Consider the following 49,213-nt stretch of genomic DNA (forward strand, 5'->3'; position numbering starts at 1 on the left):
TCCTTCTCAGGACTTTTGCAACATCCCCCTTTCTAAGCAACTTAGTAATTAGAGCGTGACGTCGACGCGTTTGCCGATCGCATAGAAGTGACCGCCGGCGACATAGTGCATAGAGCGCAGTTCATCCGGACCTTCTTCTAAGTGCCAATGGTTGTTGGAGAAGACACGGGAGTCAGCCCAAGCTTTAACAATTTGGCCCATGAAGAGGTCATAAGTCTTTTCATTGTGCGGTTCACGGATCAGCTTAATGACTGCCCATGCAGAGCATCCTTCGGGCAGCGGAAAGTCGCAGTCAGGAAGCGTAAAGAATTTCAGACCGCTGTCGGCAATCTTGTTGGGATTGTCGTTCTTGCTTACGGAACCTAAATAAAGAATTTCTTTCTGAATTCCCATTCCCGGAACGGCAAGCAGGATGTATTCGCTCGCTTCAATGAGCTTGCGGGAATAGTGAGTCGAATCAATGACGACCGTCATCTTGTCATAATCCAACGGGCAGTTCCAAGAAGCGGGCATGATATCCAGATCGTCGCCTTGTTTGCTCTCAACAAAGGCAGTGCCGCCTAAATTAAAGAGGCGATAAGGGGTTTCTAAACCAACCGGTTTTACAAATTCTTTTTGACTCATTCAATGCTCCTCAAAAACAATGCACCTATTCTAAGTTCGCAAGCAGAAAATTCTTTGCACAAAAGGCCGTGCACAGTAGAAAAACTCCTAATTTGGTGCAGACGCACCAAAAGAGTGCGCATCAATAAGTTTCGATCATTTCTTGTGAGCTCTTTTGGTTCAATTTCACTGACTCTCAGGCCGTTTTGTTTGAACAAAAGTTGGCACGTCTTTTGCTTCTATGAAAGTGACAGGAAAAGCGAAGCGCTTTTCCGGGGTTTGCGAGTAAAAAAATCGAGACCTTGTCCGCTGCGATGAAAGCCATAAGCTGAGCAGCAAACGCACTGGTTACACAATTAAATCTCAAACGGAGACTTTCATGTTCGTCAAAAAACTCATCCCCTTTGCAGTTGCAGCTTCTTTCGCTATGGCAGGTGCTACTGCTTTCGCTAAAACAGAATTCGTCACGATCGGTACCGGCGGCATCACCGGTGTTTACTACCCGACAGGCGGCGCTATTGCCAAGATCGTGAACGCAAAGAAAGATCAGTACGGTGTCCGTGCTTCCGTAGAATCGACCGGCGGCTCTAAGTTCAACATCAACGCCATCGACTCTAAGGATCTGGACTTCGGTATTGCTCAGGCCGATACACAGTACATGGCCTACAACGGCAAAGGTGCTTGGGAAGGCAAACCCGTTAAAAAACTCCGCGCTGTTTTCGCTCTTGCTCCGGAAGCCGTGACTTTCGTGGCTGCCGAAGACGCCAACATCAAGTCCGTTAAAGACGTCAAGGGCAAGACCATTAACCTCGGTGACCCGGGTTCCGGCAACCGCATTAACTCCACCGACATCTTCAATGCCGTCGGCATCGTTCCAGGAAAAGATTTCCGTGATGAAAAACTGAAACCCGCCGACGCCCCCAGAATTCTGCAGGACGGTCGTATTGACGGCTTCTTCTACACCGTCGGTCATCCGAACGGCAACATTAAAGAAGCGACTGCCGGCAAACGCAAAGTCCGTATCGTCCCGATCTCCGAAGCCGAAGTCGCCTCTTTGCTGAAAGAAGCTCCCTACTACAGCATGACGGAAATCCCGATGGATCAGTATCCCGATGCCGTCAACGCTAAGGACAAGGTTAAGACCGTCGGCATGCTCGCCACTTTAGTGACCTCCGCCGATACACCGGACGACGTTGTTTATGCCGTTACTAAGGAAGTGATGACCAACCTCGATCAGTTCCGCAAACTGCATCCGGCTCTTGCCAACCTGACACCGGAAAGCATGCTTCAGGGCCTGACCGCCCCGATCCATCCGGGCGCTCTCAAGTACTACAAAGAAGCAGGTCTCGTGAAGTAATTCAGCTTTAAATGACGCAAAGACTCGGGACTCCGGGTCTTTGCGAACCTCGTTAGAGGCTCGTTAAGAAGTAAAAAGGAGTCAACATGACGGACAAATCGAACACAGAAATGCTGCTGCCGCAGGCAGGCATCCCGGGCTACATTCCCCAGCCTAAAAAGAATGCCTCCGAAGACGTAATCGGCGAATACAAAAAACAGGTTCAGCAGCTCGGAGATAAAGGTCTTAAAGAAGATAAGACCGGGCTCTCGGCCAAACTGACGTACATTGTTGCATTGGCTTGGGCCTTTTTCCAGATGTCCACCGCTTCGTGGCTGCTGTTGGACTCTTTATATGTCAAAGCTTTTCACTTGGCTTTTGCACTTGCTCTGATTTATCTCAACCTTCCGACACTTAAGTCCGAACTTAAGTCTCGCTGGGACCTCAGAATTCTTCTGGCAATGAAACGCGTGACGATCGTTGACTGGATGATCGGTATCGTCGGCGTTATCGGAGCCTTATATATCGTGATTGATTACGCCGGTATTTCCGAGCGTCCCGGCATGCCGATCGGTCGCGACTTGATCTTCGGCGTGATTTTGATTGTTCTGATGCTGGAAGCGACTCGCCGTGTTCTGGGACCTGCACTTCCCATCATCTGCGGTGCTTTCATCGCCTACGTCTTTTTAGGTCCGTACCTGCCGGACGTAGTGGCCTTTAAAGGTGCAACACTTTCCCGCTTCATTTCCCAGATCACGATGGATACACAGGGCATTTACGGTGTTCCGCTGCATGTGTCCGCGACGGTTGTGTTCCTCTTTGTGATGTTCGGTACGATGCTCGATAGAGCAGGGGGCGGTGCTTTCTTCACACGTTTGGCGATTTCCGGTCTCGGCCAGTATCGCGGCGGTGCAGCTAAAGCAGCCGTTGTGAGCTCCGCGCTTTCCGGTATGGTTTCCGGCTCTTCAATTGCCAACGTCGTGACCACCGGTACATTCACGATTCCTCTGATGAAGCGTCTCGGTTATCCGGCCACGAAAGCCGCTGCGATTGAAGTTGCTTCTTCCGTGAACGGCCAGTTAGCTCCTCCGGTTATGGGTGCTGCCGCCTTCATCATTGCCGAATATGTCAACGTCCCTTATGTTGAAGTGGCAAAGGCTGCTGCCATTCCCGCCTTCGCTTCCTACATTGCTCTGCTGTGGATTACTCACATCGAAGCCTGTAAGCTGGGGCTGAGGGGACTTCCTAAGAAAGAACTGCCGAAGTTCTTCGTCGAACTCAAAAACGGTCTTCATTATTTAATTCCGCTTGCCGTTCTGATTTGGGAACTGGTGGTGGAAATGCACTCAGCCGAACTCTCTGTCTTCCGCGCCATTATCGTGCTCGCTATCATCATGGTCCTGCAGCCGGTAGCCATTGCTAAAGTTCATGACGCCGACCTTTGGGCAGCCTTCAAGTTCGGAATTAAGAACACACTGAACTCCATGGCCGCAGGTGCAAATAATATGGCCGGTGTCGCTCTGGCAACCGCTTCCGCAGGCATCATCGTCGGCTGCGTCTCCCTTGGTTTAGGTCAGCAGATCACTTCCTTTGTCGAAGCGCTTTCAATGGGCAACATCTTCCTGATGATCCTCATTACCGCCGTCGCCAGCCTGCTTCTGGGTATGGGTCTTCCGACAACAGCTAACTACATCATCATGGCTTCTCTAACAGCTCCGGTGATCGTTACGTTAGCTACTGGTCTGACACTGCATGGTCAAGAAATTGCGATTCCGCTGATTGCCGCCCATCTGTTCTGCCTGTACTTCGGCATCCTGGCCGACGACACACCTCCTGTCGGTTTGGCCGCCTACGCGGGTGCCGCAATTGCAAAAGCGAACCCGATCTCCGTCGGTGTTCAGGGCTTCCTCTACGATATTCGTACAGCCATCATCCCGGTCTTCTTCCTGTTCAACTCCGACATTCTTCTGATCGGTATTGAATCCCTGCCGGTAAGTCTGATGATTTTTGCGATGACAGGTTTGGGTATGGTTGCGGTTTCCTCCGCCATCCAGGGCTGGCTGATCGATAAAGTCAACATCCTTGAAAGACTCATTCTTGTTGCCGCTACCGTTGTTCTGATGTTCCCGGCTCTGATTTCCGGCTACGTCCTTCCGTATGAACAGCGCTGGTGGGGCTACCTTGTCGGTATTGCGCTCTTCGGTATTGCCTTCCTCTCTCAGAAAGTGCGCTACGGTGCTAAGAAAAAGAATCAGGCTGCAGTTGCAGAATCTGATGAGGAGTTAGCAGTTTCATAGAATTTCCTAGTGTTCATTCGACCTTGTCCGTCGAATATTTGGCCGCGGAACCCCTTCACCGCGGTTTTTTTTTTGCTTTTTTGTGCTTGTCTCCGTTGGACGAAGACAAGCCTAATGACTCTTCACGGATTAGTTAAATTTTCCGCGGTTCAACATTTTTTCCGCACCGGCTTTGAGGCCATCAACATATTGAAGAAAAGCCGACCTTGAAACCAAAAGATGAGGTTCGCCCAGTTTTCTATTTTTGATTTTCTCGATGAGTTCTGTCTGACCGGTGCTGAAGGGATGGGCAGTTAGATTTACGGAAATATCAAGCTTATTGCTCGACAATTTATCGAGAGACCGGATATATTCTTCCAACTGTGATTTATCTTTGATCGCGTTCAAACCGACTCCGCCGATCGTGACAGCCGTGTATTTTTTACCGTCTGCATAAACCGGGTAAACATAGGAGAAGGTTCCTTCGGTATGTCCCGGAGTGGCAATGGCGCGCACAGTTGTGTTCCCGAGCGTGACGGTCTCACCGTCTTTGAGAACCATTTCTTTCGGAATCATGGTTTTCGGACCCGCTCCTTTGCCGAGGTGCTCGAAAGATTCTTCCCAGCCTTTTTCGCCCATGGCAAATTTTGCGTTCTTGAATAAAGGCTTCAAGGTGGTTGCGCCGCCGACATGATCAAAGTGTCCGTGTGTCATAAGCACGTATTTGATTTCGGAAGGATCAACATTGAGTAAGGCAAGATTGTCGATGAGATGTCCGACGAAAGGAGGATGCAGCGTATCAATGAGGATGTATCCGTCATTTGTTTTGATCAGGTAGGCAGCTACCCAGCGCAGTCCAACGTACCACACATTGTCAAAGACTTTGTAAGGAGGGATCTTTTGGATGACCGGATCATCCAACCAAGCTTTGAGCTCAGGCGACATTTTTTTCGTTTGTGCAAATTCGCTGAATAATGCCGCAACTTGTTTAGAAGAAAGATCCAGTGCTTTTTCAGCGGCAAAAGTTTTTGGCGCAACAAGAACAGCGGCCGAACCTAAACCGACTCTCAAAAAAATTCTGCGTTTCATTTGATTCATAACAAATCTCCATACGAGTGAATGGAGGTATGTTATTGAATTTTTTATTTCGGATAAATAGAATAAAAAGCAATCTATTTTTTCGATTTTCGAAATAATTATGGATCGTCTTCAAGCCCTGGAAGTTTTCATGTTGGTCGCGAAGCTGGGGAGCTTTACAGCGGCTTCAAGAGCGGCAAACCTAACAGCTTCACGCGTTACCCATCTGATTCAGAATTTAGAGAAGGAATTAGGCGTCTCTTTATTTAGCCGAACCACACGATGTGTGAGTCTTTCATCTGCCGGTCAGGCCTTATTTGAACAGCTTGATCCGAACCTTGGTTTTATTACTGAAACGCTTCAGAACATCAAGGAGTTATCTAATGAAGAACCAAAAGGGACAATCCGGATCAGTGCACCAGTCAAGTTCGGCTCAACGTTTTTGATGAAACCGATAACGGTGCTTCTTAAGAAATATCCGGATGTTCGTATTGTTTTGAATACGACCAACGATCCGCAGGAAATCTCCAAAGGTGGTGCAGATATTGCATTTGTCCTGGTTACGGAGATGCCTCTTTCAGGAGTGCGACACAAGATAGGAGTGTTCAGCAGCGGAATCTATGCAAATTTGAATGTCATGACGGCACTCTCTTCTTTAACTTCGCCCGAGCAATTGAGGAGTGTCGAATTAATTCTTCAAGAAGGGAATGCTTCGTCTTGGAATCTAACCGGTTCGGAGGGACAAAAATACAGGGTGTCGGTAAAGAAGTGGTCTTTCAAAACTGACACGACGCAGGCGGCTTTAATCGCAGCAAAGGAAGGTCTGGGCGCGGCACTTTTACCGATACCTTTAGGAGAGAGTGAAAAGTCCTTGACTCGATTACTTCCTAATTGGACCGGCGTTCCAGTGGAAGTCTGCGCCATCACTTCGTCTAGGAAGATTTCTTCAGCAGCAAGAAATTTTATTGACCTTGCCAAACAAGAGTTCAATAGAGAGCAATGACGGGACTGCAGTCTTGCAACCGCCACAAAAATCCCGAGCTTCCTGCGAAGCCCGGGATTTGAATTAAGCCGCTAAGTCAGACGATTAAACCCAGCCTTTCTGGCGGAATTCTTTGAGTTTTTCAACGAAATAGCGCATTTCAGCGGGTGTGCCCAGAGAAATACGGCACCACTGAACGGCAGGCGGGAAGGGACGGCCGACGAGAATGTGTTCGGTTTTCATTCTGTCTGCGAAGGGTTTCAGCGGAGCTTTCAGATCAATGAAAACGAAGTTCGTCTGGCTCGGCAGATAAGGAATGTTGAGTTCCTTCAGAGCCTTGTAGAGGATCTCGCGGGCTTCGTCATTGCTTTCTTTGGATTCTTTTAAGAATTCCTTGTCATTGAGTTCGCTTAGAGCAGCAGCCAGCGTTGTCTGGTTCATCATGACTTCGTAGGCGACATGGTCACGAATCTTGTTGATGACGTTCACGGCGCCGACGGCGTAGCCCAAACGCATACCGGCCATAGCGAAGATCTTGGAGAAGGTCTTCAGGACGACCAGGTTGTCAAAGCCCTGACGAACGAGTTCGTTGCAGGACTTGAAGGAAGGATCGTTGACGAACTCGGCATAGGCTTCGTCGAGGATGAAGAAGGTGTTCTTCGGCTGAGATTTAATCCAGTTGAAGATTTCGTTGCTGTCGGCAATCGTGGAAGTCGGGTTGTTCGGGTTGACGAGGTAAACCAGAACGCGGTGTTTCTTTGCTTCAGCGGTTGCAACTTTGCGCAGAGCGGCGAGATCAATGCTCCAGTTCGGGCCCATCTTGACGTTCTTAACCGGAATGTTGTTGCGCTTAGCAACATCAGCACCGTCGCCGTAAGTCAGTTCAGGCTGAACCAAAACCGTGTTCTTGGTGGCTTCAGCTTCAATAGTGGCACGAATGGCTTCTGCAGAACCGTGCGTCAGAAGTACTTCATCCGGTCTGACATTCATGAATTTAGCCAAATCCTTTTTGAATGCGATGACCTGCGCGAAGGGATAACGAGAGCCGTACATGGCGGCTTTAGCGACAGCTTCTTTAGCCTTTTCGCTCATGCCCAACGGGTTTTCGTTAAAGCACAAGAGCATGGGTTTTTCGGCAGTCGGTTTGACAAACTTCGGCTGAGCAGCGACAGCGGCAGTTGTTCCGAGGGAAGAGAGAGCAGCTCCGGCGCCGACCAGACGGAAGAGTTGTCTGCGATTCAGGGTCATGAAAAATCTCCTATGAGGTTATTAATAGTTACTGACAATTATTGTCAATTAATCGGCGGTACAAGGAAAATTTACTAGGAAATTCTCATGATTGGAATATCTTTTGCGGATTTTTAGCTAGGGAAAAGAAAAAAGCCCGAAATTTGTACTTTCGAGCTTTCTAGAAGAGATCAAAAACCGTTATTCGGTCTTGTTTTCCGGCGCGACATAGCCTTCGGGATGGGCCACGCCTTCGCCGAAGAAGTGAGCTTCGATCTGGTCCATCAGCCATTTGCGAGCTCTCGGATCTGCCATGGAAAGACGGTTTTCGTTAACGATCATGGTCTGAAGATGCTTCCACTGTTCCCAAGCTTCTTTGGAAACATTGTTGTAAATCTTCATGCCCAGGGCGCCGGGAAGAGGCGGGTAGTCCAGGCCTTCGGCTTCGCGGCCGAGTTTTATGCAGTTAACCATGTGTGCCATTGGTGTACTCCTAATCATTTATCTGAAAATTGTTTTTCAAGTCTACAAGCATTGGACGCCGCTGACCTAAAGATCTTTTATGAAGATTTGTGAACGGCGCTGCCAGTTATACAAACGCCGCTTTTCAATCGGTAAATCGTCTACGCCGGCAGGACGGAAACCGCGTTTCAAGAACCAGTGCATAGTTCTTGTGGTCAGAACAAACAGGCGGTTCAATCCGGCCTTGCGAGCCTGGTTTTCAATGTGGCGAAGCAAACGCTCTCCGTCTCCGAAGCCCTGATAAGCCGCATCGACCGTCAGCGCAGCCATTTCCCCGAGTTTTTCCTCCGGGAACTGATAAAGCGCGGCACTCCCGTAGATCACACCGTCGTGTTCAAGAACCGTGAAGTGAGAAATGTCGCGTTCAAGTTTTTCGCGTGGGCGTTTGACCAACGTTCCGTCCGCCTCAAGCGGCTCCAGCAGTTTGATCAGACCAGAGACGTCGTCAGAGGTTGCCTGACGCAGGGACTCCAGATTTTCCATGGTCATCATGGTTCCCACGCCGTCATGCGTAAAGAGCTCAGCCAAAAGTCCTCCGTCCATTGCGTAGGGCACGATGTGAACGCGTTCAACGCCGTGTTCAAGCGCTTTCAGGGCAAACGTCAGGTTGTAGATATCTTCTTCATCGACGAGTTTGTCGTTAATGAACTCTCGAGCATCTTCCGCGGTAAGTTCCGTGACCACTTCATCAAAGCGTCTGACACCATCCACGTTGGTGAGCAGAATAAGCTTGTCGGCTTTTAGCGCACCGGCAATGGAAGCCGCTAAATCTTCGCTCGTCAGATTAAAGGCTTCGCCCGTGGGAGAGAAACCGAGCGGCGAAATTAAAACGATCCGCCCTCCGTCGAGTTCTCGATGAATCGCTTCGCTGTCAACTTTGCGAACGACGCCGGTGAACTTAAAGTCCACGCCGTCGATGATGCCTAAAGGACGGGCAATCACGAAGTTGCCGCTGACGACGCGACATTGGCTGTGAGCCATCGGCGTGTTCGGTAAGCCCTGAGAGAAAGCTGCTTCAATATCCAGGCGCGCTTCGCCGGCGGCTTCTTTGACGCACACAAGCGCATCGGCGGTCGTCACCCGAATGCCGTTGACGTATTGGGACTCGATGGCCTTCAATGACATTAGCTCTTCGACCTGGGGACGTACGCCGTAAACTAGGACGATTCGTGCACCTATGGCTGAGATCATGCTGATGTCAGCAATCAAGCTGGAAAAATGTTCTTGAAGGATGGTTTCTCCGGCGAGATCGATGACGATCGTTTTGCCGCGAATGGAATGAATATGCGGTGCGACGCTTCTGAACCATTCGACCCAGGAGTCCATTGAAACCGGAACAATCGGGGATTCTTTATTTTCTTCTGACATGTCCGTTGAATTAAGAAAGGCTTCAATTAGTTGTTGCTGAAATTTTAATATTTGAGAGACCGTAATTTTCTCGGAGAAAACGAGCATTGTCTCGATGGTTTCGAAGAAATTTGTTCAATTTGGGACAGTTGGCAGAAGCATTTTTTTGTTTAGAAACAAATAGCTTCGAAAATTTCGAGCAGAAAAAGCCTAAAAAGTTCTATCCTTAGTGAACTTTAGAATGAGAGATAAAGAACCTGGAACTATGGCAGGCGATTTAAGAGTTTTAAAAGCAAAGTTACTCGAAGCACGAAAAGCAGAGAAGAAGCCGCAGGCGGTTTCTCAAAAACAAGAACCTCCGCGCACCAAATTAACATTAAAGAAGAAAACTCCGGCAGCCTCTTCTGGAGCATCAGCTGCATCTAAATCTGCAGAAGTGAAGGCTTCGGCACAAAAGAAGAATCCGGCAGAGCCTTCCAAACGTCCGGCACCTAAAGGCAAAGGAACTTCTTTAAAAGGGCTTTCGGATTTGAGAGTACTGCGCAATCAGATCAATGCACCGCAGGAACAGAAAGACATAAACGAGTCCAAGAAACCTGCTGCCTCCGAGAAGAAGCCGTCCAGGGCCCTCGTGAAGGTAGGAAACGAAGTGCTCCGCAACATTCCCCCGAAACTCGAACTCCAGGAAAGCCTTCCTGTCAGCGAACGCGCTGACGAAATCGCTGAAGCCATTAAAAACAACCAAGTCGTGATCGTCTCCGGTGAGACGGGTTCCGGTAAAACCACTCAGCTTCCGAAGATCGCCATGATGGTCGGAAGAGGACAAAAAGGTCTGATCGGTCACACGCAGCCTCGACGCATTGCCGCGACTTCTATTGCTAAGCGTATTTCCGAAGAAATGGACGCCGAAGTCGGCCAAGTCGCCGGCTACAAGATTCGATTTAAAGACGAATTAGAGCCCGGTGCGACGATTAAGCTCATGACGGACGGCATCCTGCTTGCTGAGACTCAGCGGGACAGACTGCTCAAAGCCTACGATACGATCATCATTGACGAAGCGCATGAGCGCAGTTTGAACATCGACTTCCTCTTGGGCTACCTCCGAGAAATCCTGCCGAAGCGTCCCGACCTTAAGCTCATTATTACGTCTGCGACGATTGACTCGGAGCGATTTGCCAAGCACTTTGAGAGCGTCAACAAGAAGCCCGTGCCGAGCATCAATGTTTCCGGTCGTCTCTACCCGGTTCAGATTCGCTATCGTCCGGTCCAAGACGAAGAAGAAAATGACGACCGCACCCTGATGCAGGCCATTGCCGACGCATGTGATGAACTTATGGGCGCCGGCAGCGGCGATATTCTGGTCTTTCTGCCCGGCGAACGTGAAATTAGAGAAGCAGCCGAAGCCTTGTCTCCGGCTGCAAGAAAGGGCGTTGAAATCCTTCCGCTCTTTTCCCGCTTAAGTATTGAAGAGCAGGACCGTATCTTTAAAACCGACGGTCGTCGCCGTATTGTGCTTGCCACCAATATTGCCGAAACCTCTTTGACGGTTCCCGGCATCCGATATGTGGTTGATACCGGGTTGGCCCGTGTGAAGCGTTACTCTTACCGCAATAAAGTGGAACAGCTGCAGATCGAGCCGATCAGCCAAGCGGCAGCTAAGCAGCGTGCCGGCCGATGCGGTCGTGTGGCCAACGGTATTTGTATCCGACTCTACGATGAGAAAGATTTCGAAAAGCGCCCCGAATTTACCGATCCGGAAATTCTGAGAAGCTCGTTGGCGACCGTGATTCTCCGTATGAAGTCGCTGCATCTGACTGATGTTCGCGAGTTCCCGTTTGTTCAAGCCCCGCTTCAGCGTGCGATTACCGACGGCTATGACCTATTGATCGAATTGAATGCGGTAAAAGAACGCGGAGGCGAATTAACCCCTGTCGGAAAAGAACTTGCCCGACTGCCGCTCGACGCGCGTCTTGCCCGCATGCTGCAGGCGGCCGCAGAAAACCAAGCTTTGGCAGAAGTGCTGATTATTGCTTCGGCGATCAGTATTCAGGATCCTCGTGAACGTCCTTTGGATGCTCAGGATAAAGCGGCCGCGGCACACAAAAAATTTGCCGACGAAAAGAGCGATTTCCTTTCTCTGATTAAGCTTTGGAACTGGACGCAGGATGCGATCGCTAACAAAGAAAGCAATCGACTGCTGGAGCAGAAGTTCCGCCAAAACTATCTTTCGGTAAAGAGGCTTCGCGAGTGGCGCGATGTTTACCGTCAGCTCAAGGAGCTCACGCAGGAAATGGGCTGGCGTTTAAATACTGCGCCGGCAACCTATGAACAGCTGCATAAAGCACTCCTGTCCGGTCTCTTGGGCAATATCGGTATGAAAGACGTTCAGGCTGATTACAAAACGCCGCCCTACATAGGCGCCAGGGGCATTAAGTTTTGGTCGTGGCCCGGTTCTTCTCTGGCGAAGAAGGGCGGCAAATGGATTATGGCTTCCGAGATCGTGGAAACAACCCGCCTATTTGCCAGAACGCTTGCGAATCTCGAGCCTGAGTGGATTGAGAAGGTCGGCTCGCACTTGATTAAAAAGTCTTGGAGCGATCCTCATTGGGAGAAAAAGGCCGGCAACGTCATCGCCTTAGAAAAGGGCACCCTGTACGGTCTGCCAGTGTACACGGAACGAAAGGTGGATTTTTCCCGCAAGGATCCGAAAACCTCTAGAGAGATCTTTATTCGCCGAGCTCTGGTAGAAGAAGAACTCGAAAGCCAGGCCCCGTTCTGGCAGCACAACGTCGCCATGATCAACAACATCCGCGAGATGGAACACAAGTCTCGTCGTCCGGATGTGCTGGTGGACGACAGCATGATTTACGAGTTTTATGACAAGAAAATCAGTCAGGGCGTTGTCAATCAGCAGACCTTTGATAAGTGGCGAGAAAAGGCGGAAGCGGAGAATCCGAAACTTTTGTTCCTTCAGAAGTCCGACTTGATGCGTCATGACGCAGCCGGCATCACGATCGAATACTTCCCGAAGAAGCTTGAGATCGCCGGCATCCCGATGGCGCTGAATTACAACTTTGATCCGGGTTCTCCGCGTGACGGCGTCACGATGACCGTACCGCTTTATGCCCTGAACCAGCTGGATCCGGTCCGCTTGGAGTGGCTCGTGCCCGGCATGGTCAAAGAAAAAGTTCAGATGCTGCTCAAGAGTCTTCCTCAGCGTCTGCGCCGTCATTTTGTGCCGCTGCCCGATTGGGCAAAATCTTTTGCCCAGCGTCATGAAGTTCCCGACGGAGATCTCATCGAACTCTTGATTAAAGAGGCACGAGAGCAGTTCCGTATTGATATCCAGAAATCAGACTTCAAGTTTGAGATGCTTCCGCCGCATCTCAGCATGAATTACAAGGTAGTTGACGAACACGGCAGACAGCTTGCCATGTCCCGCAGTATTCCGCAGTTGAGAAGCGAATTGAGCACTGAAGCCCGCAAGACGTTCCAGAACATCGCGTCCCAGGACAGCAAAGTTGCGGAAGACCTCCAGGACGAGATAACGGAATGGAACTTCGGTGAATTGCCCGATGTCATGGAGATTAAGAAGAAGGGCATTTCGCTCATCGGCCACCCGGCATTAGTGGATAAGGGTGAATATTGCTCTTTGGAAGTTTTTGATGATCCGGACCAAGCGGCCCGTATTCATCGACGGGGTTTGATTCGCTTGATCCGTTTGGGACTGAAGGAACAGATTAAGTATCTGGATAAGAATTTGAAGTCGATGCAGACGACGCAGATCCAAGGCGCATCCATTGTTTCTTTGAGAAAGGCTTTCCCGTCCTTTGAGGAACTCAAGCAAGACGTCATAGATGCCTCGATCGAAACGGCCGCCTTTACCGGAGAACTCCCGGTTAATGAAGAGCAGTTCAGGGAAACGATTGCGAACGTGAAGGAAAAGCTCGGATTGCTGACGCTGGAGCTGGCGCGCCTCTTGAGTTCGATTGTTTCTGAAGCGGCTTTAGCTCAACAGAAGCTCAATTCGATCAAGAGCTATAAGGAAGTCAGCGAGGACATTACGGCTCAGCTCTCCGACTTGTTCCCATCGCATTTCCTGCTCACGATCCCGTTCAGCCAGCTGCGTCACTATCCGCGTTACATGAAGGCCATTCAAGTTCGTATCGATCGTCTGAAAAACGATCCAGGCAGAGATGCTGAACGTATGGCCGAGATTCGTCAGCTTACGGTTAATTACAAGAGGGAGTTGTCTGCCAGAAGAGGCGTCTACGATGCCAAACTGGTCGAATTCGGGAATATGCTTCAGGAGCTGAGGGTTTCTCTTTTTGCGCAGGAACTCAGAACGCCGATGCCGGTGAGCGTCAAGCGTCTGAATAAAATGTGGGATGCGATTCTTCGTGAGCACTAACTACATATTGAGTGAAGTTAGAAAAATGATTAGTAATTTCCCTTATATAAGTGTTTAATTTGGGCGGTGAGGCCGATTTTTTATGGTTTCGCCGAACGAATTGGCGCAAAATAACAAATACTCACCAATTAATGACCTCTTCTCTTCTCCTCTGGATGGAAAAAATGCGTTTATCGGCAGCGATTCTCTGTGCTTTTTTATCGTTTAGTTTTATTGCCGCTCCTACCGTAGAGGCTGCTCAGAAGAAACCGGCGGCTGTTAAAGTCGTCAAGAAAAAAGCAGTGAAAAAGACCGTTGTCGAGAAGACAGCGAAGAAGAAAGTTGTTGCTGCTTCGGCAAAGAAGAAGGCTAAGGCTCCTAAGGCAAAAGCTGCCGGCAAACGGGTCGCGGTGAAAAGCGTTGTTCGTAAACGGGCCTCAGCTCGTTCCTCCAGCCGCAAATTTGCCTCTTCTAAGAACTATCGTCCGAGAAAGGCGATTGACTGGGCTACTTACCGCAGCCGCGGACCTTCCTACGCACAGCTTATAGGCCTGAAGGGCTCCAGCGATCCGCTGGGACTCTCCTCGACGGCCGTGCTCGCCTACGACATGGACACAAACCAAGTTTTGTATGAAAAGAATGCCGATCAGCCCCTGCCGATCGCATCTATTACAAAACTGATGACGGCGCTGGTGATCGTGGAATCCGGCGTCAATTTAGACGACAAGTTCACTGTTACGCGTGAAGACTTCGTTCCTTCGAGCGCTCACTCCAAGCTTCGCATGGGCATGGAGATCTCCCGCCGTCAGGCTTTGCATCTGGCTTTAATGAGTTCGGATAACCGTGCGGCTCATTTCCTCGCCCGTACCTATCCGACCGGAAAAGCACAGTTCATTAAAGAAATGAACATCAAAGCTGCGCTTCTCGGCATGAAAGACTCCGTCTTCTATGACTCTATCGGTTTGAATAACGACAATCGCTCTTCTGCGGTGGATCTGTCTTACCTCATCACAGGCGCGAGCGAATATGCACTCATCCGTGAACTCTCGACTACGCCGGAAGCTTCCTTCCGTATCGGCAAGCGTGAAGTCATCAGCAGCACCACGAACCGTCTGATTAAAGACGAAGATTGGGACATCGAGCTGCAGAAGACTGGTCTGACGACAGCGGCCGGCTACTGCATGGTCATGCAGGCGCACGTCGACGGAAAGAATGTTGCATTCATCTTCCTCGACTCTCCGAATAAGTACGCTCGCGCCAACGACGCAGAAAAACTTCGTTCATATTTGAGCCGTGAAAGCGTTGTAGCTTCGAATTGATCGCTGAATCGATCTAAATCATCACAAGTGACGCATTGGACTAAAAGTTCAATGCGTCATTTTTAGGTTTTAGAAAACTTTGAATTTTCTGTTTCGCATTCAATTGATTAGAATCGAGACACCAATTTTGAAGGAAAGCACGTGAGAGAGATCTGTCTGGATACCGAAACCACTGGCATGGCCGCTAAGGAAGGCGACCGAATCATTGAAATCGGCTGCGTTGAACTTGGAGAACACGGATTAACCGATAAAAATTTTCATGAGTACATCGATCCGGAACGCCAGATGGAGGCAGAGGTTATCCGCGTCCACAAGATCACCAATGAATTTTTAGTCGGTAAGCCGAAGTTTGCGGACATCGCCGACAAGTTCATTGAATTTGTTCAGGGCGCCAGACTCATCATTCACAATGCTCAGTTCGACATCGGCTTCCTCAATGAGGAGTTGAGAAAGCTCGGCAAACCCTCGATGGAAGAGATTTGCGGCAAGGACAACATTATCGACTCGATGGAGCTTGCCAAAGCCGCATTCCCTCAGATGCACAACAGCTTGGATGCATTGTGTAAGCGTCTCGAAATCGACACGACCCGACGCGTCAAAGAAGGCCACGGCGCCCTTTTGGACGCGGAGCTTTTAGGCCAGGTTTACCTCGTTCTTAAACAGCAGCAAGGCATCTTGGAGATTGATGCGGCGCCGGTGAGTGCCGATGTTCACGATATCTCCGACGTTGAGCTGCCGGTTATTCGAGCCACGGAAGAGGATCTCTCTGAAAACGAACGTGTCTTGGAAATGGTGCGAAAAGCTGCCAAAGGTCCCGCGCTTTACGATTTGGATGAAGAAACCTTTAACGCCAAACGCAAGGAAGAGCAGGACGCGCTCGATGCAAAGGAAGCTAAGCTGCAGGATTTGCTGAAAAATCTTTGACAAGTCGAGCAGAGCAACTCAAATTTGGTGGTTAGGAGGCTATAGGGGCGACGGCCTCTTTACAATCTTCCGGCAGGGCTGCATCTTTGATGCTTCCTAAAGAATTTCGTCCGGCTTTCGACATGTAGTTTCGAAAGCCCCAACAAGCGCCGGTTCATGTTTGATCGAACTGGGCAATTAAAAGATTCTATGAAAAACCGAGGCAATGGCTTCGGCTCTAAGAGTAAGTTATGGCAGTCACAAGAAATTCGCGCAATGGGCGCAAAACACCTTTCAGACCGTCAGCGTCTGTCAATACCCGACGCACTCCTGCAAGCGCGGAATCCGCTCCCCGCTCTCCTGCGAGAAAGCCGCAGGTGGCTAAGTTATTAACGGCTCCGTTTGCCAATGAAAAGCTGCATAAAGTGCTGGCTGATGCCGGCATCGGTTCACGCCGTGATATGGAAGAAAGAATCGCAGAAGGCCGCATCTCTGTGAACGGAGAACCTGCTCACGTCGGCCAGCGTGTGACACCTTCTGACGTGATTCGTTTTGACGGCAGGATCGTTCGCCGTTCCGCGCTGGAAAACAATGATGTTCCTAAGGTTCTGATTTATCACAAGCCTGCCGGCGAGATCGTCTCCAAAGATGACCCCGAAGGCCGCCCCACGGTTTTTGATCATCTGCCGAGAATCGGCGGTGCCCGCTGGATCGCTGTCGGACGGCTTGACTTCAATACCGAAGGCCTCCTTTTGTTTACCGATAGCGGAAATTTAGCCAATTTCCTGATGCATCCGCGTCATGAGATTGAGCGCGAGTATGCGGTCCGTGTTCAGGGAACGATGAGTCCGGAAGCCAAAGACAAACTTCTCAAAGGCATCAAACTCGACGACGGCATCGCTAAATTCACGACGCTGGAAGAGGGCGGGGGAAAAGGCTTCAACCGCTGGTACAACGTCACGCTGAGCGAAGGCCGCAACCGTGAAGTTCGCCGCATGTTTGAAGCCGTCGGCTTACCCGTCTCGCGCCTGATCCGCGTGAAATACGGCAACCTAGAACTTCCGTCTGACTTGCCCAGAGGCAAGACCCGCCGCATGAGCACGGAAGAAACGGAAAAGTGGCTCGATTCCATCAGTTATAAAAAAGGAATGTCCACGGCACCGGCCCCTCGTGCGCCTGAGAGAACGCCGCGTCCTGCAGCTTCCCGCGCCCCGGCCTCTGCTCCCAAAGCGGGCAGAAAGTTTGGTCAGCGAGACACTTCTTCGGCGATCCGGTCTAGTCGTCCGATGCGCAGCCGCGGAACCCGAGGCCCGAAATAATTTTTAGTCAGACCAAAGAGATAGAGCTAATTTGACGGCAGAAAGCTGAAAAATTTTTCAGAGAAACGACGGGCGGGAAACAAACCTCACCTGTTTTTTCTTTCTGAAATGAAAGAGTTATGTCTTGAAAAGTTACGAAAAATCTGTCTATTAGCGTTGTCCATGATGTACAATTGCGCTAGTTTTTGCTTTAAGGCGCGTTGTATGCGTCATAAAGCGCTCGAAAGGCCTTCGGTCGGTCGAGCACCTATCAAAAAGAATTTTTTAAGAGATGGGCTTTGAAGCCCATTTTTTTTTACTTAGGTATTGAGGTTAAATCTGCAATGGCAGTTTCGACACAATTATTTGAAATGATCGATGCCACTGTCGAAGGCTTGGGTTACGAGCTCGTCGATGTGGAAAAACTCCCGCGCGGTTTGATCCGCGTCACGATCGATAAAGACGGCGGGATTACTTTGGACGACTGCGAAAAAGTCAGCAACCAGCTCAACAACGCAATGACGGTTGAGAACGTTGACTACGATCGTCTTGAAGTGTCTTCTCCGGGTGTTGATCGTCCGTTGAAACGTCCTCGTGATTTTGTGAAATTCGTCGGACAGAACGTTCACGTCGAACTTTTTGCTCCGATCACCGGTGAAGGTCTTCCCGAAAACGGGCGCCGTCGTTTGGACGGAACCCTTGACGCCGTTGAAGGTGATGAAAACAACCCCTCGATCACGATGACACTCTCGGAAAATCGTGTTGCACGCACTCCGGCTGAAAAGCAGCGCGCTGCCAAAACCAAGGCCAAGAGTGACACGCCTGCAGTGACCGTTACCTTCCCCTTTAATGATGTTGAGCGGGCTAACCTCGTGCCCGACCTGAATTTCAGAGGTGCAAAATAATGAGCCGTGATTTATTAACAATGGTGGAAGTCCTCGCCCACGAAAAGAACGTTGATCAGTCCGTCGTTCTGGCTGCATTGGAAAGTGCTTTGGCCAGCGCAGTTAAAAAGGCTGAGTTCCCGGGCGAAGACGCAGATATCGTCGTCAAAGTCGACCCGACAACCGGCGACCAGAAAGTTTGGCGTCAGTGGTTAGTCGTTCCTGACGAACAGGGCCTTCAGGAGCCGGATCGTCAGATTCTTCAGTGGGAGGCTAAGGAAGACTACAGCGACCAGGGCGAAATGAATGTCGGCGACTATGTTCGTAAGCCTCTGCCCGATGTCAACGTAACCGGCCGTCGTTTTGCGACAGACGCAAAACAGGTCATTATTCAGCGCCTAAGAGAAGCCGAGCGTAATCAGCTTTTAAACGAATTCCTTGAACGCTACAAGGACGTTAAGGTTGTCACCGGCCAAGTCAAGCGCTTTGACAAGAGCGATGCGATTATCGAAATCGGCCGCATTGATGCTCGTCTGCCTAGACATCAGATGATCCCGATGGAAAACCTCCGTCCGGGCGATCGTGTTCGCGCTTATGTTCTGAAAATCGATCCGACCTCCAGACAGCAGCAGATCACCCTGTCCCGTACCTGCAATGAATTCTTGGGCGAACTGATGCGTCAGGTCGTTCCCGAAATCAACGAAGGCCTGCTTGAGATCAAGGGCATTGCCCGCGATCCCGGCATCCGTGCCAAAGTTGCCGTCCAGGTTAAGGACAAGCGCATTGATCCGATCGGAAGCTGCATCGGTGTCAAAGGCTCTCGTATTCAGTCCGTTTCCGGCGAACTGATGAATGAGAGAATCGACATTATCCGCTGGGCCGATCAGCCTGCCGAATACGTCATGAGCGCGCTGTCTCCCGCAACGATTTCCTCCATCATCGTCCATGAAGACGAACACAAGGTTGAAGTCGTGACCCCTGACCTTGACAACAGCAAGATCGCGATCGGCAGCAACGGCGTCAACAAGCGTCTTGCCTCCGAGCTGACCGGCTGGGAAATTGAAGTGATGGATGACGACCAGGCGGCTAAGAAGCGTGAAGATGAAATCGCTCCGCGTCGCCAGGAACTCTGCGACCGCCTCGATATCGATGAGGAAGTTGCTCAGGTTCTGATTGAAAACGGCATTGAGACACTTGAAGAAGTTGCTTATCTGCCGGAAGAAGAACTGCTTAGCATCGAACAGTTCGATGAAGATACCGTTAAAGAACTGCGTTCTAGAGCCAGAACGGCATTGCTGACTTCTGCGCTTGAACGTGAAGAGCTCCTCAAGTGGGCCGACAAATCTCTTGTCGACCTTCCGGGGATGACTCATGAAATTGCAAATAAACTGAAGCCTGCCGGCATCAAGACCCTTGATCAGCTTGCCGATTTGTCTACGGACGAACTCGTTGAAATGACGGGTATTGACCACGACAAGGCTGCCGCCCTGATCACAAAGGCTCGCGAAAGCTGGAGCTAATACAAAGGAGGGAATATAGGAATATGGCAAAAACCACTGTTAAAGATTTAGCCGCCGACTTGAATTTGCCGGTTGAGACCCTCCTTTCCCAGTTGAAGGAAGCCGGCCTCTCCCAGAGCACACCCGCCGACGAATTAAGCGAAGCTGATAAGGATCGTTTCTTAACATCCCTGCAGGTTGCCCGCGGCAGCTCGAATGCAGGCCGCAGCAAAATTACGCTGACAAAGCGGGAAAAGAGCGTCATCACTCAGAACGGAGGAGGTTCCTCTCACGCCGTTCAAGTGGAAGTGCGCCGCAAACGCGTTTTGGTGAAGAACCCGGATGTCGTTAATAAAGCCCGCGAAGAAGCCAAGAAGGCAATGGAAGAGCAGAAAGAAAAAGCTCGTCGTTTAGCTGAAGAAGCTGCTGCCCGCGCTAAGGAAGAGGCCGAACGCAAGGCCAAAGAAGAGGCCGAACGTGCTGCCAAACTCAAAGCCGAACAGGAAAAGGCTAAAGCCGAAGAAGCTGCACGCAGACAGAAGGCTGAGGCAGAGCGCAGCATAGAGAAAGCTAAGGCAGAAGCCGAGGCCGCTGCTCGTGCTGCTAAAGAAGCTAAGGAAGCCGCTGTCAAGGTTGAAGCCGACAGAGATGCTGCTCGCCGCGCTGCTGAAGCCGAAGCTCGCGCTATTCGAGAAATGATGTCTGCTCCGAAGAAGGTTCTGACCGCTAAGAAACCGGCTCAGGAAGAAAAACCGCAGGAACAGAAGAAGGTTCACAAGAACAGCGTCAAGAAAGAAAACAAAGGTACGAAGAACAACGCTAAGAACGCAGACAACTGGGGCGACGAAAATCAGAAACGCCGCACTCTCAAGACCCGCGGCGGCGACAACTCTTCGGAAGAAAGCAGCGGCTGGAAGAATGACCGCCGCAACAAACGCGGCAACAAGCACCAGAACCAGAACAACAAAGGCCAGGGCGGAAGACCGCAGACTCCTGCTGTTCAGGAACCCGTTGTTAAGGACATTGAAGTTCCGGAAACCATCACTGTCGCTGATCTCGCTATGAAGATGAGCGTCAAGGCCATTGAAGTCATTAAACAGATGATGAAGCTCGGCCAGATGGTGACGATCAACCAGATGCTTGACCAGGAAACGGCCATGATTGTGGTCGAAGAAATGGGTCATCGTGCGATCGCCGCTAAACCGGAAGATCCGGAAGCCTTCCTGGCTGAAGAAGAAGCCAAGGCTTTGGCCAACTATCCGAAGGAACCTCGTCCTCCGGTCGTGACGATTATGGGTCACGTTGACCACGGTAAGACTTCTTTGCTGGACTACATCAGACGTACTCGTGTTGCCGCAGGCGAAGCCGGCGGTATTACACAGCACATCGGTGCTTACCACGTTGAAACCCCGAGAGGCATTATTACTTTCTTGGATACCCCGGGACACGAAGCCTTCACGGCCATGCGTGCTCGCGGTGCTCAGGTAACCGATATCGTTATTTTGGTGGTTGCAGCCGACGACGGCGTGATGCCGCAGACCAAGGAAGCTATTGCTCACGCGAAGGCCGGCAACGTTCCTCTGGTGGTTGCCATTAACAAGATTGATAAACCAGAAGCTAATCCTGATCGTGTCAAACAGGAACTCGTTGCCAACGAAGTCATCCCTGAGGATTACGGCGGCGACGTGCCGTTCGTCTGCGTGTCTGCTAAGAGCGGACAGGGCATTGACGAGCTGCTTGAAAACGTTCTTCTGCAGGCCGAAATTCTTGAATTGAAGGCTGTGAAAGAAGGTCCTGCTAAGGGCGTCGTGATTGAATCCCGCCTTGACCGCGGTAAGGGTGCGGTTGCTTCCGTCCTGGTTCAGGCCGGTACCTTAAAGCGTGGTGATATCGTCTTGGCCGGCGCCACTTTCGGTCGCGTTCGCGCCATGGTTGACGAAAACGGCAAGTCGGTTCAGAGCGCCGGTCCTTCCATCCCGGTGGAAATTCAAGGCCTCTCCGACGTTCCGCAGGCCGGTGACGAACTCATCGTCGTTTCCGAAGAGCGTAAGGCTCGTGAATTGGCCAACTACCGTCAGGGCAAGTACCGTGACGTTAAGCTGGCTCGCCAGGTCAATGACAAACTCGGCGGTCTTTTTGGTCAGAATCCGGAAGGCCAGAAGACCCTGTCTCTGGTTATCAAGTCCGACGTTCAAGGCTCTCAGGAAGCTTTGGTTCACGCTTTGACCAAACTTTCTACCGATGAAGTTAAGGTCAGCGTGGTTCACGCAGCCGTAGGCGGTATCAGTGAATCTGATATCAACTTGGCGATTGCTTCCAATGCTGTTGTCTTAGGCTTCAACGTCCGTGCCGATGCATTGGCTAGAAAACTGGCTGAAAACAACGGCATCGACATCCGCTACTACAACATCATCTACGACGCCGTAGATGATGTTAAGGCTGCCATGAGCGGCATGCTTGCTCCGGAACGCCGCGAAAACCACGTAGGTCTCGTTGAAATCCGTCAGGTCATTCGCGTCCCCAAAGTGGGCGCAGTGGCAGGCTGCATGGTGCTCGAAGGGGTCGTCAGACGCAACTCTCATGCCCGTCTTTTGCGCAACAATGTGATTATCTGGACAGGTGAGATTAACTCTCTGCGCCGCTTCAAAGACGACGTTAAGGAAGTCAAGGCCGGTGCCGAGTGCGGCATCTCTCTGAAAGGAAACGATGACATTCAGGTCGATGACAAACTCGAAATCTTTGAGGTCGAGGAAGTCGCAAGAACGATCTGAGATTGATATAGCCTGAACACAAAGGAGCTTTCGGGCTCCTTTGTATTTAGCTGGTTTTATTGAGGAGTTGAAAAATGATTAAACCCACCAAACCGGGACGCGCCAACCGTATTGCGGACCAAATCCAGCGTGACGTTGCCGAACTGATTCAGAAAGAAGTAAGCAACCCGAAGACTGGTCTCGTAACGCTGACAGGGTGCGAAATTACTCCTGATTACGCACATGCGACGATCTACTTTACGTCCATCGGTTCTACGCCTGAGGAAGCCACCGAGGCTTTGAACAGCGCAGCTCCGATGCTTCACTCCAGAATCTTCAAGCTTTTGAAGATTCACACCGTTCCTCAGCTGCATTTTGTCTATGACAAGAGCGTCGAACGCGGCTTTGAAATGGATCAGCTGATCCGTCAGGCTCGCGAAGAGGACGGAGAAAAAGTCAAAGGTGAATAATTGGGTCGTCGTCGCAAAGGTTTAAAAATTGACGGCGTTTTATTGCTCGATAAGCCGGTAGGTTTGTCGAGCAATAGCGCTTTACAGAAGGCACGCCGCCTTCTGAATGCACAAAAAGCCGGCCATACCGGCACGCTTGATCCTTTAGCAAGCGGACTGCTTCCCTTGTGTTTCGGGGAAGCGACAAAGTTTTCTGCCGATTTACTCAACGCCGATAAGGAATATTTAACGACGGTGAAGTTCGGAGAAAAGACCTCTACAGGAGACGCTGAAGGCGAAGTCATCTTTTCGGCCGAGCCGAAATTTACCTTCAAAGAATTCTGTGCCGTTTTAGAGAGATTCAGAGGAGAGATCGTTCAAATACCTCCGATGTATTCAGCCTTGAAAAAGGACGGAGTTCCTTTGTATAAATTCGCAAGAAAAGGTGAAGAAATCGAGAGAGAGCCCCGTAAAGTAGTAATATCCTCACTTGACATTGTGGACTTCCAACCGCCTGAAGTCACCCTTCTGGTGCGTTGCTCCAAGGGTACCTATATTCGTACGCTTGGGGAAGACATAGGCGAAGCCTTAGGCTGCGGCGCCCATTTAAAGACGCTGCGGAGGACGGCTATTGCCGATCTCCACATTGAAGAAGCTGTGGATTTGGATCTGTTTGAACGCATGACTGAGGAGCAGCGTATTGCTGTTTTGCTTCCTCCGGATCGATTGCTGCAGAGTCTTGCGCCCGTCAAGCTGGATGAAGAAGCGACTAAGAAGTTTCTGAACGGTATGAAGGTACGCACGGACGAGCGTTCGATCGAGGAGGCTAAAGTGCGTGTGTACGGTATCTCAGCTGAAAAAACTGAATTTTTACTCGGCGTCGGACGTTTGACTTCCGACGGAGTCCTGGCGCCGGATCGATTAATTTCGTTTGTAGACAACGATAGATAATTTTTAATATGACTCGAGCGATTAGAAATATTGCGATTATTGCTCACGTGGACCATGGTAAAACCACGTTGGTGGATCAGCTGCTGAAACAGTCCGGCACCTTCCGTGCCAATCAGGCTGTTGCCGAGCGCGTGATGGACAGTAACGACATCGAACGCGAGCGCGGCATTACGATTTTGGCGAAAAACTGCGCCGTCGAATACGAAGGCACCCACATCAACATCATCGATACCCCGGGACATGCGGACTTCGGCGGTGAAGTCGAACGCGTTTTGTCTATGGTTGACGGCGTTCTGTTGCTCGTGGATGCGGTAGAAGGCCCGATGCCGCAGACTCGTTTCGTGACCAAGAAAGCGTTGGCTTTAGGTCTGAAACCGATTGTTGTGATTAACAAGATTGATCGTCCGGGCGCTCGTCCTGACTGGGTTATCAACCAAACCTTTGATCTGTTCGACAAACTGGGCGCTACAGAAGAACAGCTGGACTTCCCTGTGATCTACGCTTCTGCTCTGAACGGGTTTGCCGGTTTCACGGATGATGTTGAAGAACTGAAGAAGATCGGAAACATGAAGGCGATTTTCGACACGATTCTGGAAAAAGTTCCGGTTCGTGACGACGATCCTGACGCTCCTCTGCAGATGCAGATTTCCTCTCTGGACTACTCCAGCTACGTCGGTAAGATCGGTATCGGCCGTATTAAGCGCGGCCGCATTAAACCGCTTCAGGAAGTTCTGATCATGAACGGCCCGGATTCCGAACCGAAGCGCGCCAAGGTCAATCAGGTTCTGAAGTTCCAGGGCTTGGAAAGAAAACTGGTTGACGAGGCTGAAGCCGGCGACATCGTTCTGATCAACGGTATCGAAGAAATCGGCATCGGTACTACCTTAACCGATGTGAACCATCCGGATGCGCTGCCGCTCCTGCACGTTGACGAACCGACTCTGACGATGAACTTCCATGTCAACACCAGCCCTCTGGCTGGTAAGGAAGGCAAATTCGTCACCAGTCGTCAGATTCGCGAACGTCTTGAACGCGAATTAAAGAGCAATGTTGCTATGCGCATGAAACCGACCGACAACGAAGGCGTTTTCGAAGTGGCCGGCCGCGGTGAACTGCACCTGACGATTTTGATTGAAAACATGCGTCGTGAAGGCTATGAACTAGCTGTTTCCCGTCCGCGCGTCGTTTACAAAGAAGTCGACGGCGTCAAGATGGAGCCGTTCGAAATGCTGACCGTTGACGTGGAAGAAAACCATCAAGGTCCCGTCATGGAAGAGCTCGGCCGCAGAAAGGGCGACCTTCAGGACATGCAGCCGGACGGAAAAGGTCGTGTTCGTCTCGAATACCGCATTCCCGCCCGTGGCTTGATCGGCTTCCAGAACGACTTTCTCACGATGACTCGCGGCACCGGTGTCATGAGCCATGTGTTTGATGAGTACGGTCCTGTTAAGTCCGGAGACTTGGGTGAACGCCGCAACGGCGCCATCATCAGCCAGGACGGCGGCAACGCCGTTGCTTATGCTCTGTGGAAGATTCAGGAAAGAGGACGTTTGTTCATCGGTCCGGGAGAACCTATTTATGAAGGCATGGTGATCGGTGTTCACTCTCGTGACAACGACATTGTCGTGACCCCGATTAAGGGAAAACAACTCACCAACATTCGTGCTTCAGGTACCGACGAAGCCATTCGTCTTGTTCCTCCGATTCAGCTGACACTGGAAAGTGCCGTTGAATTCATCAACGATGACGAACTGGCTGAAATCACACCGAAGAGCATTCGTATCCGTAAGCGCTGGCTGAAGGAATTCGAACGCCGCCGTGCTGCACGCGGAGACAGTCGCGTTGGCCCGGGAATCTAAACTCAAATGTCCGTGCGGCAGCGGCAAGCCTTATGAAGACTGCTGCGGGCCGCTTCTTGCCGGCGCCCCCGCACCCGATGCGAGGGCGCTTATGCGTTCTCGCTATACGGCTTTCGTGAAGGAAGACAAGGACTATCTTCTCAGAACCTGGCACGAGAGCACCCGTCCCAAAGAATTAGATTTTGAGCCGCTCCATTGGCGCAGTCTCAAGATTGAGGCCTTCATGCCTTTATCGGAGACAACGGCACGTGTGAAATTCGTTGCGAAAGCACGAGACGATGCCGGAAATATGATCACTTTGAAAGAAAACAGCCGATTTGTAAAAGAAAACGGCCGTTGGTACTACATTGACGGAATCCTTTCATGACAGATAATGTTTACGACCCGATCGGGTGGCGCTTTTGTGTCGCACCGATGCTGGATCTGACAGATCGCCATTGCAGATACTTTCATCGTCTGCTTTCTCATCGTGCTCGACTTTACACCGAGATGGTGACGACCGGAGCGCTGGTTCACGGCGATGTTCCCCATCATCTTGATTTTTCCGAAGCGGAGCATCGGGTTGCTCTGCAGCTCGGAGGATCCGATCCGAAGGATCTGGCCCACGGCGCTAAGCTTGCTCAGCAATGGGGATATGACGAAGTTAATCTTAACTGCGGATGTCCGAGCGAACGTGTGCAGAAAGGCTCGTTCGGTGCTTGTTTAATGGCCGAACCCGGCTTGGTCGCGGATTGCGTTAAAGCCATGCAGGACGCAACTCATCTGCCAGTCACCATCAAACATCGCGTCGGTATTGATGCCAATAATGATTACGGTTTTGTGCGTGACTTTGTCGGTACGTTATTTAATGCCGGCGTTCGTGTTTTTATTGTTCATGCCCGTAATGCATGGCTGAAGGGATTGTCGCCAAAAGAAAACCGTGAAATCCCGCCGCTTCGCAGAGAAGTGGTTTATCAGCTTAAGAAAGATTTTCCGGAAGCGATCATTGTCATTAACGGCGCGCTTCAGGATCTAGGCGAATGTGAAGCCGAACTCAAACACGTGGACGGCGTTATGCTGGGTCGAGCCGCTTATTACACACCGTGGCTTCTCACTGATGTTGATGCCCGCCTTTACAACGACGAACACGCTCCCGTGACGCGCGATCGAGTGATCGACGCCATGGAAGAGTATGTTCGCTTCATTAAGCCGGACGATCATTCTCTGCGGGCCTGCTGCCGGCATATGCACGGACTGCTGACGGGCTTGGCAGGAGCGAAAGTTTGGCGTCGCACGTTAAGCGATACAGCTTTGATCCGTGAGCAGGGAGCGGATATTTTCCGCTATGCCTACGGCAAAGCAGGCTGGGCAGATGTCGAATCGTTCCCCGATGAAGACAGAGAGTTCTTCTCGTAGAAACTAAAATTCAAAAACAAGAATCCTGAATTTCATTACTGAGTTCAGGATTTTTTCTTACTGAGTAGCGGCATAAATAAAACCCGTCTCCCACGACAGGAAACGGGCTTGAAAATCAGAAAACTCTGATTTTTTCTAACTACTTGGCTGCTTTAAGAATAGCTTCGGCAGCTGTTGTGTTGAAGAAGAAACGACGGCTTTCCAGAGTAGTTCCTTTAGCAAAGAATTTGCCCGGACGGAAAATCTTGTCGCCTTTGCCCGGGGCCACGAAAGCCATCTTGGAGACGCCGCTTTCCTGTTCTTCAATACCGTATTCAGCAGGTGTGACTTCCTTCGGCATGGTCAGCACGAAAGCATGAGAGCGGCCGTTGTTGACAACGTTCCATTTACCGGTCGCAACTGGGGCTTCACCTGTCGGGGTGCAGAACATGGTTTCTCTCTTAACCGGAGTCACGCGGAAAGTGCCGCTCACAGCCTTCGGATCGGCTTTATCAAACATAATGCCGTAGGCGTGGCCGGAGACGCGTTTGAGGCAGAACGGAATGGAAGAGAAATTCTTCAGCAGTTCGTCGCTGGTGGAGGCGCTTGTGAAGTTCTGGTTGACCGGAATGACCATTTCGTCATTCAGGAAGGTTGTGTCGGCCTTGTAGGCAATAGATCCGGCCGGGAAAACTTCATTACCGACTTTCTCAGCTTCGGCAAGAGGTTCGCCTTTGCGGTTTTTCAGGAATTCGGACATCTTTAATCCGCTGACGTCGAAGGCACGAAGCTTGATACCGATTTGGACGGGGCTCTTGCTTGCACCGAACTTAAGGAGAGCGGTGCCATTCTTTTCGAAGACGACGCTGGTCGGATAAGAAAGAGAGATCTTTTCGGTTTTGGTTGCAATGTAGCCGGCATCTGTTTGAGCCGGAATCAGACCAAGGTCACCTCTGTCTTGCTTCAGCAGCAGCGGAGCTGCTCCGCGGCGCGGCTTTTTCCCTTCAACGACAGACCAAGCGGAAGTATCTTTTCCGTCAATCACCCAAACGGGATGATTTTTCATGATCTCCTGAGTTGTCGTAGAAAGAGCAACGGGTTCTTTTGTTGAGCTCGAGAACAGGTTGTCCAGAAAACCCGCTTGGCTCATTGAGCAGACGGACACAAGGGACAAAGCAACGACTGATTGAGCAGTAATAGATTTCAAATTCACAATAACCTCTTTAGAAATTGCTCTTACAAGTTTTGAACAAAAGAATGCTAACTCAAAAATGTGTAGAGGTTGATACTAATGCATAAAGTTTCTCATCCTCCCAAATGGCTACTTATCTCGCCTACATTGGGGATGTCGCCCATGATAGTACCCATTATTTAGTCTGTTAAGAAGATGTAGTCTGGAAAGTAGGGGAAATGCTGAGTTTTGTGTCACGCACTCGTCATATTCACCCACTAGAATCCCTTTGTTTTTTTATAAAGATAACCATCTACTATGGATACATTTCTCACGTGCACGATGGTCTTTCTGATGCTCCTGGCAAGCTTCAACTTGTTTGTGGGTGTCAGCAACGACGCCGTGAACTTCTTGAGTTCTGCATTGGGGTCTAAGAGTGCCCGATACAACATCGTTATGGGTGTTGCCGCCGCGGGTGTTCTTTTAGGCTGCACCTTCTCAAGCGGAATGATGGAAATTGCGAGAAGCGGGATTTTTAATCCGCAGCTTTTTACCTATTGGGACGTCATGCTCATCTTCTTCGCGGTGATGCTGACAGATGTTCTTCTCTTAGATACCTTTAACTCTCTTGGTCTTCCTACTTCGACCACGGTATCTATCGTTTTCGAGCTCCTTGGTGCTTCCGTCGTTTCTGCGGCATACAAGCTGTGGGTTTCGACCGGAACCATTATCGGACTTGGCGCTTACATTAACAACGAAAAGGCCCTGTCGATTATCATCGGTATTTTGGCTTCCGTCGTGATTGCCTTTACCTTCGGTACGATCATTCAGTGGCTGATGCGTTACCTCTTCACGTTCCGTTATCAGAAAGTTTATCGTTACGTCGGCGGTATTTATTCAGGCCTGTGCCTTACCGCGATTTTCTACTTCCTGATTGTTAAGGGTGCAAAGGGTGCTTCCTTCATGACGCCTGCGCTGATCGCGTGGCTGGATGCAAACACCGAAACCCTAATGTGGAGTTTCTTCCTCACGATTACTGTCGTTTTCCAGATCCTGATTTGGTTCTGGAACTTTAATGCACTTCGTATCGTTATCTTGGCAGGTACGTTCGCCTTAGCCTTTGCGTTCGCAGGCAACGACTTGGTGAACTTCGTGGGTGTGCCTTTAGCCGCGATGCAAAGTGCCGGTATCGCCGCTTCAGCGGAAGCTGCGAATCCCGCCCTCACGCCGACAACGCTGTACATGGGCGCTCTTAAGGAGTCTGTCGTTACTCCGACGATTTGGCTCATCATTTCCGGTTTGATCATGGTCTGCACGCTTTGGTTCAGCCCGAAAGCTCAGCGTGTGGTCCAGACTGCGATCAATTTGTCCGCCAGCGAACGCAGCGAAAAAGAACAGTTTGGCTCTACTGTTGGCGCCCGTGTTTTGGTCCGCTCCGGCCTCGGTGTCAATCGAATCATCAATCAGATCTTGCCGCGTTCTGTGTTGGATAACATCGACAGACACTTTGAAAAACCGCGCTTGAAAAAAGGCGAAGTCCCTCTGCCGTTTGACCAGGTTCGCGCCTCTGTGAACTTGGTGCTCGCCAGTATTTTGATTGCGACTGCGACCAGCATGAAGCTTCCGCTGTCTACAACCTACGTCACTTTTATGGTTGCTATGGGCAGCTCTTTAGCAGACGGCGCCTGGGATAGAGAAACGGCTGTTTACCGAATTTCCGGTGTGATGGCGGTGATCAGCGGCTGGTTCCTGACGGCTTTCACAGCCTTCATCGCCGCCGGTATTGCCGTTCTACTGTGCATCTGGTTCGGACCAATCTTTATGGTAATCGGCGGTGTCTGTGTCGTCGCTCTTCTGGTTCGCTCCAACTTCTTCAGTAAAGATAAGAAAGTTGAAGCGATGGAAGGTTTCGAAGCCGGTTTATCCAAAGAAGAGCTGCGTAAACGCTTTAACGCTGCGATCGACCGTAACCTGAAGCAGACGATCGACATCTTCTCCAACACCACGATGAACTTCCTCTCGGAAGACTATTCGGCGGTGAAAAAAGACAAGCTTGAGGCTCAGGAACTCTTAGATCACATTTCTCTGCTTCGAAGCCAGTACTACCTCATGATCAGTCATGGTCAGGGTGCAGGAAAAGACTACGACGCACGTAATTACTATTACCGCACGTTCTCAAATGTCAAAGACGTTGCTCAGGATTTGCGCAATACAGTCAATCAGATGGAACAGCATCTGGCTAACAGCCACTAGGTCTTCAAGGGCCAGCTCCGAACCAATTTGCTTAAGGCCGTTGACGCATTGTCGAACTTCCAGAAATCTCTGTCTGAGTACGTGATGAACGGTTCGACAACGGACGAAGTGCTTCTTCGCTTATCCAATACGAACCTTGAGGAAGTCAATGCATTCCAGCTCGAACTGATGAAGGAAATTGAAGTCAATAAGATGCCTCTTCATCGTTCTGAACTGTACTTGTCCATCCTTCAGCTCTATCGCGAAATTATCAATCGTTATACGGTCATTGTGCTGCTGCAGCGTGAGTTGAACTTCATGCTCACCGAAAGACATGAGGAAGAAAACGCACCGGCGGTTCCGGCAAAGCCTCAGGCACAGCAATAAGCTAAGAGTCGTTTGACGAAAAAGCGGGTAGTCCTTCGGGGCGCCCGCTAATTTTATTGCCTGTCGGAATCGTCTTGAAGACGTTGACGCTCGTTCGCATGGCTTGTACAGTGAAACGATCATTTCCTTAGGAACTGTATTATGCCATTCGTTAGAATTTGCGTTACAGGCGATGAAGAACGCCCCACGTCAGAACAAAAGAAAGAGTTAATCGCAGGCGTGACGAAACTCGTCGGCGATGTTCTTGGAAAGAACACCTCAAACATGGTTGTCATCATTGATGAGATTCCGATGGAAAACTATGGAATCGGAGGTAAGACCGTCAGAGAACGCCGCAAAGAAAAACAAAGCTAACGATCAAAAGAAAAACCGAACCGGCCGCAAGACCGATTCGGTTTTATTACATCCGATGTGTCGGATTACTCTTTCTTCGTCTGGACGAGTTCAAGCGGAGCAGAGTCTTCCTGGACGACACGTTTGATGCGTTTGCGTCCGAGCTTGGGCTTGGGAGCCTCTTCTCTGACGGGAATGTCTTTTTTCGTGGTTCCGACGAGTTCAAGACCTGCTTTTTCAAGCATCGGTTTCAGATCGACCGGTTTCTCAATGGAAGCTGCTTCCTTCTGAGCTTTGACCGGAGCGGCCGTTTCAACCTGTTTGGTTTCGACAGGTTTGACATCTGCCGGTTTTACGACAGTGTTCTCTGTCACAACGGGTTTAACAGCCTCAGTCTGGACGTGCTCAGGTTTCGGAGCTTCCTTCACAACTTCTGCCTTGGGAGCGGCGGAACTGACGGCCTGAACCTCGGAATCGTGGCTTTCGACTTTGGTTACAAAATCTGCAGCCGGTTTGCGGGGTGCCCTTTCACGTCTCAGACGAGCGTGTTTCGGAGCTTCTTCCGTAAGATGCAGCTTGTCTGCTTCCACACGAGGCAGATGTTCGTCAGCACGGATGGTAGCCGCGTTCACCTGAGGAACGGCGTGTTCACTCATGACAACGTCTTCGATGGCGGCAACGACCGGAGAGACAGGTGCGGGCGGCACAACGGATCTTGAGGCACGCGGTTCTCTGTCGCCTCTGTCCTTGCGCAGACGACGTGCTCTGCGAGTGCGAGGACGCTGTTCTGTGGCGTTGGACTGTGATTCAACGGACGGCACTACACGGACGGCAGTTTCGACGATGATTCCTTCAACGGCATCTGCCGGAGCTTTCTTTTCTTCAGCCTGGACAGCCGGAGTTTCGGCAGCGACAGGGGCCGGAGTGGGAGCCGGTACGGGTTTTTCAACCTGCGGCTGAACCTGGACGGCTTCGACGGGTGCCGGAACGTTCTGTTTTTCAACAGGTTTTACTGCTTCTTCAACAGCTGCCGGAGCCTGAACGGGCTTAGCACTTCTTTTATCCTGTAAAGCGCTGTTTTCCTTCAAAGCCTTGCGAGTACGTTCGATTCTTTCAGGCTTTTCTGTCTTTTCGACAGCGGCCGGACGAACGGCAGGAACATTCTTGGCTTTTTCAACCGTCTCTTTCTGGCGTCTGTCTTCAGTCTTGGTCGGTTTTACCTGACGCGGCTGTTTGGGCGCGCGCTCAACTTTTTCCTGTTTGGCGACAGGCGTACGTGTCTTACGCTGATCGTCTCTTTCCTGACGACGATTCTTACGCTCGCCGCGCTCTTTTCTGACGGAAGATTTGTCGCCGCGGCTGGAATTGTTCTTGGCTTCTTCTTTCTCTTCAGCTTCAGAATTTCCGGTGAAGAAAGCAAGAATCTTCTGGAAGAAGCTCTTTTCTTTCTTGGCAGGTTCTTTGGAAGGTTTGGCAGGCTCAACGTGCTTCGGAGCGTCTTCTCTGACGGGCAGGCCTTTGATGACAGGGATCTGACGAGGCTTAGTAGAAGGCGCGACGTTCTGAGCTCTGGAGTAAGGAGCTTCGGGCTCAGGAGCAAGCTCTTCCACGCGCTTGTAGCTCGGAGCACCTTCTGTCAGCAGCTGATCTTCGGTGCGAAGGCGTTCGATCTGATAGTGCGGTGTTTCGAGCGTCTTGTTCGGGATCAGGATGACTTCAATGTGGTGACGATGTTCGATCTTGGCGATGTCGTCGCGTTTTTCGTTCAGCAGGTACGTTGCAACATCGACCGGAACCTGGGCCTGAAGAGCAGTGGTGCCGTCTTTGAGCGCTTCTTCCTGGAGAATACGAAGCACTTGAATCGCACTGGATTCGGTGTCACGAATAGCGCCGATACCGTTGCAGCGCGGGCAGGTGATGTGGCTGCCTTCGTACAGAGACGGACGAAGTCTCTGGCGGGAGAGTTCCAACAAGCCGAAGCGGGAAATCTTGGCGATCTGGACGCGGGCTCTGTCGTGACGAATAGCTTCTTTGATGCGCTGTTCGATAGCACGCTGATGGGCCGGATCTTCCATATCGATGAAGTCGATGACGATCAAGCCGCCGAGGTCACGCAGACGCATCTGACGCGCAACTTCTTCAGCAGCTTCTTCATTGGTGTGGAAGGCAGTGGCTTCGATGTCTCCGCCGGCGGTGGCGCGGGCGGAGTTAACGTCGATGGCAACCAGAGCTTCAGTGTGGTCGATCACAATCGAGCCGCCCGAGGGGAGGGGAACGGTTCTGGAGTAGGCCGTTTCGATCTGATTTTCGATCTGGAAGCGGGAGAACAGGGGCACATCGTCCGTGTAGCGCTTGACACGGTTGATCATGTCAGGCATGACGTGGCCCATGAACTGCTTAGCCTGTTCGTAGATGTCGTCGGTGTCAACGAGAATTTCAGCGATGTCCGGCTGGAAGTAGTCGCGGATCGCGCGAATCACGAGATTGCTTTCTTCAACGATCAGGAAGGGGGCCGGATTCACGCGTTCGTATTTCTGGCCGAGAGGACCGATGGGAGCGGTGACGAAGTTGCCTTCGGTGTCTTCATACTGCGGTGTGGCAGCTTCAACAATGGCCTGCCAGAGCTGGAGAAGGTAATCAAAGTCCCATTTGAGTTCTTCGACCGTACGGCCGATACCAGCGGTACGAGCGATGAGGCTCATGCCTTTCGGTGTCGGGAGCTTGGACATGTTTTCACGAAGCTCTTCGCGTTCTTCGCCTTCGATACGACGGCTGACACCGCCTCCGCGAGGATTGTTCGGCATAAGGACGAGGTAGCGACCGGCCAAGGAAATGAAAGTGGTCAGTGCCGCACCCTTGTTGCCGCGTTCTTCTTTTTCAACCTGAACGATGAGCTCGGTTCCTTCGGAGAGTGCTTCTTTGATGGTCGCAGTGCGAACATCAACACCTTCTTTGAAGTAAGAACGGGAAATTTCTTTAAAAGGGAGAAAACCGTGGCGTTCTTCGCCGTAATCGACGAAACATGCTTCCAAAGACGGTTCAATACGGGTGATTACGCCTTTGTAGATATTGGACTTTCTCTGCTGACGTTCGGAAGACTCGATATCAATATCAATGAGCTTCTGACCTTCAACAATAGCGACACGCAGCTCCTCAGCATGCGTGGCGTTAAATAACATGCGCTTCATCAAGCACTCCTCAGTCACTGACGCGGACCATAGGCGTGCCGTAGAGAAAAGATATCAAACAGGTTCCGGAACAAGTGGAACGGGCAAAGGGATCTCCCTGAGTGAATCGCGGAAATTGTCCGCAGGAGGCTTTATAAAATCGAGAGAGGAGACCGCAGTGCAGGCACAATTATCCCTTCCCGTTAGGCAGGAATAGGCAGGCCGATCGAAACAGCGGAGGTAAGCCACTCTCTTTTTTCCAATACTTTTGCTGCACGAGTGCAGTATGTGTTCCAAAATTTGTGCGCGCATCAACCGGATGCTGCGCCCCGTGTTAATAAAAATTCTTTACAGCAAATGACCCGAAGGCCATTGGCGAGCTGCGACGATTCGAAAATCGGAGCACCGCCTATCATTCATTACAAAATCTCCTGCCGGCATCGTTGCGAAAAACGATGTTTAGCGTGTTCCGTTCATCATCGGTCAGCTCAAGCGGAGAGACCCTAGAATCGGTACGCATCGCATTCCGTTTGTCGTCAAAAGATTACAATCGGCGGAGGTCATTGAGAACAGTTGAACCGACAGATTTCAGACGCGCAAACCTGCGGCGCCGAGTTGTTCTGACGGTCAAACCTCTCGCACAGGATTTTAGAACAAATGATGAAATCTCGCCAAAATAATGAGCGAACAGACCCAAAAAAGGGTCGTACTTCTGCGAAAAGCCGCACCCGCAGCGGAAAAGATTTGTTAGCAGACTTAAACATTTCCGCGTCGACCGGAAAGGTCACTCAGCGCCCAAAGCCAAAGACTGCCTTACCAAGGGTGAAGACATCGGCACAAGAACCGAAAGAAAGAAAAGCCGCCGAGCCGAAGGTTATCTTCAAGAAGGTTGACGAAAGCAATGACGGTCAAAGACTGGATAACTTTCTGCTTTCACAGCTTAAAGGCGTGCCGAAATCTTTGATCTACCGCGTAGTGCGTTCCGGCGAGGTCCGAGTCAATAAAGGACGAGCTCATGTCGACACTCGTCTGCAGAGCGGAGACGAAGTTCGTATTCCGCCGATCCGCTATACCGAAAAAGAATCCGAACATTCGGCACCTCCCTTGAAGCTCTCGGAAATGCCGCCGATTCTTTTTGAAGATCAAAACATCATGGTCGTGGACAAACCGGCCGGTATGGCAAGCCATGGCGGCAGCGGCATCTCTTACGGTCTAATCGAACGAATGAGAGCGAGCCGCCCGGAACTTCCGTTCCTGGAACTCGTCCATCGCTTGGACAGAGGGACTTCCGGCGTATTGGTGCTGGCTAAAACTCGGAAAGCTTTGGTGCGACTCCACGAAATGATCCGCGAAGGAGAGATGCACAAGGCCTACCAGGCGTTGGTTAAAGGGGATTGGCAGAACGATCGTCAGCACGCGAAGTTTCCACTTTTTAAGTACGTCACGCCCTCGGGAGAGCGTCGTGTGCGCGTTGATCCGGAAAACGGGCTTCCGAGCCACTCTATATTTAGATTGAAAGAACGTTTCGGACCGGTTTCTTTAGTTGAAGTCGATCTTCTCACCGGTCGTACCCATCAGATTAGGGTGCATGCAGCAGAGTTAGGCTTTCCGCTGGTCGGAGACGAGAAGTACGGCGATTTCGCATTTAATGATGAAGTTGCCCACGGTTTGCTGGGTGTGCCGTTCAAACGGATGTTCCTGCACTCAGGCAAGATTTGTTTTCATCATCCGATTACAGGAGAGGAACTCGAGATTGAAGCTCCGCTTCCTAAAGATTGTGTAGAGCTCATTGAGGTTTTAGAGCAAAGAAAGGCTCAGAATAAATAGCTCAGTCCTCAAACCTACTAAATCAGGAAAAAGAAGAATGCACGCTCTGAAGATGGCCGTTTTTGATTTTGACGGCACCTTAGTTGATTCAGTTCCTGCGATTGCCCGCGGCATCCAGTTGGCAAATGAAGAAATCGGGATTGCGCCTGTCAGTTATGAGATGGCGAAGAGCATTATCGGGTTAGGCTTCAAGGACATCATTCCGATCGTGGCGCCGGATCTTCCTGAAAGCGAGTACGGTCGTTACAAAGACATTTACGTGCGCTATTTTCTTCAGAGCGATCCTTCTCTGAAGTTATTTCCGGGCGTTTTGGAACTTCTGCGTGAACTTCAAGACGCCGGCATCAAAACCGCGATTGCAACCGGTAAAAGCCGCAAGGGCCTCTCAAGAATCGTTAATCGGATGAATGTGTGGGATTATTTTGATGATTCCATCACAGCCGATGAAGCGCTCCCAAAACCCGACCCTCTAATGCTGAATACTCTGCTTGAAAGAAACGGGCTCACAATGGACGAGATTGTGATGATCGGCGACACTGAGCACGATATTAAGCTAGGCAAAGCGGCCGGAGTCCGCACAATTGCGGTCACTTGGGGTGCTGCGCCGTTAGAACGTTTAGAGGCTTATAAGCCCGACGCCATTGTCAGGACCATGGAAGCGCTCAAAACTAAGCTCGACGAGCTCGCTTAGCGCCGAGAATTCCGAAGACCGTCGGGAGCTTCGGTAGCGACAAATCCTGTTTTTTCCAATCCGCTGCGGAGAACGTGCGAATGCGCTCTTCCGGCCCGGAGATGTCTGTGGCCGCGAGAATAAGCGTCGTAGGCGCGCAGTTTTTAACAAGATCGGCGAGCATGCCGCTGTTGCGGTAGGGTGTTTCGATGAAGAGCTGAGTTTCTCCTTCCGAAGAAGCGCTCTTTCTTTCAAGATCTTTAATTGCATTGGTGCGGGCAGGCTCTTTAATCGGAAGGTAGCCGCAGAAACGGAAATGCTGTCCGTCCATACCGGAAGCCATTAAAGCTAAAAGAATAGAAGACGGTCCGACGAGCGGTACGACGCGGATACCAAGCTTATGAGCTTCCGCAGCGATTTGTGCGCCTGGATCCGCGACGCCCGGACATCCGGCTTCGCTCACAATGCCGATATCGTTTCCTTCCAATGCAGGCTTGAGCCAGCCTCGTACCTTTGCAGAATCCGGACGATGCCCGATTTCTTCAATAGAAAGCGAGGCTATAGGCGATGGGTGGCCGCAGAATTTCAGGAAAGCTCTTGCCGACTTGGCGTTCTCAGCTAAAAAGAACTTGAGTTCACGAGCCGTTTGAATCGTGTGTTCGGGCAGTGTGTCGTTCAGTACCCCATCGGCGATAGGGACCGGCAGCATGAAGAGCTTTCCTTTATTCATCAGTTAAGCTCCGGAAGAACGTGAATGCCGGCCTGAGCAAGCATAGTCGTCAATTCAATCAGCGGCAGTCCGATGATGGCGGTCGGATCGTCGGATTTGCACTCGGCGACTAAGGCGATACCAAGTTTTTCAATTTTGGCTGATCCGGCGCAATTGAAAGGCTTCTCGCGTTCAAGGTACTCACGAATGCCTTCGGGAGGCAGATTGCGCATACGGATAAATGTCGGGACGACCGTGCTCTGCAGATTTCCTTTGGCGTCAATGACGGTCATGGCAGAATGGAATGTAACGGTCTGACCGGACATCTCGGAGAGCTGCTTGAAGGCGTTTTCGAAATTGCCGGGTTTTCCGACCGGACGACCGTTTAATTCCAAGACCTGATCACAGCCGATGACCACGCAGTGCGGATGCTGGGCGGCAACTGCCTGAGCTTTCAGTACGGAAAGGCGCAGTGAGAGATCCTTCGGGCTTTCTCCTTTGAGCGGCGTTTCATCGACGTCGGGAGAGCAGGTAGTGAAAGGGATCTGGAGACGCTCTAAAAGCTCGCGTCGGAAAGGAGAACTTGAACCTAAAATTAATGCGGCTTTGTTGTCCATAATTGGGTCGTTCCTAAAAGCACTCAAACTTGAAAGAGACTATTCTAGTTCAGTGCTTATCGCAGAAAGAGAGAAATTCAATGTCCGCATACCTAAAACAAACCGACTATGTGAATGCTTATGACCTGGCCAGAGATAAGAAAGTCATCGAAGGGCAGGCAAAATTGTCGGATCTTCCGCGCTTAAAAGACATGATTCTTCCGACCGAAGGAACCGTGACATACCGAATCTGCGGAATGACGGCTAAAAAGGGATGGCCCGGCGCCGTCATGGAACTCGCGACCGTTGTTCCTTTGGTTTGCAATCGCTGCACGAAACCGATGGATTTCAAGATTGAGAGAGAAGTTGCTTTCCGCTTCGCTAAGAGCGAAGAAGAAGCCGATTCGATTCCGATCGACGAAGATGATGACACCGAAGTCATCGTCGGCAGCGACAAGCTCAATGTTGCCGACTGGATTGAAGAAGAACTGATTCTTTCTCTTCCCTTGGTTCCGGCTCACGAAGAAGGCTGTCAGACCGACGGACCTGAAGAGTCAAAAGACGAAGTTCAGAAGCCGAATCCTTTTGCAAAACTCAAAGATCTCAAAGGTTTGCGTAAGGTCTAAGGTTAGTGTAGAATGCCTGATTTTCCAGGAGCGGAAGCGTAACTGTTGCCCGCTCGATTTTGAAAGTTAGATTTTAATTTACGTGGGGTTACCATGGCTGTTCAGCAAAATAAGAAATCGACCAACAAGCGCGGCAATCACCGTGCTCACGATTTTCTGACGAACCCGCCTCTGGCTGTCGAACCGACAACCGGCGAAGTTCACCGTCGTCATCACATTTCTGCCACCGGTTTTTACCGTGGTAAGAAAGTCATCGCTACTAAGGCTGACGACCAGGAATAAGTCTTCACTGACCCGGATCGCTCTCATCTGAGACCCACGACGGACGGTGCGGCGATCGAGTCTAAAGACATTCTGCAGAGCTCTCTTCGGAGAGCTTTTTGTTTTTCTGCGGAAAATTTGTATTTGTGTGTAATACGGGTTTTCTGCTTGTATTCGCAAGTCCTAATTAAAGTAATCTGTCGCTCATAGTTATTTAGAGGATTTCCCAGTGTCGGAAAATTGTTTTTCTCGTATCGCCTCCACCGGAAGTTTTCTTCCGAAGAGAGCGGTAAGCAATGAAGAGTTGGCTCAGGATTTAGCCAAAATCGGTGTCGAGACGAGCGACGAATGGATCCGTACCCGCACGGGCATCGAACAGCGCTATCTTGCTTCCGGTGAAGAGTCCACCACTTATTTGGCCTCCGAGGCTGCAAAACAGGCCTTGGAAGCAGGTGGTTTTTCTCCTGACGAAATTGATCTGATTATTGTCGCGACGACCACTCCGGATTCCGTTTTCCCGAGCACGGCTTGCCAAGTTCAGGCGATTCTCGGTGCGTCGGGCGCCGGTGCCTTTGATATTCAGGCCGTTTGTTCCGGTTTTGCCTATGCACTTTCGATTGCTGACTCAATGATTCGTGCTGGTTCTGCCAAGCGCGTCTTGGTGATCGGTGCAGAGACTCTGTCTCGTGTTTTGGATTGGAAAGACAGAACAACTTGTGTTTTGTTCGGCGACGGCGCCGGAGCTGTGGTTCTGGAAAAATCCGATGAGCCCGGTATTTTGGCTTCTGAACTGAAGGCAGACGGCACGCGCGGAGTGCATGTACTGGCCGCAGACAGTCATATCGACGGCGGTAAAGTCGTCGGTGATCCGTTCATCCGCATGGACGGCCGCTTGGTCTTTAAGGCTGCGGTAGAAAAAATGACGGAAAGCGCTCGCAATGTACTGACCAAAGCCAACTTGGCTACGAACGACGTGGATCTTTATATTCCTCATCAGGCCAACTTGCGCATCATGAATATGGTTCGCGAAAAACTCGGTATTGATGAGGAACACCTGATGATTTCCGTCAATCAGCACGGAAACACATCTGCTGCCAGCGTTCCGCTTGCTTTGGATAAAGCACACAGATCCGGAAGACTGAAACGCGGGGATCTCGTTCTGCTGCAGGGAGTCGGAGGAGGTTTTACCTGGGCCTCCGTATTGCTCAAGTTCTAATTGTCAATAAAAGAAAAATGCAAGATAAAAAAATCGCCTTTGTATTTCCCGGTCAGGGAAGCCAGGCTGTCGGAATGCTCTCAACCTTAGCCGACGAGCCGATTGTTCGCGAAACACTCAAGGAAGCCGATGAGGCTTTAGGTTTTGCTTTGTTCAAGTTGATTGCTGAAGGTCCGGCTGAAGAGCTTAGCCTGACGGTCAATACTCAGCCAGCCTTGGTTTGCGCTTCGATTGCTATGTATCGTTTTTATCTCCAGGAAGGCGGTCGCAAGCCGGATCTGCTCGCCGGCCACAGCCTCGGTGAATACTCTGCTTTGGTTGCTGCCGGTGCGCTCGACTTTACGGATGCTCTGCAGCTGGTTCGCTATCGCGCAGAACAAATGCAGGCCGCGGTTCCCGTCGGTGAAGGTACGATGGCTGCGATCCTCGGTTTATCCGACGACCAAGTGAAGACCGTCTGCCTTGAATGCGCTACAAATGGCGTTGTCGAAGCCGTTAACTTCAATACTCCGGGGCAGGTCGTGATTGCCGGTACCGTTGCAGCTGTTCAGGAAGCCATGGAAAAGAGTTTGGCTGCCGGTGCGAAGCGCGCTATCAAACTGAATGTTTCCGGTCCGTTCCATTCTTCTTTGATGAAACCGGCTGCGCTTGCCATGGAAGAAAAGCTGAAAACCGTTGACCTTCAGAAACCTTTCCTGCCGGTCTTACATAACGTTGACGTCCAAATCCACGAAGAACCCGACGCCATTCGCGACGTTCTGGCGGCTCAGGTTGCCTCTCCGGTTCTGTGGGCCGATACAGTTCGTAAGATGGAAGAGGCCGGCGTCATGGAAATTTATGAAGTCGGTCCCGGAGCAGCTTTGTCCGGAATGGTCAAGCGCATCACCAAAGGAATTACTGCTAAAGCATTAAACAGCCGTGCAGCCTTAGAAGAAGCTGCTGCGGCAAACCAGGAGAAATGATTCATGACTCAGTCCGTTTTTACAGCTGACGCACTCGCCGGCGAAATCGTATTAGTCACCGGCGCCAGTCGCGGTATCGGAGCAGCCATTCTGGACGTCTGCGTTAAAGCCGGTGCCACAGTGATCGGCACGGCAACAAGTGACTCCGGCGCTGCAAAGATTTCCGCTCGTATCCAGGAACTCGGCGGCAAAGGCGAAGGCCGCGTTTTAAATATTGCTGCCCGCGAAGGTACCGACGCTTTCATGAAAGCGCTCGAAGCCGACTTCGGTTCCGTTACCGTGTTAGTGAACAACGCCGGCATCACTCGCGATACGCTTTCCATGCGTATGAAAGATTCTCAGTGGGATGAAGTGATCGAAACGAATCTCACAGGCGGATTCCGTCTTTCCCGCGCCTGCCTCAAAGGCATGATGAAAGCCCGTCACGGTCGCATCATTAACATAGCCTCCATCGTCGGCATGATGGGCAATGCCGGCCAGGCGAACTACGCTGCCGCCAAGGCCGGTACGATCGCTATGAGCAAATCCATCGCCAGAGAAATCGGTTCCCGCGGTGTTACCGTCAACTGCGTTGCGCCCGGATTTATCGCAACCGATATGACCGACGCGCTGAACGATGCGCAGAAGCAAGCTCTTCTTGCACAGATTCCGCTCGGACGCTTAGGTTCTGCAGATGATGTTGCCGAAGCCGTGGTGTTCCTGGCTTCCAGCGCAGCTGCCTATATCACCGGTCAGGTCATTGAAGTTAACGGCGGCATGAGGATGTAACAACGGCTATTTTCGGCCGTTCACGTTACTGCGGCTCTGATAAAATGCCAAGATTAGGCCCGAGAAGGGGCCATGAATAATTTTTTATCACTCTAGAAAAGAGGTTTTTAAATGGACAATATTGAACAACAGGTTAAGAAGGTCGTCGCTGAACAGCTCAGCATCAATGAAGCCGATATCAAGAATGAAAGCGCTTTCATCTCCGACCTCGGTGCAGACTCTCTTGACACCGTTGAATTGGTCATGGCCCTTGAAGACACATTCGGCATCGAAATTCCTGACGACCAGCAGGAAAAGATCCAGACCGTTCAGGACGCTATCGATTTCATCGAAGCTCACAAGAAGGCTTAATTAAAGGCCGAACGGAGCTCCTGAATGCGTCGTGTGGTTGTTACCGGATTGGGCATGGTTAGCCCAATCGGCAACACGGTCGAAGAAAGTTGGAATAACGCCCTTGCCGGCAAGTCCGGCATCGGCGTTATTACGCAATTTGATGCATCCTCTTTCGGCAGCCGTATTGCCGGTGAAGTTAAAAATTTTGAAGTCGAAAAATATCTTCCGGCAAAAGAAGCTCGCCGTTTCGACCGTTTTATTCAATTAGGTATTGCTGCAGCTGTCCAGGCACTGGATGACAGCGGCCTGACTTTTGAAGGCGAGGGAGCAGAGAGAGCGGGTTGTGCCATCGGCAGCGGAATCGGCGGCTTGCCGATTATCTGCCAGAACTATCAGTCGTATATGGAAAGAGGCGAACGACGCATCTCTCCGTTCCTGATTCCCGGCGCGATTGCCAACATGGTCTCGGGACAGCTCTCCATCATGCGCAATCTGCAGGGACCGTCCCTGGCTTATTCCACAGCCTGCACGACCGGTTTGCACAGCATCGGTGAAGCAGCTTGGATGATTCGCCGAGGAGACGCTGATGTCATGGTTGCCGGCGGTGCTGAAAGTACGGTTTGTCCGCTGGGCGTTGGCGGCTTTGACAATATGCATGCTTTGTCCCGCAGAAACGACGATCCGACAACGGCATCCCGTCCGTTCGATAAAGACCGCGACGGCTTTGTGCTGGGCGAAGGATCCGGTGTTCTGGTTCTTGAAGACTATGAACATGCCAAGAAACGCGGCGCCAAGATTTATGCCGAGATCGTCGGCTACGGTCTTTCTGCCGATGCTCATCACATTACGACTCCGAGTGCCGAAGGTCCGATGCGCTGCATGAAGAATGCCATGCGTCAGGCCGGTCTGAACCCGTCGGATATTCAGTATCTGAACGCTCACGGTACCAGTACATCTGTCGGTGACGTCAATGAAACCAATGCCATCAAACTGGCTTTCGGTGAAGACGCGAAGAAGTTAGTGGTCAACTCCACTAAGTCTATGACCGGACACCTCTTGGGCGGCGCCGGCGGCATCGAATCCGTCTTTACGGTTTTGGCACTGAAGAATCAAGTTTCTCCTCCCACGATCAACATTTTCAATCAGGATCCGGAATGCGATCTGGATTACTGCGCAAATGTTGCTCGTGAGATGCCGATCCGCTATGCCATGAAGAACTCCTTTGGCTTCGGCGGAACAAACGGATCTTTGATCTTTGGACAGGTCTAAGCAAATGATTCGCTTTAGGAAAAGGATCGCTTCGGCGGTCTTTTTCTATTTGGAGAGCTGGAGAAATTGCGCAAAACGGCAATAATTCGTAAATAAGTTTGCGTCGGGAGGCCGAATAAAGTTAGCTAAAATATCCCATTTAAAAAGTAACTTATTGGTGCATTTGACTATTTCTGTGAGCGCCTTCTGGTCTTTGGACTGCGATCACTCTCACAAAAATATCAGTGCTTTTTGTTTTTTGTTTTGACAGCAAAACGTTTGATGTCAAAGGAGCCTATGAAGCAGATCAGAAACTTTTCCATCATCGCGCATATCGATCATGGAAAATCCACACTCGCCGATCGTTTGATTCAACGCTGCGGCGGTCTTTCCGAGCGCGAAATGGAGTCTCAGGTTCTGGACTCTATGGATTTGGAAAAAGAAAGAGGCATTACGATCAAAGCACAGACAGCAACGCTGAACTATAAGGCTAAAGACGGGCAGACCTATCTTTTAAATTTGATTGATACTCCGGGACACGTTGACTTTAGCTATGAAGTCAGCCGCTCCTTGTCCGCCTGCGAGGGTGCGCTTTTAGTCGTTGATGCAACCCAGGGCGTTGAGGCTCAGACCGTTGCCAACTGCTACACCGCCATTGAGCTCGGCGTAGAAGTTCTTCCGGTTCTCAATAAGATGGACCTGCAGAGTGCTAATCCGGATGAAGCCAAAGAAGAAATAGAAGATGTGATCGGTCTTGATGCGACCGACGCGATTGAAGCGTCTGCGAAAACCGGCATGGGCATCGATGAGATTCTCGAACGCGTTGTTGAGCGTATTCCGGCTCCGCAGGGCGATCCTGCCGCTCCGCTTCAAGCGCTGATTATTGATTCCTGGTTCGATAACTATGTCGGCGTCGTTATGCTCGTTCGCGTGGTTAACGGCACGATTAAACCTAAAGACAAAATCCGTCTGATGGCGACCGGTGCCAACCATCTGGTTGAACAGGTCGGTGTGTTTACGCCGAAATCTCAGACGAGGCCTGAGCTTTCCGCCGGGCAGGTGGGCTTTGTTGTTGCCGGTATTAAAGAACTGAAGCACGCCCGCGTCGGTGATACCGTCACTAATGCCGCCAAACCGGCCGAAGAGGCACTCCCCGGTTTTAAAGAAGCAAAGAGCCAGGTGTTTGCAGGTCTTTATCCGGTTGAATCCAACCAGTACGATGCACTTCGTGATGCACTGACTAAACTGCAGCTGAACGATGCCGCTCTTCATTTTGAGCCGGAAGTTTCTCAAGCGTTAGGTTTCGGGTTCCGCGCCGGCTTCCTCGGTCTGCTGCACATGGATATTGTCCAAGAGCGACTTGAGCGCGAATACAACATGGATTTGATCACGACCGCCCCGAGTGTCGTATATGAAGTCCTTCTGCGCAATGGCGAAGTGATTCACGTGGAGAATCCTTCCAAGCTGCCTCCTGTCGACAAGATTGCCGAAATTCGTGAACCGATTGATTCTGTAACTATTTTTGTGCCGGATGAATATGTGGGCCCAGTCATGACGCTCTGTAATCAGAAACGCGGCGTTCAGCTTGACCTTGCCTATCACGGCCGTCAGGTTCATCTGCATTACGATTTGCCGTTGGCCGAAATTGTGCTCGACTTCTTCGATAAGCTGAAGTCTTTAACACGCGGCTATGCCTCGATGGACTATGAGTTCAAAGAGTATCGTGCCGCAGATGTTGTCAAGATAGATATTCTCATCAACGGGGATAAGGTTGACGCCCTGTCCTCGATCGTTCACCGGGCTAACTCAGTAGCTCGAGGCCGCGAAATCGTGACTAAGATGCGCAGTATTATTCCTCGCCAGATGTATGACGTTGCTATTCAGGCGGCGATTGGCGTGAATGTGATTGCACGTGAAAATGTTAAGGCCCTTCGTAAAAACGTTCTAGCCAAGTGCTACGGCGGCGACATTACACGTAAGCGTAAACTTCTGGAAAAACAGAAGGCCGGTAAGAAACGAATGAAGCAAGTCGGTACCGTGGAGATTCCGCAGGAAGCCTTCCTTGCCATCCTTCAGCAAGACGATAAATAACAACCCTTCAAGCGGATAAATTGAAATGACCTTTTCGTTAATCCTTTTTCTTTTAACCGTCTTTACGGGCGTTCTTTGGGTACTGGATGTCTTTATTTGGGCACCAAAACGCCGCGCCGCTGCGCAGGACGAATTGACAGCGTTCGATCGTGATAATGCCGATTCTCTCCGTAGAGGGGAGCAGACCGTTGTGGCAACCAGAAATGCAATTGTTCAGGCCTCTACGGATCGTCCTAAGTGGCTGGAGTATACAGCCGGCTTCTTCCCGGTGATTTTCTTCATTTTTATCCTGCGTTCCTTCCTCTTTGAGCCGTTCCGAATTCCGAGCGGCTCTATGATGCCGACATTGGAAACCGGTGACATGATTCTTGTCAACAAGTATCAGTATGGTCTGAGACTTCCGGTTATCAACACTAAAATTCTTCCGATTGGAGAACCCGAACGGGGAGATGTCGTTGTGTTTCGCTATCCGCCCAATGAAAACATCGATTACATCAAACGTGTGATCGGTCTTCCGGGCGATAAGATCGAATACATCAACAAAAAACTTTCCATCAATGGGAAACCAGTTCCTATCGGAGAAATCGGTGAGTACTACGATGAAGCTAAGATGCAGTCTTTAGAAGAGTTCCTCGAAAAGCTCGATAAGACCGAGCACCATCTGCTCATTAATCCGAGAGCACCTTCGAGTGTTTATCCGCTTTCGACCCACACCGATCCGAAGGCCTGTGATTATGTTCCCGGCGGTTTAGTCTGCATGGTGCCTAAAGACAAGTACTTTGTCATGGGCGATAACCGTGACAACTCCGAGGACAGCCGTTACTGGGGCTTTGTACCTGAAAAGAATTTAGTCGGTCGAGCCTTCATGGTTTGGATGAACGTTTCGAAACCGAGCCGCATCGGTTTCTTCAATTAAAAGGATCTCCTATGCTTCCTTTAACAGTCTTAGAAGAAAGAATCGGTTATACGTTCAAGAACAAAGAGCTTCTGCGCCGCGCTATGACGCACCGATCTTTCAGTGCGGAACACAACGAACGTTTGGAATTTTTAGGCGACTCGGTCCTCAATTGTGTAATCGGGAACGCTTTGTTTTTAAAAGATAAACATTTTGATGAGGGGTCTTTATCGCGTGTCAGAAGCAACCTAGTACGCCAGTCTGCTTTGGCAGAAATTGCCGAGCGAATCGGCATCTCTGATTTCCTTAAGGTCGGTGCCGGTGAAAAACACACCGGCGGAAATCATCGTCCGTCAACTATTGCCGACGCAGTTGAGGCCATTTTTGGGGCGGTTTTCACCGACGGCGGCTTTGAAGAGGCGCAAACTGTGATTATTCGCTTGTATGAGCCGATGCTCAGCCAGCTGACACCCACTACGCTCGGTAAGGACGCCAAGACGAATCTGCAGGAGGTGCTCCAAAGGATGCACTTCGGATTGCCTCTTTATGACATCGTCGAGATCAGAGGTGCGCCTCATGATCAGGAATTTGAAGTTCGGGTCGATATCCCCGACCTCGGAATCTCACTGACGGGCGTGGGCAAATCTCGCCGTCAGGCAGAACAGGATGCAGCTCAGAAAGCTCTGGATAGCGAAGCCATTAGAAATTTGAAAGGCTAAGTTTATGAGTGAAAATAAAGAGACTGAAAAATCTGAAGACTTCCGCAGCGGTTATGTTGCAGTGATCGGCCGTCCGAACGTCGGCAAGAGCACGCTGATCAACGCGCTGGTCGGGGAAAAGGTCAGTATTACCAGCAAGAAACCCCAGACGACTCGTGATCGAATCATGGGCGTTTTGACCACTGATAATGCTCAGTACCTGTTCGTCGATACACCGGGATTTCAGACTAAGCATTCGTCCGAACTTCTGGCTCGTATGAATCAGTCCGTCCGCTCGAGTTTGTCCGATGTTGATGCCGTCGTAATGGTGATTGAAGCCACCGGCTGGCGTCCTGAAGATCAGGTTGTCCTGAACCTTCTGAGCAAAGACGCTAAGAACGTCATTTTGGCGATCAACAAGACAGACGAAGTTAAAGAGAGCGAAGCCATGCTTCCTTTGATCAAGGAAGCCATGGAGAAGTTTCCATTTGCCGATGTGGTTCCGGTCAGCGCCGAAAAGACCCGTCAGCTGGATGTTCTGCTTGACGTGATTCGTAAGTATCTGCCCGAAGGCGACAAGCTTTACGAAGATGACATCTACACCGATAAATCTCCGCGCTTCTTAGCGGCTGAGATTATTCGTGAAAAAGCCTTCCGTTTGTTGGGTGACGAACTGCCGTACGGCGTTGCCGTCATGATCGATAAATGGGAAGAAACCGATGATCAGGCAAGAATCTTCGCAACCCTTTTAGTCAACCGCGAAAGCCATAAAGGCATTGTGATCGGTGAGAAGGGCGCCAAACTGCGTGAAATCTCACGCCTGGCTCGTGAAGACATCTCCAAGATGCTCGGCAAGAACGTTTACCTCGAAGTTTGGGTACGTGTTCGTAAAGGCTGGGGCGATGACGCTCAAGTGCTGAAATCCTTAGGCTATTAATAGCCGGTCAGTAATTACTGACGGAACAAAATCTCGGTCGATCGAAAGGTCCTCCGAGATTTTTTATTGGCCGGCCGGATCGCCTCATGAATGAGCAGTTCAAAAGTAATTATCTACGGTTAACTGCTTCAATTTTCTTATAAATATCCATAAAAAATCGGTATTAATTGGCAAAAGGATTTTTATAAAAAGCCAATAAAATTTAAGTATCGGCTTAGATAAGAAGGAGAAACTCGTATGGAAAAGTCTCGTATCTCTAGAAGAGGAATGCTCAAAGGTGCGGCTGCTGCCGTATTGGCTTTGGACGGTTCTGTGTCCGCTGTTTCTTCGGCCGCTGCTGTCGAACAACTTCCTTTAGTTCAAAAGACACCCGTTATCGGCTCTAAGAATGTCACGGGACAAAAGGTTGAAGGCTCTGTAGCGAAGGTTTATTTTTCTCCCGTTATTGATGCTGCCTCATTGATCAAGCTTTACAACTTGGTCAACGAAGAAATCTACGGAAAAGTAGCGATCAAGCTGCATACCGGCGAACCACACGGACCGAATATTCTCCCGCGCGACATGGTTCAGGCTCTGCAAAAGACGATTCCTAACAGCACGATTGTTGAAACGAACACGCTTTACGGCGGCGGAAGAGAAAACACTGCCGACCATAGAAAGACCCTTGAAATTAACGGCTGGTCTTTCTGCCCTGTCGATATCATGGATGAGCACGGTGATGTCAATCTGCCGGTTCGTGACGGATTCCATCTCAAAGAAGTCGCGATGGGCAAAGGCATCGTCGATTACGACTCTATGTTGGTGTTGACTCACTTTAAAGGTCACGCCATGGGCGGATTCGGCGGTTCGATGAAAAATATCGCGATCGGCTGCGCTTCCGGTCAAGTCGGCAAACGTCAAGTGCATGGGGCCAGTATGACCGGGGCACCTAACTTCGGCGCTATGCCGGTAAAAGACACGTTCATGGAATTGATGGCTGATTCTGCTCAGGCAGTGATCAATCACTTCGGCAAACACATTACCTTCATCAATGTTCTGAG

41 protein-coding genes are annotated in these 49,213 nt (G+C 50.7%); 32 read left to right on the plus strand and 9 right to left on the minus strand.

Annotated elements, in window-relative coordinates; all coding sequences use genetic code 11:
- Nucleotides 1-48: 48 nt before the first annotated feature.
- Nucleotides 49-624 carry a flavin reductase gene (locus tag HMPREF9439_RS02250; RefSeq protein WP_008863544.1) on the minus strand — a complete coding sequence of 192 codons (576 nt, stop codon included), beginning with the start codon at nt 622-624 and terminating at the stop codon, nt 49-51.
- A gap of 358 nt (nt 625-982) precedes the next feature.
- On the opposite strand from HMPREF9439_RS02250, the gene HMPREF9439_RS02255 reads away from it, so the two are divergent.
- Nucleotides 983-1,960, plus strand: coding sequence for a TAXI family TRAP transporter solute-binding subunit (locus HMPREF9439_RS02255; protein ID WP_008810932.1), 978 nt, complete (start codon nt 983-985; stop codon nt 1,958-1,960).
- Nucleotides 1,961-2,046: 86 nt separating this feature from the next.
- Entirely contained in the window at nt 2,047-4,236 is a 2,190-nt protein-coding gene (locus HMPREF9439_RS02260; protein WP_008863546.1) for a TRAP transporter permease, read from the plus strand.
- Nucleotides 4,237-4,365: 129 nt separating this feature from the next.
- Here the strand turns inward: HMPREF9439_RS02260 and HMPREF9439_RS02265 are convergent, their stop codons facing one another.
- On the minus strand, nt 4,366-5,313 hold the full coding sequence (locus HMPREF9439_RS02265) for an MBL fold metallo-hydrolase (RefSeq protein ID WP_008863547.1): 948 nt from the start codon (nt 5,311-5,313) through the stop codon (nt 4,366-4,368).
- A gap of 100 nt (nt 5,314-5,413) precedes the next feature.
- Between HMPREF9439_RS02265 and HMPREF9439_RS02270 the strand changes: the two genes are divergently transcribed.
- Nucleotides 5,414-6,295 (plus strand): LysR family transcriptional regulator, encoded by an 882-nt coding sequence (locus tag HMPREF9439_RS02270; RefSeq protein WP_008863548.1) that lies wholly within the window; start codon nt 5,414-5,416, stop codon nt 6,293-6,295.
- Nucleotides 6,296-6,379: 84 nt separating this feature from the next.
- Here the strand turns inward: HMPREF9439_RS02270 and HMPREF9439_RS02275 are convergent, their stop codons facing one another.
- The 3 genes from HMPREF9439_RS02275 to argA all read right to left on the minus strand — a co-directional run bounded on the left by HMPREF9439_RS02275 (nt 6,380) and on the right by argA (nt 9,391).
- The gene (locus HMPREF9439_RS02275; protein ID WP_008810936.1) at nt 6,380-7,522 is read right to left on the minus strand and encodes a pyridoxal phosphate-dependent aminotransferase; all 1,143 of its coding nucleotides are present in this window, start codon (nt 7,520-7,522) and stop codon (nt 6,380-6,382) included.
- Nucleotides 7,523-7,702: 180 nt separating this feature from the next.
- Nucleotides 7,703-7,984, minus strand: coding sequence for an oxidative damage protection protein (locus tag HMPREF9439_RS02280; protein ID WP_008810937.1), 282 nt, complete (start codon nt 7,982-7,984; stop codon nt 7,703-7,705).
- Between the two features lie 66 nt (nt 7,985-8,050).
- A complete protein-coding gene (argA, locus tag HMPREF9439_RS02285) occupies nt 8,051-9,391 on the minus strand; it encodes an amino-acid N-acetyltransferase (protein WP_046447747.1) in 1,341 nt (446 codons plus the stop codon).
- A gap of 220 nt (nt 9,392-9,611) precedes the next feature.
- Here argA and hrpA point away from each other — a divergent pair, with 220 nt between their 5' ends.
- The 12 genes from hrpA (at nt 9,612) to dusA (ending at nt 27,067) form a co-directional block, all read left to right on the plus strand.
- Nucleotides 9,612-13,781 (plus strand): ATP-dependent RNA helicase HrpA, encoded by a 4,170-nt coding sequence (gene hrpA, locus HMPREF9439_RS02290; protein WP_008863552.1) that lies wholly within the window; start codon nt 9,612-9,614, stop codon nt 13,779-13,781.
- A 164-nt stretch (nt 13,782-13,945) separates the two neighbouring features.
- On the plus strand, nt 13,946-15,079 hold the full coding sequence (locus HMPREF9439_RS02295) for a D-alanyl-D-alanine carboxypeptidase family protein (RefSeq protein WP_008810940.1): 1,134 nt from the start codon (nt 13,946-13,948) through the stop codon (nt 15,077-15,079).
- A 141-nt stretch (nt 15,080-15,220) separates the two neighbouring features.
- Nucleotides 15,221-16,003 (plus strand): DNA polymerase III subunit epsilon, encoded by a 783-nt coding sequence (gene dnaQ / locus HMPREF9439_RS02300; protein WP_008810941.1) that lies wholly within the window; start codon nt 15,221-15,223, stop codon nt 16,001-16,003.
- Between the two features lie 230 nt (nt 16,004-16,233).
- Nucleotides 16,234-17,301 (plus strand): 23S rRNA pseudouridine(2605) synthase RluB, encoded by a 1,068-nt coding sequence (gene rluB, locus HMPREF9439_RS13415; protein ID WP_008810942.1) that lies wholly within the window; start codon nt 16,234-16,236, stop codon nt 17,299-17,301.
- Between the two features lie 323 nt (nt 17,302-17,624).
- Nucleotides 17,625-18,185, plus strand: coding sequence for a ribosome maturation factor RimP (gene rimP, locus HMPREF9439_RS02310; RefSeq protein ID WP_008810943.1), 561 nt, complete (start codon nt 17,625-17,627; stop codon nt 18,183-18,185).
- On the plus strand, nt 18,185-19,684 hold the full coding sequence (nusA, locus tag HMPREF9439_RS02315; protein ID WP_008810944.1) for a transcription termination factor NusA: 1,500 nt from the start codon (nt 18,185-18,187) through the stop codon (nt 19,682-19,684). The genes rimP and nusA overlap by 1 nt, the downstream gene beginning before the upstream one ends.
- A gap of 23 nt (nt 19,685-19,707) precedes the next feature.
- A complete protein-coding gene (gene infB, locus HMPREF9439_RS02320; protein WP_008863557.1) occupies nt 19,708-22,434 on the plus strand; it encodes a translation initiation factor IF-2 in 2,727 nt (908 codons plus the stop codon).
- Between the two features lie 74 nt (nt 22,435-22,508).
- The gene (rbfA, locus tag HMPREF9439_RS02325; protein WP_008863558.1) at nt 22,509-22,883 is read left to right on the plus strand and encodes a 30S ribosome-binding factor RbfA; all 375 of its coding nucleotides are present in this window, start codon (nt 22,509-22,511) and stop codon (nt 22,881-22,883) included.
- The gene (truB, locus tag HMPREF9439_RS02330; RefSeq protein WP_008863559.1) at nt 22,884-23,813 is read left to right on the plus strand and encodes a tRNA pseudouridine(55) synthase TruB; all 930 of its coding nucleotides are present in this window, start codon (nt 22,884-22,886) and stop codon (nt 23,811-23,813) included. It begins immediately after the preceding gene.
- Between the two features lie 8 nt (nt 23,814-23,821).
- Complete coding sequence (typA, locus tag HMPREF9439_RS02335) at nt 23,822-25,672, plus strand: translational GTPase TypA (RefSeq protein WP_008863560.1); 1,851 nt, start codon at nt 23,822-23,824, stop codon at nt 25,670-25,672.
- Nucleotides 25,656-26,039 carry a YchJ family protein gene (locus HMPREF9439_RS02340; protein WP_040603365.1) on the plus strand — a complete coding sequence of 128 codons (384 nt, stop codon included), beginning with the start codon at nt 25,656-25,658 and terminating at the stop codon, nt 26,037-26,039. The genes typA and HMPREF9439_RS02340 overlap by 17 nt, the downstream gene beginning before the upstream one ends.
- Nucleotides 26,036-27,067 (plus strand): tRNA dihydrouridine(20/20a) synthase DusA, encoded by a 1,032-nt coding sequence (gene dusA / locus HMPREF9439_RS02345; protein WP_008810950.1) that lies wholly within the window; start codon nt 26,036-26,038, stop codon nt 27,065-27,067. The genes HMPREF9439_RS02340 and dusA overlap by 4 nt, the downstream gene beginning before the upstream one ends.
- A 139-nt stretch (nt 27,068-27,206) precedes the next feature.
- On the opposite strand, the gene HMPREF9439_RS02350 is transcribed toward dusA, so the two are convergent.
- Nucleotides 27,207-28,259, minus strand: a complete 1,053-nt coding sequence (locus HMPREF9439_RS02350; protein ID WP_040603366.1) for a hypothetical protein — start codon at nt 28,257-28,259, stop codon at nt 27,207-27,209.
- A 276-nt stretch (nt 28,260-28,535) separates the two neighbouring features.
- Here HMPREF9439_RS02350 and HMPREF9439_RS02355 point away from each other — a divergent pair, with 276 nt between their 5' ends.
- The 3 genes from HMPREF9439_RS02355 (at nt 28,536) to HMPREF9439_RS02360 (ending at nt 31,190) form a co-directional block, all read left to right on the plus strand.
- Nucleotides 28,536-30,470, plus strand: coding sequence for an inorganic phosphate transporter (locus HMPREF9439_RS02355; protein WP_008863563.1), 1,935 nt, complete (start codon nt 28,536-28,538; stop codon nt 30,468-30,470).
- A 27-nt stretch (nt 30,471-30,497) separates the two neighbouring features.
- On the plus strand, nt 30,498-30,836 hold the full coding sequence (locus tag HMPREF9439_RS13420; RefSeq protein WP_008863564.1) for a hypothetical protein: 339 nt from the start codon (nt 30,498-30,500) through the stop codon (nt 30,834-30,836).
- Between the two features lie 141 nt (nt 30,837-30,977).
- On the plus strand, nt 30,978-31,190 hold the full coding sequence (locus tag HMPREF9439_RS02360) for a tautomerase family protein (RefSeq protein ID WP_008810953.1): 213 nt from the start codon (nt 30,978-30,980) through the stop codon (nt 31,188-31,190).
- 65 nt (nt 31,191-31,255) lie between these two features.
- Here HMPREF9439_RS02360 and HMPREF9439_RS02365 read toward each other — a convergent pair whose 3' ends face one another.
- Nucleotides 31,256-34,357 carry an Rne/Rng family ribonuclease gene (locus HMPREF9439_RS02365; protein WP_008863565.1) on the minus strand — a complete coding sequence of 1,034 codons (3,102 nt, stop codon included), beginning with the start codon at nt 34,355-34,357 and terminating at the stop codon, nt 31,256-31,258.
- A 636-nt stretch (nt 34,358-34,993) separates the two neighbouring features.
- Between HMPREF9439_RS02365 and HMPREF9439_RS02370 the strand changes: the two genes are divergently transcribed.
- Both HMPREF9439_RS02370 and HMPREF9439_RS02375 read left to right on the plus strand, forming a co-directional pair.
- Nucleotides 34,994-36,163: an RluA family pseudouridine synthase gene (locus HMPREF9439_RS02370; RefSeq protein WP_008863566.1), complete on the plus strand. Its 1,170-nt coding sequence runs from the start codon at nt 34,994-34,996 to the stop codon at nt 36,161-36,163.
- Between the two features lie 37 nt (nt 36,164-36,200).
- Complete coding sequence (locus HMPREF9439_RS02375; RefSeq protein WP_008863567.1) at nt 36,201-36,854, plus strand: HAD family hydrolase; 654 nt, start codon at nt 36,201-36,203, stop codon at nt 36,852-36,854.
- Here HMPREF9439_RS02375 and HMPREF9439_RS02380 read toward each other — a convergent pair.
- Together HMPREF9439_RS02380 and HMPREF9439_RS02385 are read right to left on the minus strand one after the other, a co-directional pair.
- Nucleotides 36,832-37,563 carry an SAM-dependent methyltransferase gene (locus tag HMPREF9439_RS02380; RefSeq protein ID WP_008810957.1) on the minus strand — a complete coding sequence of 244 codons (732 nt, stop codon included), beginning with the start codon at nt 37,561-37,563 and terminating at the stop codon, nt 36,832-36,834. The two genes, HMPREF9439_RS02375 and HMPREF9439_RS02380, sit on opposite strands and share 23 nt — an antisense overlap.
- Nucleotides 37,563-38,159, minus strand: a complete 597-nt coding sequence (locus tag HMPREF9439_RS02385) for a Maf family protein (protein WP_008810958.1) — start codon at nt 38,157-38,159, stop codon at nt 37,563-37,565. Before HMPREF9439_RS02385 ends, HMPREF9439_RS02380 begins: the two co-directional genes overlap by 1 nt.
- A gap of 80 nt (nt 38,160-38,239) precedes the next feature.
- Between HMPREF9439_RS02385 and HMPREF9439_RS02390 the strand changes: the two genes are divergently transcribed.
- From HMPREF9439_RS02390 to HMPREF9439_RS02445, 12 genes are all read left to right on the plus strand, one after another.
- On the plus strand, nt 38,240-38,764 hold the full coding sequence (locus tag HMPREF9439_RS02390; protein ID WP_008863568.1) for a YceD family protein: 525 nt from the start codon (nt 38,240-38,242) through the stop codon (nt 38,762-38,764).
- A 93-nt stretch (nt 38,765-38,857) separates the two neighbouring features.
- Nucleotides 38,858-39,046: a 50S ribosomal protein L32 gene (gene rpmF, locus HMPREF9439_RS02395; protein WP_008810960.1), complete on the plus strand. Its 189-nt coding sequence runs from the start codon at nt 38,858-38,860 to the stop codon at nt 39,044-39,046.
- Nucleotides 39,047-39,254: 208 nt separating this feature from the next.
- Nucleotides 39,255-40,241 (plus strand): beta-ketoacyl-ACP synthase III, encoded by a 987-nt coding sequence (locus HMPREF9439_RS02400; protein ID WP_008863569.1) that lies wholly within the window; start codon nt 39,255-39,257, stop codon nt 40,239-40,241.
- Between the two features lie 17 nt (nt 40,242-40,258).
- The gene (gene fabD, locus HMPREF9439_RS02405; protein ID WP_008863570.1) at nt 40,259-41,203 is read left to right on the plus strand and encodes an ACP S-malonyltransferase; all 945 of its coding nucleotides are present in this window, start codon (nt 40,259-40,261) and stop codon (nt 41,201-41,203) included.
- A 3-nt stretch (nt 41,204-41,206) separates the two neighbouring features.
- A complete protein-coding gene (fabG, locus tag HMPREF9439_RS02410) occupies nt 41,207-41,971 on the plus strand; it encodes a 3-oxoacyl-ACP reductase FabG (protein ID WP_008863571.1) in 765 nt (254 codons plus the stop codon).
- Between the two features lie 111 nt (nt 41,972-42,082).
- Nucleotides 42,083-42,322 carry an acyl carrier protein gene (gene acpP / locus HMPREF9439_RS02415; protein WP_008810964.1) on the plus strand — a complete coding sequence of 80 codons (240 nt, stop codon included), beginning with the start codon at nt 42,083-42,085 and terminating at the stop codon, nt 42,320-42,322.
- A gap of 24 nt (nt 42,323-42,346) precedes the next feature.
- Complete coding sequence (gene fabF, locus HMPREF9439_RS02420) at nt 42,347-43,573, plus strand: beta-ketoacyl-ACP synthase II (RefSeq protein WP_008810965.1); 1,227 nt, start codon at nt 42,347-42,349, stop codon at nt 43,571-43,573.
- 276 nt (nt 43,574-43,849) lie between these two features.
- Nucleotides 43,850-45,643 (plus strand): translation elongation factor 4, encoded by a 1,794-nt coding sequence (lepA, locus tag HMPREF9439_RS02425; protein ID WP_008810966.1) that lies wholly within the window; start codon nt 43,850-43,852, stop codon nt 45,641-45,643.
- 25 nt (nt 45,644-45,668) lie between these two features.
- The gene (gene lepB / locus HMPREF9439_RS02430; RefSeq protein WP_008863573.1) at nt 45,669-46,559 is read left to right on the plus strand and encodes a signal peptidase I; all 891 of its coding nucleotides are present in this window, start codon (nt 45,669-45,671) and stop codon (nt 46,557-46,559) included.
- Nucleotides 46,560-46,570: 11 nt separating this feature from the next.
- Nucleotides 46,571-47,257 carry a ribonuclease III gene (gene rnc, locus HMPREF9439_RS02435; RefSeq protein WP_008810968.1) on the plus strand — a complete coding sequence of 229 codons (687 nt, stop codon included), beginning with the start codon at nt 46,571-46,573 and terminating at the stop codon, nt 47,255-47,257.
- 4 nt (nt 47,258-47,261) lie between these two features.
- The gene (gene era / locus HMPREF9439_RS02440; protein ID WP_008863574.1) at nt 47,262-48,173 is read left to right on the plus strand and encodes a GTPase Era; all 912 of its coding nucleotides are present in this window, start codon (nt 47,262-47,264) and stop codon (nt 48,171-48,173) included.
- Between the two features lie 237 nt (nt 48,174-48,410).
- On the plus strand, nt 48,411-49,213 hold an 803-nt coding region (locus HMPREF9439_RS02445), incomplete at its 3' end, for a DUF362 domain-containing protein (RefSeq protein ID WP_244862369.1).

The sequence above is a fragment of the Parasutterella excrementihominis YIT 11859 genome (assembly GCF_000205025.1).
GTDB classification, from domain to species: domain Bacteria; phylum Pseudomonadota; class Gammaproteobacteria; order Burkholderiales; family Burkholderiaceae_F; genus Parasutterella; species Parasutterella excrementihominis.

Coding starts and splice junctions, on each gene's coding strand:
- HMPREF9439_RS02250 (WP_008863544.1), bottom strand. CDS start 624: ATGAGTCAAAAAGAATTTGTAAAACCGGTTGGTTTAGAAACCCCTTAT.
- HMPREF9439_RS02255 (WP_008810932.1), top strand. CDS start 983: ATGTTCGTCAAAAAACTCATCCCCTTTGCAGTTGCAGCTTCTTTCGCT.
- HMPREF9439_RS02260 (WP_008863546.1), top strand. CDS start 2,047: ATGACGGACAAATCGAACACAGAAATGCTGCTGCCGCAGGCAGGCATC.
- HMPREF9439_RS02265 (WP_008863547.1), bottom strand. CDS start 5,313: ATGAATCAAATGAAACGCAGAATTTTTTTGAGAGTCGGTTTAGGTTCG.
- HMPREF9439_RS02270 (WP_008863548.1), top strand. CDS start 5,414: ATGGATCGTCTTCAAGCCCTGGAAGTTTTCATGTTGGTCGCGAAGCTG.
- HMPREF9439_RS02275 (WP_008810936.1), bottom strand. CDS start 7,522: ATGACCCTGAATCGCAGACAACTCTTCCGTCTGGTCGGCGCCGGAGCT.
- HMPREF9439_RS02280 (WP_008810937.1), bottom strand. CDS start 7,984: ATGGCACACATGGTTAACTGCATAAAACTCGGCCGCGAAGCCGAAGGC.
- argA (WP_046447747.1), bottom strand. CDS start 9,391: ATGTCAGAAGAAAATAAAGAATCCCCGATTGTTCCGGTTTCAATGGAC.
- hrpA (WP_008863552.1), top strand. CDS start 9,612: ATGAGAGATAAAGAACCTGGAACTATGGCAGGCGATTTAAGAGTTTTA.
- HMPREF9439_RS02295 (WP_008810940.1), top strand. CDS start 13,946: ATGCGTTTATCGGCAGCGATTCTCTGTGCTTTTTTATCGTTTAGTTTT.
- rluB (WP_008810942.1), top strand. CDS start 16,234: ATGGCAGTCACAAGAAATTCGCGCAATGGGCGCAAAACACCTTTCAGA.
- rimP (WP_008810943.1), top strand. CDS start 17,625: ATGGCAGTTTCGACACAATTATTTGAAATGATCGATGCCACTGTCGAA.
- nusA (WP_008810944.1), top strand. CDS start 18,185: ATGAGCCGTGATTTATTAACAATGGTGGAAGTCCTCGCCCACGAAAAG.
- infB (WP_008863557.1), top strand. CDS start 19,708: ATGGCAAAAACCACTGTTAAAGATTTAGCCGCCGACTTGAATTTGCCG.
- rbfA (WP_008863558.1), top strand. CDS start 22,509: ATGATTAAACCCACCAAACCGGGACGCGCCAACCGTATTGCGGACCAA.
- typA (WP_008863560.1), top strand. CDS start 23,822: ATGACTCGAGCGATTAGAAATATTGCGATTATTGCTCACGTGGACCAT.
- dusA (WP_008810950.1), top strand. CDS start 26,036: ATGACAGATAATGTTTACGACCCGATCGGGTGGCGCTTTTGTGTCGCA.
- HMPREF9439_RS02355 (WP_008863563.1), top strand. CDS start 28,536: ATGGATACATTTCTCACGTGCACGATGGTCTTTCTGATGCTCCTGGCA.
- HMPREF9439_RS02360 (WP_008810953.1), top strand. CDS start 30,978: ATGCCATTCGTTAGAATTTGCGTTACAGGCGATGAAGAACGCCCCACG.
- HMPREF9439_RS02365 (WP_008863565.1), bottom strand. CDS start 34,357: ATGAAGCGCATGTTATTTAACGCCACGCATGCTGAGGAGCTGCGTGTC.
- HMPREF9439_RS02370 (WP_008863566.1), top strand. CDS start 34,994: ATGATGAAATCTCGCCAAAATAATGAGCGAACAGACCCAAAAAAGGGT.
- HMPREF9439_RS02375 (WP_008863567.1), top strand. CDS start 36,201: ATGCACGCTCTGAAGATGGCCGTTTTTGATTTTGACGGCACCTTAGTT.
- HMPREF9439_RS02380 (WP_008810957.1), bottom strand. CDS start 37,563: ATGAATAAAGGAAAGCTCTTCATGCTGCCGGTCCCTATCGCCGATGGG.
- HMPREF9439_RS02385 (WP_008810958.1), bottom strand. CDS start 38,159: ATGGACAACAAAGCCGCATTAATTTTAGGTTCAAGTTCTCCTTTCCGA.
- HMPREF9439_RS02390 (WP_008863568.1), top strand. CDS start 38,240: ATGTCCGCATACCTAAAACAAACCGACTATGTGAATGCTTATGACCTG.
- rpmF (WP_008810960.1), top strand. CDS start 38,858: ATGGCTGTTCAGCAAAATAAGAAATCGACCAACAAGCGCGGCAATCAC.
- fabD (WP_008863570.1), top strand. CDS start 40,259: ATGCAAGATAAAAAAATCGCCTTTGTATTTCCCGGTCAGGGAAGCCAG.
- fabG (WP_008863571.1), top strand. CDS start 41,207: ATGACTCAGTCCGTTTTTACAGCTGACGCACTCGCCGGCGAAATCGTA.
- acpP (WP_008810964.1), top strand. CDS start 42,083: ATGGACAATATTGAACAACAGGTTAAGAAGGTCGTCGCTGAACAGCTC.
- fabF (WP_008810965.1), top strand. CDS start 42,347: ATGCGTCGTGTGGTTGTTACCGGATTGGGCATGGTTAGCCCAATCGGC.
- lepA (WP_008810966.1), top strand. CDS start 43,850: ATGAAGCAGATCAGAAACTTTTCCATCATCGCGCATATCGATCATGGA.
- lepB (WP_008863573.1), top strand. CDS start 45,669: ATGACCTTTTCGTTAATCCTTTTTCTTTTAACCGTCTTTACGGGCGTT.
- rnc (WP_008810968.1), top strand. CDS start 46,571: ATGCTTCCTTTAACAGTCTTAGAAGAAAGAATCGGTTATACGTTCAAG.
- era (WP_008863574.1), top strand. CDS start 47,262: ATGAGTGAAAATAAAGAGACTGAAAAATCTGAAGACTTCCGCAGCGGT.